Annotated in this window: 60 protein-coding genes (2 of these 60 cut by a window edge); 29 read left to right on the top strand and 31 right to left on the bottom strand. The window is 46.4% G+C overall.

Going from position 1 to position 57,671, the window contains the following annotated elements; all coding sequences use genetic code 11:
* The 3 genes from Q0852_RS07390 to zipA form a co-directional block, all read right to left on the bottom strand.
* A protein-coding gene (locus Q0852_RS07390) for a porin (RefSeq protein WP_299016050.1) crosses the window boundary here: on the bottom strand, positions 1-516 show its 5' portion. The gene continues 594 nt to the left of window position 1, outside the view; the window shows 516 of its 1,110 coding nt (coding positions 1-516); the start codon lies at positions 514-516; its stop codon lies off the left edge, out of view.
* Between the two features lie 574 nt (positions 517-1,090).
* Positions 1,091-3,106 (bottom strand): NAD-dependent DNA ligase LigA, encoded by a 2,016-nt coding sequence (ligA, locus tag Q0852_RS07385; RefSeq protein ID WP_299016048.1) that lies wholly within the window; start codon positions 3,104-3,106, stop codon positions 1,091-1,093.
* 66 nt (positions 3,107-3,172) lie between these two features.
* Positions 3,173-4,207 carry a cell division protein ZipA gene (zipA, locus tag Q0852_RS07380; protein WP_299016045.1) on the bottom strand — a complete coding sequence of 345 codons (1,035 nt, stop codon included), beginning with the start codon at positions 4,205-4,207 and terminating at the stop codon, positions 3,173-3,175.
* Positions 4,208-4,617: 410 nt separating this feature from the next.
* On the opposite strand from zipA, the gene cysZ reads away from it, so the two are divergent.
* The 5 genes from cysZ to crr all read left to right on the top strand — a co-directional run bounded on the left by cysZ (position 4,618) and on the right by crr (position 9,467).
* The gene (gene cysZ / locus Q0852_RS07375; protein ID WP_299016042.1) at positions 4,618-5,379 is read left to right on the top strand and encodes a sulfate transporter CysZ; all 762 of its coding nucleotides are present in this window, start codon (positions 4,618-4,620) and stop codon (positions 5,377-5,379) included.
* A 218-nt stretch (positions 5,380-5,597) separates the two neighbouring features.
* Positions 5,598-6,566: a cysteine synthase A gene (cysK, locus tag Q0852_RS07370; RefSeq protein ID WP_299016039.1), complete on the top strand. Its 969-nt coding sequence runs from the start codon at positions 5,598-5,600 to the stop codon at positions 6,564-6,566.
* Between the two features lie 315 nt (positions 6,567-6,881).
* On the top strand, positions 6,882-7,139 hold the full coding sequence (locus tag Q0852_RS07365) for an HPr family phosphocarrier protein (protein ID WP_299016036.1): 258 nt from the start codon (positions 6,882-6,884) through the stop codon (positions 7,137-7,139).
* A 52-nt stretch (positions 7,140-7,191) separates the two neighbouring features.
* Positions 7,192-8,919 (top strand): phosphoenolpyruvate-protein phosphotransferase PtsI, encoded by a 1,728-nt coding sequence (gene ptsI, locus Q0852_RS07360; RefSeq protein WP_299016033.1) that lies wholly within the window; start codon positions 7,192-7,194, stop codon positions 8,917-8,919.
* Positions 8,920-8,957: 38 nt separating this feature from the next.
* On the top strand, positions 8,958-9,467 hold the full coding sequence (gene crr / locus Q0852_RS07355; RefSeq protein ID WP_299016030.1) for a PTS glucose transporter subunit IIA: 510 nt from the start codon (positions 8,958-8,960) through the stop codon (positions 9,465-9,467).
* Positions 9,468-9,615: 148 nt separating this feature from the next.
* On the opposite strand, the gene Q0852_RS07350 is transcribed toward crr, so the two are convergent.
* Entirely contained in the window at positions 9,616-10,512 is an 897-nt protein-coding gene (locus Q0852_RS07350) for a Dyp-type peroxidase (RefSeq protein WP_299016027.1), read from the bottom strand.
* A 200-nt stretch (positions 10,513-10,712) separates the two neighbouring features.
* Here Q0852_RS07350 and Q0852_RS07345 point away from each other — a divergent pair, with 200 nt between their 5' ends.
* Positions 10,713-12,314 carry a GGDEF domain-containing protein gene (locus tag Q0852_RS07345; RefSeq protein ID WP_299016025.1) on the top strand — a complete coding sequence of 534 codons (1,602 nt, stop codon included), beginning with the start codon at positions 10,713-10,715 and terminating at the stop codon, positions 12,312-12,314.
* Positions 12,315-12,317: 3 nt separating this feature from the next.
* Here the strand turns inward: Q0852_RS07345 and Q0852_RS07340 are convergent, their stop codons facing one another.
* Positions 12,318-12,722: a hypothetical protein gene (locus Q0852_RS07340; protein ID WP_299016367.1), complete on the bottom strand. Its 405-nt coding sequence runs from the start codon at positions 12,720-12,722 to the stop codon at positions 12,318-12,320.
* 5 nt (positions 12,723-12,727) lie between these two features.
* Entirely contained in the window at positions 12,728-13,240 is a 513-nt protein-coding gene (locus Q0852_RS07335; RefSeq protein ID WP_299016023.1) for a DUF2919 domain-containing protein, read from the bottom strand.
* A 418-nt stretch (positions 13,241-13,658) separates the two neighbouring features.
* Here Q0852_RS07335 and Q0852_RS07330 point away from each other — a divergent pair, with 418 nt between their 5' ends.
* From Q0852_RS07330 to Q0852_RS07320, 3 genes are all read left to right on the top strand, one after another.
* On the top strand, positions 13,659-14,006 hold the full coding sequence (locus tag Q0852_RS07330; RefSeq protein ID WP_299016021.1) for a DUF2956 domain-containing protein: 348 nt from the start codon (positions 13,659-13,661) through the stop codon (positions 14,004-14,006).
* Between the two features lie 70 nt (positions 14,007-14,076).
* Complete coding sequence (locus Q0852_RS07325) at positions 14,077-14,523, top strand: DUF1499 domain-containing protein (protein ID WP_299016019.1); 447 nt, start codon at positions 14,077-14,079, stop codon at positions 14,521-14,523.
* 81 nt (positions 14,524-14,604) lie between these two features.
* Positions 14,605-14,826 (top strand): hypothetical protein, encoded by a 222-nt coding sequence (locus tag Q0852_RS07320; RefSeq protein ID WP_299016017.1) that lies wholly within the window; start codon positions 14,605-14,607, stop codon positions 14,824-14,826.
* Between the two features lie 60 nt (positions 14,827-14,886).
* On the opposite strand, the gene Q0852_RS07315 is transcribed toward Q0852_RS07320, so the two are convergent.
* The 6 genes from Q0852_RS07315 to napF form a co-directional block, all read right to left on the bottom strand.
* A complete protein-coding gene (locus Q0852_RS07315) occupies positions 14,887-15,021 on the bottom strand; it encodes a TIGR02808 family protein (protein ID WP_299016014.1) in 135 nt (44 codons plus the stop codon).
* A gap of 39 nt (positions 15,022-15,060) precedes the next feature.
* On the bottom strand, positions 15,061-15,636 hold the full coding sequence (locus Q0852_RS07310; protein ID WP_299016011.1) for a NapC/NirT family cytochrome c: 576 nt from the start codon (positions 15,634-15,636) through the stop codon (positions 15,061-15,063).
* 30 nt (positions 15,637-15,666) lie between these two features.
* Complete coding sequence (locus Q0852_RS07305; RefSeq protein ID WP_299016009.1) at positions 15,667-16,131, bottom strand: nitrate reductase cytochrome c-type subunit; 465 nt, start codon at positions 16,129-16,131, stop codon at positions 15,667-15,669.
* 104 nt (positions 16,132-16,235) lie between these two features.
* Positions 16,236-18,722 carry a periplasmic nitrate reductase subunit alpha gene (napA, locus tag Q0852_RS07300; protein WP_299016006.1) on the bottom strand — a complete coding sequence of 829 codons (2,487 nt, stop codon included), beginning with the start codon at positions 18,720-18,722 and terminating at the stop codon, positions 16,236-16,238.
* Complete coding sequence (locus tag Q0852_RS07295) at positions 18,719-18,991, bottom strand: chaperone NapD (protein WP_299016003.1); 273 nt, start codon at positions 18,989-18,991, stop codon at positions 18,719-18,721. Before Q0852_RS07295 ends, napA begins: the two co-directional genes overlap by 4 nt.
* A gap of 5 nt (positions 18,992-18,996) precedes the next feature.
* Positions 18,997-19,485 (bottom strand): ferredoxin-type protein NapF, encoded by a 489-nt coding sequence (napF, locus tag Q0852_RS07290; RefSeq protein ID WP_299016000.1) that lies wholly within the window; start codon positions 19,483-19,485, stop codon positions 18,997-18,999.
* A gap of 295 nt (positions 19,486-19,780) precedes the next feature.
* On the opposite strand from napF, the gene narQ reads away from it, so the two are divergent.
* The 3 genes from narQ to Q0852_RS07275 are packed head-to-tail and all read left to right on the top strand — an operon-like array spanning position 19,781 to position 22,435.
* Complete coding sequence (narQ, locus tag Q0852_RS07285; protein ID WP_299015997.1) at positions 19,781-21,472, top strand: nitrate/nitrite two-component system sensor histidine kinase NarQ; 1,692 nt, start codon at positions 19,781-19,783, stop codon at positions 21,470-21,472.
* A gap of 10 nt (positions 21,473-21,482) precedes the next feature.
* The gene (locus tag Q0852_RS07280) at positions 21,483-22,109 is read left to right on the top strand and encodes a response regulator (protein WP_299015995.1); all 627 of its coding nucleotides are present in this window, start codon (positions 21,483-21,485) and stop codon (positions 22,107-22,109) included.
* Positions 22,109-22,435 (top strand): DUF4156 domain-containing protein, encoded by a 327-nt coding sequence (locus Q0852_RS07275; protein WP_299015993.1) that lies wholly within the window; start codon positions 22,109-22,111, stop codon positions 22,433-22,435. Before Q0852_RS07280 ends, Q0852_RS07275 begins: the two co-directional genes overlap by 1 nt.
* A gap of 59 nt (positions 22,436-22,494) precedes the next feature.
* Here Q0852_RS07275 and Q0852_RS07270 read toward each other — a convergent pair whose 3' ends face one another.
* Positions 22,495-22,776, bottom strand: a complete 282-nt coding sequence (locus Q0852_RS07270) for a helix-turn-helix domain-containing protein (protein ID WP_299015990.1) — start codon at positions 22,774-22,776, stop codon at positions 22,495-22,497.
* A 447-nt stretch (positions 22,777-23,223) separates the two neighbouring features.
* Here Q0852_RS07270 and Q0852_RS07265 point away from each other — a divergent pair, with 447 nt between their 5' ends.
* The 5 genes from Q0852_RS07265 (at position 23,224) to Q0852_RS07245 (ending at position 26,133) form a co-directional block, all read left to right on the top strand.
* Entirely contained in the window at positions 23,224-23,622 is a 399-nt protein-coding gene (locus tag Q0852_RS07265; RefSeq protein ID WP_299015987.1) for an MAPEG family protein, read from the top strand.
* A gap of 113 nt (positions 23,623-23,735) precedes the next feature.
* Positions 23,736-24,104 carry an ArsC family reductase gene (locus Q0852_RS07260; RefSeq protein ID WP_299015984.1) on the top strand — a complete coding sequence of 123 codons (369 nt, stop codon included), beginning with the start codon at positions 23,736-23,738 and terminating at the stop codon, positions 24,102-24,104.
* Positions 24,105-24,115: 11 nt separating this feature from the next.
* Positions 24,116-25,249: a succinyl-diaminopimelate desuccinylase gene (gene dapE / locus Q0852_RS07255; protein WP_299015981.1), complete on the top strand. Its 1,134-nt coding sequence runs from the start codon at positions 24,116-24,118 to the stop codon at positions 25,247-25,249.
* On the top strand, positions 25,246-25,941 hold the full coding sequence (locus tag Q0852_RS07250) for a M15 family metallopeptidase (protein ID WP_299015980.1): 696 nt from the start codon (positions 25,246-25,248) through the stop codon (positions 25,939-25,941). Before dapE ends, Q0852_RS07250 begins: the two co-directional genes overlap by 4 nt.
* Positions 25,942-26,133: a DUF2897 family protein gene (locus Q0852_RS07245; protein WP_299015978.1), complete on the top strand. Its 192-nt coding sequence runs from the start codon at positions 25,942-25,944 to the stop codon at positions 26,131-26,133.
* A gap of 250 nt (positions 26,134-26,383) precedes the next feature.
* Here Q0852_RS07245 and Q0852_RS07240 read toward each other — a convergent pair whose 3' ends face one another.
* The 4 genes from Q0852_RS07240 to frsA all read right to left on the bottom strand — a co-directional run bounded on the left by Q0852_RS07240 (position 26,384) and on the right by frsA (position 30,833).
* The gene (locus tag Q0852_RS07240; protein WP_299015976.1) at positions 26,384-27,640 is read right to left on the bottom strand and encodes a glutamate-5-semialdehyde dehydrogenase; all 1,257 of its coding nucleotides are present in this window, start codon (positions 27,638-27,640) and stop codon (positions 26,384-26,386) included.
* A gap of 38 nt (positions 27,641-27,678) precedes the next feature.
* Positions 27,679-28,800: a glutamate 5-kinase gene (gene proB / locus Q0852_RS07235; protein WP_299015973.1), complete on the bottom strand. Its 1,122-nt coding sequence runs from the start codon at positions 28,798-28,800 to the stop codon at positions 27,679-27,681.
* A 200-nt stretch (positions 28,801-29,000) separates the two neighbouring features.
* Positions 29,001-29,405 (bottom strand): sigma factor-binding protein Crl, encoded by a 405-nt coding sequence (gene crl, locus Q0852_RS07230; protein WP_299015970.1) that lies wholly within the window; start codon positions 29,403-29,405, stop codon positions 29,001-29,003.
* A 168-nt stretch (positions 29,406-29,573) separates the two neighbouring features.
* A complete protein-coding gene (gene frsA, locus Q0852_RS07225; protein ID WP_299015967.1) occupies positions 29,574-30,833 on the bottom strand; it encodes an esterase FrsA in 1,260 nt (419 codons plus the stop codon).
* A 246-nt stretch (positions 30,834-31,079) separates the two neighbouring features.
* On the opposite strand from frsA, the gene Q0852_RS07220 reads away from it, so the two are divergent.
* Positions 31,080-31,382: a hypothetical protein gene (locus Q0852_RS07220; RefSeq protein WP_299015965.1), complete on the top strand. Its 303-nt coding sequence runs from the start codon at positions 31,080-31,082 to the stop codon at positions 31,380-31,382.
* An 83-nt stretch (positions 31,383-31,465) separates the two neighbouring features.
* Here Q0852_RS07220 and gpt read toward each other — a convergent pair whose 3' ends face one another.
* Positions 31,466-31,924: a xanthine phosphoribosyltransferase gene (gene gpt / locus Q0852_RS07215; protein ID WP_007466568.1), complete on the bottom strand. Its 459-nt coding sequence runs from the start codon at positions 31,922-31,924 to the stop codon at positions 31,466-31,468.
* A gap of 53 nt (positions 31,925-31,977) precedes the next feature.
* Positions 31,978-33,267, bottom strand: a complete 1,290-nt coding sequence (locus Q0852_RS07210) for an NCS2 family permease (RefSeq protein WP_299015959.1) — start codon at positions 33,265-33,267, stop codon at positions 31,978-31,980.
* Between the two features lie 1,238 nt (positions 33,268-34,505).
* On the opposite strand from Q0852_RS07210, the gene Q0852_RS07205 reads away from it, so the two are divergent.
* The gene (locus tag Q0852_RS07205) at positions 34,506-35,966 is read left to right on the top strand and encodes an aminoacyl-histidine dipeptidase (RefSeq protein WP_299015957.1); all 1,461 of its coding nucleotides are present in this window, start codon (positions 34,506-34,508) and stop codon (positions 35,964-35,966) included.
* Between the two features lie 65 nt (positions 35,967-36,031).
* Here the strand turns inward: Q0852_RS07205 and dinB are convergent, their stop codons facing one another.
* Positions 36,032-37,117, bottom strand: coding sequence for a DNA polymerase IV (gene dinB / locus Q0852_RS07200; protein WP_299016364.1), 1,086 nt, complete (start codon positions 37,115-37,117; stop codon positions 36,032-36,034).
* A gap of 219 nt (positions 37,118-37,336) precedes the next feature.
* Between dinB and Q0852_RS07195 the strand changes: the two genes are divergently transcribed.
* On the top strand, positions 37,337-38,566 hold the full coding sequence (locus tag Q0852_RS07195; protein WP_299015954.1) for a response regulator: 1,230 nt from the start codon (positions 37,337-37,339) through the stop codon (positions 38,564-38,566).
* Positions 38,567-38,650: 84 nt separating this feature from the next.
* Here the strand turns inward: Q0852_RS07195 and nqrM are convergent, their stop codons facing one another.
* From nqrM to bolA, 10 genes are all read right to left on the bottom strand, one after another.
* Complete coding sequence (gene nqrM / locus Q0852_RS07190; protein ID WP_007466579.1) at positions 38,651-38,872, bottom strand: (Na+)-NQR maturation NqrM; 222 nt, start codon at positions 38,870-38,872, stop codon at positions 38,651-38,653.
* 9 nt (positions 38,873-38,881) lie between these two features.
* Positions 38,882-39,904 carry an FAD:protein FMN transferase gene (locus Q0852_RS07185; RefSeq protein ID WP_299015935.1) on the bottom strand — a complete coding sequence of 341 codons (1,023 nt, stop codon included), beginning with the start codon at positions 39,902-39,904 and terminating at the stop codon, positions 38,882-38,884.
* Between the two features lie 160 nt (positions 39,905-40,064).
* Positions 40,065-41,288, bottom strand: a complete 1,224-nt coding sequence (nqrF, locus tag Q0852_RS07180) for an NADH:ubiquinone reductase (Na(+)-transporting) subunit F (protein ID WP_299015933.1) — start codon at positions 41,286-41,288, stop codon at positions 40,065-40,067.
* Positions 41,289-41,309: 21 nt separating this feature from the next.
* Positions 41,310-41,906, bottom strand: a complete 597-nt coding sequence (gene nqrE, locus Q0852_RS07175) for an NADH:ubiquinone reductase (Na(+)-transporting) subunit E (RefSeq protein WP_299015931.1) — start codon at positions 41,904-41,906, stop codon at positions 41,310-41,312.
* Between the two features lie 7 nt (positions 41,907-41,913).
* Entirely contained in the window at positions 41,914-42,546 is a 633-nt protein-coding gene (locus tag Q0852_RS07170; protein WP_299015928.1) for an NADH:ubiquinone reductase (Na(+)-transporting) subunit D, read from the bottom strand.
* Positions 42,539-43,333 carry a Na(+)-translocating NADH-quinone reductase subunit C gene (locus Q0852_RS07165; RefSeq protein WP_299015925.1) on the bottom strand — a complete coding sequence of 265 codons (795 nt, stop codon included), beginning with the start codon at positions 43,331-43,333 and terminating at the stop codon, positions 42,539-42,541. The genes Q0852_RS07170 and Q0852_RS07165 overlap by 8 nt, the downstream gene beginning before the upstream one ends.
* Positions 43,323-44,567, bottom strand: a complete 1,245-nt coding sequence (locus tag Q0852_RS07160; protein WP_299015922.1) for an NADH:ubiquinone reductase (Na(+)-transporting) subunit B — start codon at positions 44,565-44,567, stop codon at positions 43,323-43,325. Before Q0852_RS07160 ends, Q0852_RS07165 begins: the two co-directional genes overlap by 11 nt.
* A gap of 3 nt (positions 44,568-44,570) precedes the next feature.
* Positions 44,571-45,911 carry a Na(+)-translocating NADH-quinone reductase subunit A gene (locus Q0852_RS07155; protein WP_299015919.1) on the bottom strand — a complete coding sequence of 447 codons (1,341 nt, stop codon included), beginning with the start codon at positions 45,909-45,911 and terminating at the stop codon, positions 44,571-44,573.
* A 411-nt stretch (positions 45,912-46,322) separates the two neighbouring features.
* Entirely contained in the window at positions 46,323-47,405 is a 1,083-nt protein-coding gene (locus Q0852_RS07150; protein ID WP_299015916.1) for a TRAP transporter substrate-binding protein, read from the bottom strand.
* A 258-nt stretch (positions 47,406-47,663) separates the two neighbouring features.
* Positions 47,664-47,978 carry a transcriptional regulator BolA gene (gene bolA, locus Q0852_RS07145; protein WP_299015913.1) on the bottom strand — a complete coding sequence of 105 codons (315 nt, stop codon included), beginning with the start codon at positions 47,976-47,978 and terminating at the stop codon, positions 47,664-47,666.
* Between the two features lie 222 nt (positions 47,979-48,200).
* Between bolA and Q0852_RS07140 the strand changes: the two genes are divergently transcribed.
* From Q0852_RS07140 to yajL, 9 genes are all read left to right on the top strand, one after another.
* Positions 48,201-49,325: a methyltransferase gene (locus Q0852_RS07140; protein WP_299015911.1), complete on the top strand. Its 1,125-nt coding sequence runs from the start codon at positions 48,201-48,203 to the stop codon at positions 49,323-49,325.
* 65 nt (positions 49,326-49,390) lie between these two features.
* Positions 49,391-49,960: a YajG family lipoprotein gene (locus tag Q0852_RS07135; RefSeq protein WP_299015908.1), complete on the top strand. Its 570-nt coding sequence runs from the start codon at positions 49,391-49,393 to the stop codon at positions 49,958-49,960.
* Positions 49,960-50,514: a peptidylprolyl isomerase gene (locus tag Q0852_RS07130; protein ID WP_299015905.1), complete on the top strand. Its 555-nt coding sequence runs from the start codon at positions 49,960-49,962 to the stop codon at positions 50,512-50,514. Before Q0852_RS07135 ends, Q0852_RS07130 begins: the two co-directional genes overlap by 1 nt.
* A 42-nt stretch (positions 50,515-50,556) precedes the next feature.
* A complete protein-coding gene (locus Q0852_RS07125) occupies positions 50,557-50,919 on the top strand; it encodes a hypothetical protein (protein ID WP_299015902.1) in 363 nt (120 codons plus the stop codon).
* Between the two features lie 138 nt (positions 50,920-51,057).
* A complete protein-coding gene (locus tag Q0852_RS07120) occupies positions 51,058-52,431 on the top strand; it encodes an MFS transporter (RefSeq protein ID WP_299015899.1) in 1,374 nt (457 codons plus the stop codon).
* A 372-nt stretch (positions 52,432-52,803) separates the two neighbouring features.
* Positions 52,804-53,673, top strand: coding sequence for an outer membrane protein OmpK (locus Q0852_RS07115; protein ID WP_299015896.1), 870 nt, complete (start codon positions 52,804-52,806; stop codon positions 53,671-53,673).
* A 375-nt stretch (positions 53,674-54,048) separates the two neighbouring features.
* Positions 54,049-54,897, top strand: coding sequence for an outer membrane protein OmpK (locus Q0852_RS07110; RefSeq protein ID WP_299015893.1), 849 nt, complete (start codon positions 54,049-54,051; stop codon positions 54,895-54,897).
* A 151-nt stretch (positions 54,898-55,048) separates the two neighbouring features.
* A complete protein-coding gene (gene panE / locus Q0852_RS07105; protein ID WP_299015891.1) occupies positions 55,049-55,951 on the top strand; it encodes a 2-dehydropantoate 2-reductase in 903 nt (300 codons plus the stop codon).
* On the top strand, positions 55,944-56,567 hold the full coding sequence (gene yajL / locus Q0852_RS07100) for a protein deglycase YajL (protein ID WP_299015888.1): 624 nt from the start codon (positions 55,944-55,946) through the stop codon (positions 56,565-56,567). Before panE ends, yajL begins: the two co-directional genes overlap by 8 nt.
* A gap of 96 nt (positions 56,568-56,663) precedes the next feature.
* Here the strand turns inward: yajL and thiI are convergent, their stop codons facing one another.
* Positions 56,664-57,671 carry the 3' portion of a tRNA uracil 4-sulfurtransferase ThiI gene (gene thiI, locus Q0852_RS07095; protein ID WP_299015885.1) on the bottom strand. It continues 441 nt past the right edge of the window, so only the last 1,008 of its 1,449 coding nucleotides appear in the window; its start codon lies beyond the right edge, outside the window — the gene reads right to left on this strand; it ends in the stop codon at positions 56,664-56,666.

Below are 57,671 nucleotides of genomic sequence, written 5' to 3'. Positions count from 1 at the left end.
TGAATCATAACGAATTTGCTGACTCTTACGGTCAAACTGGAAACGCTCTCCGCTACGCCAACCACGGTCAAACGTTGTGCCCATGTTTGACGCACTGTATGGCCAGTCCACCAGCTCATACATAGGTGTCAGCATACGACCAAAGCGAACCTGCCCCCAGCTGTCCCCACGCATACCAACAAATGTATCACGGTTACCTAGGTCTGCACCTTCATCCAACACCCAACCAGATTCAACCTGAACAAACGCTTCAAGGCTATCGGTCATTGCTTGTGCCGCGCGGAAGCCTACACGAGTTTCGTTTTCAAGAACCCAGCCTTCATCTTTCTTGGAACCATCTTCAGAAGTAAAACCGTCATCTGTACCATAATCGACAGCAGAAATTGACACGACACCGTAAACTTCAACTTGTGCGTCATTTGACTCACCGATTGTATATGCATTTGCTGATGCAGAAACCATTGCAGCTGTTGCGATAGCTGCACCAAGAATAGAACGCTTAAACATTTTGTCCATGGAATAACTCCTAAAAATACTAGCTGTATACTGGTGTCTATTAGGTTGGCCGCCGAAGACACCAAGTAAATCTCCCAATATGTCAACTAAGTAATAAACCCAGTTAAATCATATTTTTCAGTTCATTCAGAACTGCTGTTTGACTTCAGTTACTAGACTACTTTCGCATCGAAAAACATCAATTAGAACTTAATTTATTATTTAAAAAATATGATGCAGTACAAATTTTTGCCGCTAAAGTGATCAATATCATACCTTTCAAACCCCACTTTCAAACCTGACAATAAGAACAACAAAAACAACCACTTAAGTAAGCGTAATGATTACCCTTGTGATGTTATTCTAAAAATAATAATGAAACCATCACTAGTTTCATTGTTATAAACATCACAATCAAACAAGATTTTCCGAACTATTTTGGAAAAGAAAAACAACTAAAAGGAATATTTTTACTGCGCGGCCAAATAAGAGATAAGAGATAAGAGATAAGAGATAAGAGATAAGAGATAAGAGATAATTGTGGCACATGATTTTTCCATGTACCACAAATATTAAAAGCTCAAGACTTTATTAATTAACGTTGCATAAAATCAACAAGCGCTTGTTCATCCCAAATTTCAATACCAAGTTCCTGCGCTTTCGTCAGTTTTGAGCCCGCAGCTTCGCCAGCAACCAGCAAGTCAGTTTTCTTCGACACACTCCCGGTCACCTTCGCGCCAAGCTCTTGCAGTGCTGCTTTTGCATCAGAGCGCGTTAACTGAGACAGTGAGCCCGTCAGAACGACGATTTTGCCATCTAATGGTAACTCGACACCGTCTTCTGGTTTTTCAATTGTAGGCCAGTGAATACCAACCTCAATCAAGTCGTTAATCACTTTAAGGTTATGGTCCTCACGGAAGAAATTATACAAGTGTTCGGCAACAATCGTACCGACATCCGGTACCTCGATCAGCTGTTCTTTGCTCGCTTTGGCTATCGCATCCAAAGTTTCAAAATGCAGGGCCAGGTTTGCCGCCGTAGCTTCACCCACTTCGCGGATCCCCAGAGAATAAAGGAAACGCGGCAAAGTCGTCAGCGTTGATTTAGTCAAAGAGTCCACCAGCTTCTGAGCTGATTTTGGTCCCATGCGCTCCAAAACGGTAAGCACACCAGCCGAAAGCTTGAACAAATCTGCCGGAGTCGAAACCATTTCACGGTCAACCAACTGTTCAATGACTTTTTCGCCACAGCCGTCAACATCAAGAGCTTTACGGGAGACAAAATGCTTCAGCGCCTCTTTGCGCTGCGCCTGACAAAATAAACCGCCAGAACAACGAGCTACCGCCTCGCCTTCAACACGCTCAACCTTCGATTCGCACACAGGACAAACCATAGGAAAGACAATAGGCTCAGCGCCTTCTGGGCGACGGGATTCAACCACAGAAACAATCTGAGGGATCACATCTCCGGCACGCCGAATAATAACCGTATCGCCAATCATCACGCCCAGTCTCTCGACTTCATCAGCATTATGCAGCGTGGCATTGCTCACTGTCACCCCGCCAACAAATACCGGCTCAAGTTTGGCTACAGGTGTAATAGCCCCAGTTCGGCCTACTTGGAATTCGACATTGTTCAATAGGGTCATTTCTTCCTGTGCCGGGAACTTATACGCAATTGCCCAACGAGGTGCTCTTGCAACAAAACCTAGCTGGTCCTGAGTATCAATGGCATCAACTTTAATCACAACGCCATCAATTTCATACGACAGCGCCTGGCGCTTTTCAGCAATATATTGATAGTAGGCAATCACATCTTCTAAGCTGTTCAGCTGGCGTATTTCCGGACACATCGGAATACCCCATTCTTTCAACTGTATCAGTCGCTCAAACTGACTTGCGGCCAACTCCATTCCCTCAACCACGCCAACTGAGTAAGCAAAAAAGCTAAGTGGACGTGTCGCTGTAATTTTGGAGTCAAGCTGGCGCAAACTACCTGCCGCTGCATTACGCGGATTGGCAAACGTCTTTTCGCCTTTTTTCTGTGCCCGTTCATTCAGTTCGTCAAAACCTTGTTTAGGCATGAACACTTCGCCTCGAACTTCCAGACGTTCCGGCCAACCTTCACCCTGAAGCTTTAACGGGATCGAGCGAATAGTACGAACATTGGTTGTAATATTTTCACCAGTAGTACCATCACCTCGGGTCGCAGCTTGAACCAAGATGCCGTTTTCATACATCAGGCTCACAGCCAAGCCATCCAACTTAGGCTCGCAGCAATAGTTCAGAGATACCGACGGGATCAAGCGATCCTGCATACGCTTCTCGAAAGCGCGAAGATCATCGTCACTAAACGCATTATCCAGTGACAGCATTGGTAGTTCATGGGTAACTTGGGTAAAACCATCTAGTGGTTTACCGCCCACACGCTGGCTCGGGGAATCAACGGTGACTAACTCAGGATGCTCGGCTTCTAACGCCAGCAACTGCTGCATCAGCCTGTCGTATTCAGCATCAGGTATTTCAGGGTTATCTTCAACGTAATAACGATGCCCATGGTAGGCAAGTTGTTCGCGCAACGCCTTGAGTTGCTGCTGAATGTCATGACTCATTGTTCTTCCTATCGAATAAAAAAGGCCCCGAAAAGGGGCCTGATTATAGCTAATTTTTAACCCGTGTTATGCCCGAGTGTAGAGTTTTGCTTTTTCTCGGTACTCATCAATACGGCGAGGAGTGATCATTGCTCGTTCATGATCAAGCACATCCGCACTAAGCTCATCAGCAACGCGCTGTACCGTTTGGAGCATCATATTGAAGTTATAATCCGCTCGGCCGTGACAAGGCAACATCAGGTAGAAAGCGATACCCGGAGTTTCAAAACTCTCATCCCCGCCTTCAGGGAAGTGAGCCGGGTGAACCATATTGGTGATAGAGAAAAGAGTCGGCCCGGTACCGGCACTATCAGCATGGCGGTGATAGACCGAATTCTCACCAAAATACATGTTATTCTTCTCTAAGCAATTAAATAGCTTCGCACCAGTCAGTATTTCGCCATTACGAGCATGAATATTTAGCACCAGATAATCAGGAGGTAATTGAGGCTCAGGCTCTAATGTCGGTTCTGGTTCTGCTTGAACTTCAGGCTCAGCTGGTTGCGGCATTTTCGGCTCAACCACTGTCACCTTTTCAGGATTTTTCAACATCGGCTGAGGCAATTCTGACTCTACACTCGCCTGCTTTGTTTCTGTCTGCTTCGGCTGGTGAATTTGTGATTGCAGAGCATGCATCGCAGGTGATACGGCTTGTTCAGAAATCGGTTCAGCACCTTGGGGCTCGACTGGCGGAACGGCTTTTTCCTGCTGAGCTGACATCTTAGGTAAATCCAAAGCCGGATCTGCATTAAGAGCGCTAGTCGCCGAATCCATTAGCGGATCCGCCTGAATCTTGTCACCAAAGTGCAGCTCCGGTTCTTTTCGAGCCGTTCGGATATTTTCCTGAGACGGCTCATCATTGCAGACCACTCTCACACTACCCACCCCGTCGTCACCAAAACCATCTGTATCGGCAGTTTTTGATGATTCATCTAACTTACCCAGCGGCTTTTCGCTGAATTTGGCGGGCTTTTCCTTTCGGCTGCTCCACAGGCCATGCAACAGTAACGCTGCAATCGCCAGCGCGCCAACAATAATAAGAACCAGACGCAATTCCTGCATATGAATACTCTGAATTTACTCGTTACCCATAACGGGACTAATGACACACGATAATTCATCGGGCAGCTCAAGGCTAAAATCCACTAAGCCCTGAACACCGTCGAATAACTCTATCGATTCCTTTAATTATCTCACTTGTAGTCAAGGAAGATAATTAAAGGAATCTCTATTAATGTACCAAATCTCAATTCATAAAGAGAAGATGATTATATCGATTCGTGCAAGATAGTGTGGCTGAGCACAAAATCGGATAAAAATCAGGCTAAGTATTACCCTTTTTTACTTTTAATCCACACAATTATGTCGATGATATTTGATTCGATGCACCGCACACCGTTAACATGCACCCACTATCCTTTTCTCATTATTCAACATTTGTGTATCGGAAAAGGCTCATAAAGGAGAATCAGATGCGTCAATCACCAGCCATCCAACACCCGGTCAGCGGTGCCCAGTATTTCTTCAAGGGCATGTCACTCGCACTAGAGCCTGGTACCCGCCGTTTTGTTCTTTTGCCCCTGCTGGTGAACATCCTCCTTTTCGGCACAGCTTTTACTCTGGTATTAAGCCAGCTTAGCGATTGGATCAACAGCTGGATAGCATACCTACCAGAGTGGCTCGATTGGCTCTCATACTTACTATGGCCTCTGATAGCCATCGCTACGCTGGTCACCTTTTCTTATTTCTTCAGCACCATCGCTAACTGGATTGCCGCCCCGTTTAACGGCCTGCTAGCTGAACATCTTGAAGCCAAGCTCACCGGTGAGCCAGCACCCAATGTCGGATTTTCAGCAATTCTCAAAGATCTCCCGCGGATCATGCATCGCGAATGGGTCAAGCTAAAATATTACCTTCCTAAAGCACTCGGCCTGCTGATCCTGCTCTGGATACCAGCCATTGGCCAGACTGTCGGGCCGGTATTATGGTTTCTGTTCAGTGCGTGGATGATGAGCATTCAATATGCTGACTATCCTTTTGACAACCATAAAGTACCATTTACGACCATGCGCGATGCCCTGAAAGTCAAACGCGGTAAGTCACTTAGCTTCGGTAGCCTGGTCATGCTCTTTACTATGACGCCAATACTTAACCTGTTCGTCATGCCTATCGCCGTTTGCGGCGCAACCGCTATGTGGGTTGATAACTACCGCGAAAAGTACAGATTACACTAGTACCCTCAAACAAGCTGAACCACATCTATTAGAAAAGCGGGTAGCAAAATGTTTCCCGCTTTTTGTTTCTCCTGCAAAAGTGCACCTCGTCTCTCTCTCATAAAACACCTCTTCCTATATAACAATAAGATATAACAATAAATTACTTTCCAAACAGGCATGACCGATTATGCTTTAAGTGTCATTTGTTGAGAACGCGTTACGAAGGAACGACAAGCATGAGCAAAATTTACGAAGATAACTCCCTCACTATTGGTAACACCCCGCTAGTTCGTCTTAACCGCGTCAGTAAAGGTAATGTACTGGCCAAAATAGAGGCGCGAAATCCAAGCTTTAGTGTTAAATGCCGTATCGGGGCCAATATGATTTGGGATGCCGAAAAGAAAGGCATCCTAAAAGAAGGTGTCGAACTGGTTGAACCAACCAGCGGTAACACAGGTATTGCCCTTGCTTTTGTTGCAGCAGCACGCGGCTACAAACTAACCCTGACAATGCCTGAAAGCATGAGCCTGGAGCGCAGGAAACTCTTGAAAGCACTCGGCGCTAACCTTGTTTTGACTGAAGCACCAAAAGGCATGAAAGGTGCCATTGAAAAAGCAGAAGAGATCGTTGCTTCGGATCCGTCAAAATTCCTCCTTCTCCAGCAATTCAATAACCCGGCCAACCCGGAAATTCACGAAAAAACGACTGGCCCGGAAGTATGGGATGCAACTGATGGTGAAATTGATGTCTTCGTATCCGGTGTCGGTACCGGTGGTACGTTAACGGGCGTAAGCCGTTATATTAAACAACAGAAAGGTAAAGCAATTACAACTGTAGCCGTAGAGCCATCTGAGTCTCCAGTTATTACCCAGACCCTCAATGGTGAAGAGGTTCAACCTGCTCCACATAAAATCCAGGGGATCGGCGCAGGATTTATTCCGGGTAACCTCGATTTAGATTTGATTGATGAAATAGAGCGTGTCAGCTCTGAAGACTCCATTGATATGGCACGACGCCTAATGGAAGAAGAAGGGATTCTTGCAGGTATTTCATCCGGTGCCGCGGTTATTGCCGCCAACCGTATTGCCGAACGTCCGGAATATGCCGACAAAAACATTGTTGTTGTACTACCAAGTTCGGGTGAGCGCTATCTATCAACTGCATTGTTTGCCGGACTGTTTACAGAAAAAGAAACCCAACAGTGATCACACTTTAAAAGATTGGGTTTCTTATAGTTGCTCAAAAGCCCCCCAATAGGGGGGTTTTTTGTTGCATTTTGAACTGAGCTTTAATATAAATCCGTTGAATTTTATTTTAAGCATCAAAATAAAGGGTCAATAATCCATCATTTTGATGCCTCAAAAACAAGAAATGTCACAAAAAATTGACTTGGATTAAGCAACATTGCCTAACTGTTGGGTAGTTTATACTCCAGATTAGCAAGCTAATGTTATCCGCGTTAAGCTTACTTTCAGTTAATTAAATATTAAATACTACTATATCTATAATCGGGGTGAAAAATGTATCAGAAGCAAGTTGAGATCACTGCAGAAAACGGTCTACACACTCGTCCAGCTGCTCAGTTCGTTAAAGAAGCAAAAGCTTTCGACGCGGACATCACTGTAACTTCAAACGGTAAGAGCGCTAGCGCTAAAAGCCTATTCAAACTACAAACTCTAGGTCTGGTAAAAGGTACGCTTGTGACTATCTCTGCTGAAGGTGCTCAGGCACAACAAGCAGTTGATCACCTAGTTGCCCTAATGGACGAACTGCACTAATCCGCAGTCGTTTATTACTTCCCCTAGTTTTAAGTTAATTTAAGGTAAGGCTATGATTTCAGGTATCCTGGCATCTCCTGGTATTGCTTTCGGTAAAGCACTACTACTGCAGGAAGAAGAGATTGTTCTAAACAAAACTTCTATCGCTGCAGACCAAATCGAGAACGAAATTCAGCGTTTCTTCGATGCTCGAAAAAAATCTTCTGAGCAACTAGAAGTAATCAAAGAAAAAGCACGAGCGACCTTCGGTGAAGAGAAGGAAGCCATCTTTGAAGGCCACATAATGTTGCTGGAAGATGAAGAGCTAGAAGAAGAAATCATAGCCTTCATTAAAGACAACAACGCATCTGCTGAACTTGCGATTCACTCAATCATTGAAGAGCAGGCAACAACGCTAGAATCTCTTGACGACGAATACCTAAAAGAACGTGCAACCGACATCCGTGATATCGGTAACCGTTTTGTTAAAAACGCATTAGGTATCAACATCGTTAACCTTAGCGCTATCAATGAAGAAGTAATTCTGGTTGCTAACGACCTGACGCCTTCTGAAACTGCGCAAATCAACCTAAACTACGTGCTTGGCTTCATCACAGATATCGGTGGTCGTACTTCACACACCTCTATCATGGCACGTTCTTTAGAACTACCTGCAATCGTAGGTACTAACGACATCACAGCTCAGGTTAAGAACGGCGACATGCTGATCCTTGACGCAATCAACAACAAGATTGTGATCAACCCATCTGACGATGAGCTAACCAAATTCAAAGCAATCCGTGACGCACACCTGGCTGAAAAAGAAGAACTTGCAAAACTGAAAGATCTTCCGGCTATCACGCTTGACGGCAAGCAGGTAGAAGTTTGCGGTAATATCGGTACAGTTAAAGACTGTGACGGTATTAACCGTAACGGTGGTGAAGGTGTAGGCCTTTACCGTACCGAATTCTTGTTCATGGATCGCGATGCCCTTCCTACTGAAGAAGAGCAATACCAAGCGTACAAAGACGTTGCTGAAGCTATGCACGGCGAGCCAGTGATCATCCGTACTATGGATATCGGTGGTGACAAAGATCTACCATACATGGATCTGCCAAAAGAAATGAACCCGTTCCTTGGCTGGCGTGCAGTGCGTATCAGCCTGGACCGTCGTGAGATTCTACGCGACCAGCTACGTGCAATCCTACGTGCATCTGCACACGGTAAACTTCGCATCATGTTCCCGATGATTATCTCTGTTGAAGAAATCCGCGAACTGAAAGCTGCTATCGAAGAATACAAAGCTGAACTTCGTGCCGAAGGCCATGCATTCGACGAGACAATCGAAATCGGCGTAATGGTAGAAACACCTGCTGCTGCTGCAATTGCACACCATCTGGCGAAAGAAGTTGCATTCTTTAGTATTGGTACTAACGACTTAACCCAGTATACTCTTGCTGTTGACCGTGGTAACGAGCTGATTTCTCACCTATATAACCCACTATCACCTGCTGTTCTAACAGTGATCAAGCAAGTAATCGATGCTTCTCACAAAGAAGGTAAGTGGACAGGTATGTGCGGAGAGCTTGCTGGTGACGAACGTGCAACCCTACTGCTACTAGGTATGGGCCTTGACGAATTCAGCATGAGCGGAATTTCAATTCCACGCATTAAGAAAGTTATCCGCAACGCGAATTTTGCTGACGTAAAAGCTATGGCTGAGCAGGCACTGGCTATGCCAACTGCTGCTGAGATTGAAGCACACGTAGAAAAATTCATCGCAGAAAAGACCATCTGCTAATAGCTGCAGATAGAATAACAACGCTTAGGAGCAACGATATGGGTCTGTTTGACAAATTGAAGAAGCTGGTTTCAGACGACAGCAACGAAGCTGGTGCAATTGAAATCATCGCACCACTATCTGGTGAAATCGTAAACATCGAAGATGTGCCAGATGTTGTATTCGCAGAGAAAATCGTTGGTGACGGTATCGCTATCAAACCTGCTGGCAACAAAATGGTTGCACCAGTAAACGGTACTATCGGCAAGATCTTCGAAACTAACCACGCTTTCTCCATTGAGTCTGAAGATGGTATCGAACTATTCGTTCACTTCGGTATCGACACTGTTGAACTGAAAGGTGAAGGCTTCACTCGCATCGCTGAGGAAGGCCAAACTGTTAAAGCTGGTGACGCTGTCATCGAGTTCGATCTAGCACTTCTGGAAGAGAAAGCAAAATCAACTCTGACTCCTGTTGTTATCTCTAACATGGATGAAATCAAAGAGCTGAACAAACTTTCTGGCGCAACAACAGTTGGTGAAACACCAATTCTACGCATCAAAAAGTAAAACGCTTAGCCTTAATAAAAACGCAGCCCAAGGGCTGCGTTTTTTTATGAACAGAATAAAAGGCAAAATACCCTCTATCTAAAAGCGAGACTCATATAGCAAGCTTTCCGAGGTGATATTTTTAATCGGACCCTGCTCTCTTACAGCCTTACAGCGCATTTAATACATTTAGTGATGGAGCAAAGAAATACGCCCCCGTTACCGCACGGGTAAAACGCAACATAGCATCCGTTTTACCGTCAGTTTCACCATACATGCTCTCTAGCATCGCATTAAAGTTATGCTGAGTGTGACAATAAGCAATAAACAACAAGCCATGTTCGCCCGTTACAGAGCCATACGGTAGGCTATGACGAACAATTTTCAGCCCTTTACCTTCTTCTTTAATGTCGACCCTGCCAACATGGGAATCAGCCGGTACATTTTCAAGTTCAATGGAGTCCGGCTTAGTCCGGCCAATCACTTTTTCCTGCGCTTCCACTGCCATCTTATTCCAAGCTGGCAGATTGTGAATGAAACGCTGAACCATCACAAAACTACCACCGACAAACTCACCATCAGAGATTAATGCGACATCACGACGAGACTCTTCCGTTTTCGGGTTTTCCGTCCCATCGACAAAATCAGTCATGTCTCGGGAATCTAGGTACTTGTAACCATAAGTTTCATCCAATACCTCAACCTCTTGAACAATCGGCTGCAAAAACTGACGTAATGTATAGAAATTAAGATCATGACGGCTAGAGTTAATATGCAAAAGGATATCGCCTCCCGTTGACGGTGCCGTGATATCCCCTTCGCCCAACGCGCTGAAATCATCAAAACCAGCAGGGCATCCCTTATCTAAGGATTCCCAGAAAGTCTTACCAAAAGCGATACTGGCACGTAATGCCGCCCCTGGTTGCTGTTCATTCAATTGTTCCAGCACATTATGGAGTTCCTGACATTGCTCAATCACAGCCGGCTTGTCACCAACAACTTTCATTACAACATACAGAGCAAACGGACCGCCTTCCGGCAAAATTGCTGGTTGTGCAATAGCCATACTTCTTTCTCCTAATTATTTTTAACTGACATTTTATACCCGATGACTTCATGATACTTGGGTATAAAGGCTTAATTATAACTATCAAGTAGCCAAATAATTGAGTGTTTCCTCTGCAATCAAAAATTAAATCTGCTCTTTACTTCATCACGTTCGTAACCGAAAATTGGCGCAAGCCCAAATACAAACCATTGCATATTGTGAAAAATTTTCTTTACCTGCTTCTTTCATTAAGCCTGCTCATCCTGGCTCCTTACTCTGCGGCAGTAGAAAATGTAACGCTACAACTTCGCTGGCTACATCAGGCCCAATTTGCAGGCTTCTATATGGCAAAAGAAAAAGGCTTTTATCGCGATGCAGGGCTAGAAGTCATGATCGTGGCTGGCAACACGAACAAAGTTCCAATCAAAGAAGTTCTCAAGGGCAATGCTGATTTTGGTGTCGGAAATACCGAAGTGCTTGTTGCGTACGGACATGGTTTTCCCGTCACCGCTCTGGGTGCTATTTTCCAGCAATCACCGTCGGTTTTAGTGACCAAGACTGACACTGATATCCAGACAATCCATGACTTAACTGGCAAGCGTGTAATGATGATCTCCGGTATTGAAGATGCCGAATTAATTGTTTTGCTCGACCGAAACCATATCGCCCTGACAGATCTGGAACAAGTCACCACCTCAACTGATATTAATGATCTGCTCAGCGGAAAAGTCGATGCATTCAACGGTTATCTGACCAACGAGCCTTATTACCTTAAAGAGCGTGCTAAGGAAGCCCTGATATTCAACCCTGCCGACTACGGCATCCGTTTCTATAGTGACGTTATCTTTACCCATCAGGAGCTGGCAGATACCAAACCAAACATTGTTGACGGTTTCCTCGCTGCCAGTATTAGAGGCTGGTACTACGCGCTAAACCATATTGACGAAACACTGAACGTTATCGAACAGCAGTACCATCCTCAAAAAAGCCGGACCCACCTCGAATTTGAATTGAAAACAGCCGCGCAGATGATTATGCCCGAGCTGGTTGAAATCGGACATATGAACACTGCCCGGTGGCAAACCATTGCCAATGAGCTTTCTGCGTTGAACATTATTCCGCAAACAACTATCGATGAAGGTTTTCTTTATCCGTTGCGAGGTACTATCGAGTGGCAGAAAGTAAAAGTATGGGTACTCATCGGTGGTGTATTGCTAGCATTGACATCTCTGGCCACGGCTTATTTTTCTTACGTCAACCGACAGTTGAAAAAAGAGATTTCACGGAGAAAGAAAGCCGAGCAAAAAGCTGAGGTAATGGCCAGGAAAGATACCCTGACAGGTATCGCCAACCGCTATGCCCTGATTGAAGAGCTCCACAAAACCATCAGTAATACCTTACCAAGCCACCCCGCTCCTGCCCTTCTGTTTATCGACCTCGATAACTTTAAGGCCGTTAATGATAGCTATGGCCACCATGCGGGAGATCTGGTCTTACAACGATTCTGTGCCCGAGTAGAAACACTTCTGGACAATAAACACTCTTTCTTTGCCCGCCTGGCAGGAGATGAGTTCGTTATTCTGCTCAATAAGAGTTCTGAAAAGGAGTCTAAAAGACTGGTGCAATACCTGTCTGCCCTTGCCAGCAAACCATTCCTTATTAACCACTACCAGATCCAAATCGGTGCCAGTGTCGGAATCACCTTCTATCGCCAAGGCGACAGGCCGGATTACTTTCTTTCACGGGCTGATAGCAAAATGTACAGAAATAAAAAACGCTCCCGTAAGGAGCGCTTAGAAAATATCAGCTGTGTTCATTAAGCACTAAACCGATGTCACCTCAACCTGAAGCTTAACCAGCTTATCTGCATCGCCATCTGTTGTTTCAAACGATGCAGGCGAATTCAAGCCGGTTGAAATCGTCGGTGAGATAATTGTCCGCCAGGCACCATCATCCAGCCTTTCCTGGACTTTAAAAGCGATCTTCACCTCTTCTGCCGATACTTCCAGTAACTCGGCACTACCCACCAATTCCCGGCGATGACTACTTTCATCAGCCGTTCCAAAGAAAACCGTCTCTTCGCCCGGCAACAAAGACAATGACGTATTCACCGTCTGGGTTGAGCCAGCGCTCGATAATTCAAAATTTACATCCAACAGCCAGTCAGCCATAGCCAGCGGGCTTAAAAAGGCACTGAAAAGGACTAAACCTTTACCCCATTCATTCATTTGCATTACCTCTCCAAAGGCTGGTCTGCAAATGTATTCCTGACTCTGGTGCTACGAATAAGGTAGACGCTTAACCACAAAGTCAATAACAAGGTTATAGACCGGGTCCAGCTAAAAGCACCATCAAGGAGAGACAGCTGATACACTTGCAGAGCACAATCTGTCATATAGGCCACGAGCAAAATTGTTTTCCCTCGCCGCCATAATGAATTAATTAATTTTTTGTTTTTGTGTCGTTGCCCGGTTAGCCACATTAAAAACAATGCAGGTAACCCCGTTACCATTGCGAAATACAAGTTATCCCGCACTGGATATAAAATCTCTAATATTTGCGCACCCTGCTCTCGGCTGGCGCCAGCCATAAAAAATATAATCCACGCTTTAGCACTAAAAACCAACGTTAACCAAAGCATTGCTGAAGGCTTTAATAAGCCATGCTTGTCATAAGCATCTATCGGATAAAGCAAACTGTTTCCCCGTACACCATTTCTATTTTTAAGCAATGGAGGTACTAACATCAGATTTCAACCGAAAGGGAAGTAGCACGTTATATTTATTTATGTTGCTACCATAATTCATATCGTCCTAATCACAACCAGGTAGTGGTAAATTCTGTGGCTGACCGCACTTTTCAATTGTTTGTCTTGTAGTTCAGATCACGCTTTGAACAGTAAATAACGGATGGGATTCTCATTTTATTACATAGGTCACAGTCTGAATTTAAGTTTTAAAAACCATGACAGAACGCCATTAAAACATTAGATATCATCAACTTAGCAACAGCAGGCAAAAACAACCCATTTATTCACCGTCTGTTTATAAGTTGAAACTTTCCTACATTTGAAGGCTAATTAAAACACATCTTTCCTCGTAACCTTTTACCAGCAGGGTATAATCCCATCAGAACAGTAACTAATAGTTCCCAATGGATTAGTCATGGCGAAAAATAAACAACAAGCAACCCCGTCTCCCGAAACCCAGGCTGAAGCAATGAAAATAGCCCGGGCAACACAGAAACCCGGACAAACAAAAGAACAGACCAAACTGATTGCCCAAGGAATACAAAAAGGGATCGAGCAATATAAAAAGCAACAGAAAGTGAAATCCCGCGAAAGGGATAAGCTACGCAAGAAGCAAGAAAAGGAAAAACAGGCAGAGCTGCCACAAGAAGCACTACAATCTACCGAGTACCAAATCATTTACAAGCAACACTGGCTTCCTTGGCTATTACTTGTACTTTCATGGTTAAGTTTTGCTGCCTATATATACCAAACTGCAGCTTAACTGGCCCGAGCCAAGCAAAACCTGCGGCACAACAATTTGCTCATTAGTTGCAAAGAATAAGGACAGTCTTATGAAAAAAGTGCTTTTGTTGTTTTCCGGCCTGTTGCTTTTAGGCTGTTCAAAAGCCGGTTCGCCGCCGTCTTCGCTCCCGGATCGCACTGGTAAGCTATGTGGTGATAAGCCTAACTGTGTCTCGACGATAGAACTACGGGACGACTTCAAACTGCCACCATTTGAACTCAATCAGCAAGGAGTAGAGAGCTGGCAGACCATTATCGACATCGCCCTTTCTCTTCCCGGCGCCGGCCTGGGTCAGCAAGAAAATGGCTATATACGAATAGAATGCCGCAGCCGTATTTTTGGTTTTATCGATGACTTTGAAATAAGGCAACATGACAACATGCTCATCGTCCGCTCGGAATCCAGGACAGGCTATTCTGATTTCGGCGTTAACCGGAAAAGGGCTGAACAATTTCGCCACCAACTACTGGCCGCAGGCTTGCTTAAATCTCAATAATATCGCCCAGGCGCATGATTACCGCTTGATAATGATTACCATTTAGAGCTATATTAACCATATAGTTCTGGAGGGGATCTCATGGACAGACCATCATTTCTGGTAATTAGCTTTATTGGCTTACTGAGTATGGTCGTCTTGCACCTTGCTGAAATCTGGCTGACGGGCAAGGCAACATCGCTCAAGCCGTTCCTCCTCGAATGGCTGCCGCTTTACTTGTGCTGGATAAGCTTACTATGTATCGGGCTGTTCCGACGCGCATCCGGCCATAACCACATACGCAAAACCAGCTCAGCGAATTAATCCAAACAAAAAGCCATGTCGAAGGACATGGCTTTCTCATCTAAATAAACCGTCAGCAGCTTAAATATCCTTGTCTTTACCCAAGGACAGTAGCCATACAGAAACAACTGCCACCGCGGCAAATCCCGTCAGGATAATCACTGGCATTGCGGCATAACCCAACGTGTGCCAGATAAGCGATTCTAATGTACTCATCGTAGTCGTACCTTTGTATTATTACCTGAAAATCAGGCTTTACTGCCAGCCTTCGACATTTTTCATGTCAGGAAGCTTATGCGCAATCCCTTTATGACAGTCGACACAGGTTTTCTCACCTGATGCCAGAGCCGTTGAATGCTGCTTCACACTTCGAGGACCTTGCTCTGAAAAGTCCATGTATTCAAAGTTATGGCAATTACGACATTCCTGTGAATCATTTTCTTTCATCCGGTGCCATTCCCGATTAGCCAAATAGCCCCGGCGCTCTTTGAACTTCTCTTCCGTACCGATAGTTCCCATCGCAAAAGCCACCAGCTCTTTTGATGCCTGTACTTTTCGGATAATTTTATCCGTCCAGTTATGCGGTACATGACAATCAGAACAAATCGCCCGCACCCCTGAGCGGTTAGCAAAGTGAACCGTCTCGCGAATTTCTTTCACAATCGGAGCATGACAACCGGAACAAAACTCTTCGGTATTCGTCGCTTCCATCCCAGTATTAAATGCGCCCCAGAACAACAGCCCGCCAATAAAACCCATGAACAAGACCAAACCTACCGCCACCTTGCTCGGTGATGTCAGCCTTAGCCAAAATGCTTTCAATATTTTCATCTATAGCCTCTCTATCTCTAATGGCTATAACTAGCGCAGTGCATCAACACGTTGGAAGTTGTTTTCAACCAATGGCTTGGCATCTGCCTGAGGAACATGACACTGTAAACAGAAGTAACGACGAGGAGATACATCTGACAGTACCTGCCCTTCACGAGTCTGATAATGGGTCACACTGATCTTGGTCGCGCCCATCTCATTAGCATTTTTCCAGCTATGACACGCAAGACACTTATTGGCATTCAATGACACTTCGTAATGACGAATAGTGTGTGGGACCAGCGGTGGCTGATACACATAATCGCTGTCAATCGTGCCCTGGTCGCGAGGATAACGTTTCATCGCATCTGCCGGACGTGTTGCTTCCAGCTCAGTCACACCACGCAATGATTCAACACCACCGATGCCGCCTGGATTATGAAGCTCTTCTGCACTTTGTACGGCGCCGGCTACCATCATGCCAACCGCCATCACTGCTAAAACTAAACGTTTCATTTTGTTCTCCGCCTTATGGCTTAATTCGAGTCAAACAAGGACTACCCGCATCCCCAGCGCGGACAGTCATTGCCATTACATTCAATGAGTTACACTTTAGTAAGTTACACTTTAGTAATCTTGATTGGGCACTTCTTGAAGTCTGTCTGCTTAGACAGCGGGTCGGTCGCATCCAGAATCAGCTTATTAATCAAAATACGTGCATCAAAGAAAGGAACGAAAACCAAGCCAACTGGTGGACGGTTACGTCCTCGGGTTTCAACTCGACAATGAACTTCACCACGACGGGAAGCCAGTTTCACTTCATCACCGCGACGCAAGCCACGAGACTGAGCATCATCCGGGTGGATATAGCACACCGCGTCCGGTACGGCTTTATAGAGCTCTGGTACACGACGGGTCATCGTACCTGTATGCCAGTGCTCCAAAACACGACCGGTACATAGCCACATATCGTATTCCTTGTCCGGCACTTCAGGCGCAGGCTCGTACGGAGCAAAAATGATGTTAGCCTTACCATCCGGCTTGCCGTAGAAACGGTAGCCTTCACCCGCTGGTACATAAGGATCTGAACCTTCAATGAAACGCCACTGGGTTTCTTTCCCGTCAACAACCGGCCAGCGCAAACCTCGAACCTGATGGTAAACATCATACGGTGCCAAATCATGACCATGGCCGCGACCGAACGCAGCATATTCTTCAAACAGGCCTTTCTGAACATAGAAGCCTTGTGACTTGGCATCATCATTCAGCTTCTGGGCTTCTGATAACGGGAATTTATCAACCTGGCCATTGCGGAACAGCATGTCGTACAAAGTTTTGCCACGGTACTGAGGTGCTTTCGCCAGCAGATCTTCACCCCAGACTTCTTCCATCTTGAAGCGCTTAGTAAATTCCATTAGCTGCCACAAATCAGACTTCGCATCACCCTGAGCTTCTACCTGCTGATACCATGCCTGGGTACGACGCTCAGCGTTACCATAGGCACCTTCTTTCTCCACCCACATAGCAGTCGGTAGGATCAGGTCTGAAGCCTGTGCCGTTGCCGTCGGATATGGGTCAGAGCAAACAATGAAGTTTTCAGGATTACGATAGCCAGGCAGACGCTCTGTATTGATGTTCGGACCGGCCTGCATGTTGTTGTTACACATAACCCAATAGGCATTGAGCTTGCCGTCTTTCAGCATCCGGTCCTGCACTACTGCGTGATAACCCGGTTTCGGCGGGATAGTTCCTTCCGGTAGCTTCCAGATTTTTTCACTGATCGCACGGTGCTTCGGATTTTTTACCACCATGTCTGCTGGCAGACGGTGAGCAAAAGTACCAACTTCACGCGCCGTACCACAAGCCGAAGGCTGACCCGTCAATGAAAACGGGCCGCTACCCGGCTGGGAGATCTTACCGGTCAGCAAGTGGATGTTATAAACCAGGCTGTTCATCCACACACCACGGGTATGCTGGTTCATCCCCATAGTCCACAGCGACATCACCTTAACTTTAGGGTCAGCATAAAGCTTGGCCATTTCCAGTAGTTTATCTGGAGAAACACCGGACATTTCAGATGCCTTCTCAACAGTATATTCAGCAACAGAAGCCTTATACTCTTCGAAGTTCATCGGATGAAGCTTACCCGAGTTAGGGTTTGCCGCTTTCTTCTGCAACGGGTGCTCATCACGCAGGCCATAACCGATATCGGTTGTCGCGCGTTTGAAGTGGGTATGCTTGTTGACAAAATCCCAGTTCACCGCATCATTCTGAATAATGTAGTTAGCAATAAAGTTCGCAATCGCCAAATCGGTCTGAGGCTCGAAAATCATCCCGTTATCTGCCAGTTCGAAAGAACGGTGATAATAGGTCGACAGCACGTTCACTTTGACATGAGGATTACTCAAACGGCGGTCAGTAATACGGGTCCACAATACCGGGTGCATCTCAGCCATGTTTGAGCCCCAAAGCACAAACGCATCAGAATGCTCGAAATCATCGTAACAACCCATCGGCTCATCGATACCAAATGTACGCATAAAGCCACCAACAGCAGAAGCCATACAGTGACGGGCATTGGGATCGATATTGTTTGAACGGAAACCAGCTTTCATCATCTTGGCGGCAGCATAACCTTCCATTACTGTCCACTGACCGGAACCGAACATACCAACGCCTGACGGACCTTGCTTTTTCAGTGCCTCTTTCCATTTTTCAGCCATTACATCGAACGCCTGATCCCAGGAAACCGGCTGGAAATCACCATCTTTATCAAACTTGCCGTTTTTCATACGCAGCATCGGCGTCTGCAGACGATCCTTACCGTACATGATCTTCGACAAGAAATAGCCTTTGATACAGTTCAGACCTTTGTTAACCGGCGCTTCAGGATCCCCCTGAGTCGCAACAACGCGGCCATTCTGAGTACCAACCAATACCGAACAACCTGTACCACAAAAACGACAAGGCGCTTTGTCCCATTTAATTTTGGTTTGATCAGAACTAACAATTAAGTTAGTCGCTGATGCCGGCAACGAGATACCGGCCACAGCTGCTGCCGAAGCAGCGGCGTTTGCTTTCACAAACGCACGTCTTGTCATTTTCATGAGTCATCCTCAGATTGCGAGTCAAAGTGTTCGATTTGGTGATACACCAAAAAAGTATTTAAAACGTGTTCTAAGTTATTGATTTTATCTATGGTATCCGTCACGTAGCCTTGGTTTTGAGTTTCAAGGACTACGATGATTTTCCCTTCTTCACTGTCGCCGTAGATTTCTGCATTAGGCAACGCAAGTATCTGAGCCTTTACCCTCTCAAGGTGGTCAGGTTTAACATGAACCACCAGACTCGAGATATGCACTTCTTGTAATGCCATCGCTGTTACTCTTCTAATTGATGGGTAACCATGGTGATTGCCGATACCGGACATACCGACAAGCAGGCCCCACAGCCTGTACAACCCTCACTATCCAGTACAGGTTGGGCGACACCGCCCGGCTGTAGCCTAAAGCTGATAGCTTGGACCTCACACATATCGCCGCAGCTACGGCATTCGATATGGTTACGGGCCAGGCATCCCTGTCCAATCTCCGCTTTCAACTCCCAAGGCGTCTCAGTCCTGGGGTGAAACAAAGATTCCGGACAAGCCTCCGCACAGGCATAGCAAAACGTACATTCACCATGATTGAAGTCGACAGTCGGAAACCCGCCATCGCCTTTAACAATAATTTGTGTCTCACACGCATTGACACATTTGTTGCAGCGCGTGCATCGCTCTGTAAACGTATCTTCGTCAATGACCCAAGGCATACGCTGCAATAAAGGCTTACAACGCCGGGTCAACAGGCTACGGCGGGAACGATCAAACATATGCTCATATCTCCGTATAACCTTCGTAAAAAAAGAATGTTGATGTATCCAGTGTGTACTTAATACGCCTAAACAGCATTAACAAACTGTCATTTTTGTATACAAGTAGTGTAAATTCGCAAATAAATGCTTAAATACCCAGTAAGGGTTAAATAGGGGGTGATTTTGTTTTGGATCAATAAAATAAAATGACATACCTCACACTATCAACTACTGCCTTGTGAAGAATGGTGAACAATTAGTCTTCAAACGACCCGATTCAGCCTGCGATACCAGAATTTAAAAAGGATACTCAGTGAAAAAAAGGCCTTTAAAGCCCGTCACCACCACCATTGCCCGTGCTATGCTGGCGATCCTGTTGCTATCGGTGATGACCACCAGCTTTTCCCTGCTAACCCTGGCATCGAGCCTCAACGATGCAGAAGCAATCAATGTCTCGGGTTCCATGCGTATGCAAAGCTATCGCCTGGCCTACGATATCCAAACCGGCTCAGGGCAACTTTCCGATCACCTGACGAAGTTTGAATCTTCATTATTCTCACCATCAATGGCCGCACTTGAGCACTGGACTGTCCCGACTGATATCAAGCTGCACTATTACAACCTGATCGGACGCTGGGAGAACCTGCGACCACTGCTCGAAAGCGGTGAACAGCAACTATTTCTTGATGAAGTAGCTAAATTTGTTGATCGAATCGATCGCTTTGTCTTTGAGCTGCAAGAGTTTTCCGTCATCAAACTTCAGGTGCTGGCCATTATCGGCGGGATCGGACTCAGCCTAATCCTGATCATCGTCCTGTTCACCATCCATTTCACCCAGCGCAAGGTCGTCTCGCCGCTCAACCGCCTGGTTTCAGCCAGCCAGCAGGTACAGAATGGGGTGTTTGATGTTGAACTGAATGTCAAAAGCGAAAATGAACTGGGCACCCTGGCCAGCACCTTTTCCCAAATGGCAGCGGAACTTGGCAAGCTCTACCGAGATCTGGAAAAAACCGTCGATGAGAAAACGCGCCGCCTACGCCATGCCAATGAATCTTTGCAAGTGCTTTACCATTGCTCACAGGAGCTTTCTGTCAGCCGTCTGTCATCCAATAATTTTTCTGCCATGCTCGACACTCTTATCGATATTGAAGGCCTGACGGCGACAAAACTGGTCATCGAAGAAAGCAATGGGATAAATACGGAAATTACGGCAGGCACTCCAGCCGACCAGCAGTGGCACTACCAGGATCTTGAACTGGATAATCAAGTACTTGGTCAGCTTTGGTGGCAATATACCCTGCCCTGCCCGGACAAAAACCTGATAAATAACATTGCCCGCACTCTGGCACGAGGTATTTATTACAATCGAGCCCAGAAACAAGCCGAACAATTATTATTGATGGAAGAACGTGCAACCATCGCACGCGAGCTGCATGATTCCCTGGCACAATCACTTTCATACCTGAAAATTCAAATGACATTGCTTAAGCGCCAGCTGAGCAAGAACGAGACCGACAGTGCCATGTCGATCATCTCTGACATCGACAGCGGGCTATCCGGAGCCTATACCCAGCTCAGAGAGCTGCTCAGCACCTTCCGCCTCACCATCAAAGAAGCCAATTTTGGTGAAGCATTGGTAGAGATGCTCAAACCTCTCGAAGAGCAGAGCAATGCCATGCTGATCATCGATAACCATTTGTCATCATTAAATTTAGATGCCCACCATCAAGTCCATCTGCTACAACTAATCAGAGAAGCGGTGCTCAATTCGATTAAGCATGCAGAAGCAGATGAGATCATTGTCGCCTGCCATCAGGAAGGCGATCAGGTTAATGTCAGTATCAGTGATGACGGCAAGGGTTTCGACTCAACCTGCGAAAAGCTCAATCACTACGGGCTGGCGATCATGACCGAACGTGCATCACGCCTCAATGGTGAGCTTACAATCGATACAAAACAAGGCTCAGGCTGCGCAGTAGCCCTGAGTTTTACACTTGAGCCTTAAGGATAAAAATATGACGTGTTGGAAAATTATGATTGTGGATGACCACCCGCTAATGCGGCGAGGGATCAGCCAGTTACTCAGTTTTGAACCTGATTTTAAAATTGTCGGCGAAGCCAGCAACGGGGCAGATGCTGTACTGCTTGCCAGTGAAAATGATCCTGACTTGATCTTGCTCGACCTGAATATGAAAGGCATGTCCGGACTTGATACCCTAAACGCCATGCGAGCCGAGGGCATCCAGTCCAGTATTGTCGTACTGACCGTTTCTGACAGCCGCGCTGATATCAAAGCGCTGGTTAACGCTGGTGCAGATGGCTACCTGCTCAAAGATACCGAGCCAGATCAACTGATTGAGCTGCTAAAGCAGGCATTGAGCGGAAACCAAGCCTACAGCGATCTGGTACGAGAATACCTCGAAGATACAACTGAGCAAGACTCGCTTCTCAACACCCTGACCGAACGGGAGATGCAGATCCTGAAAGAAGTAGCCAAAGGCTACCGAAATAAACAGATTGCCGATTCACTGTTTATCTCCGAGTCTACCGTCAAGGTACATATGAAAAGCCTGCTGAAAAAGCTTCAAGTGAAATCACGGACAGCCGCAACAGTTCTCTACCTGGAGTCACAGGGACAATAATGCAATTACGAACGATCGCCGTAATCTTTATACTGCTGCTGACGGGATGTGAAACAACCCAACTCCAGCCCAATGGAGAAAGTATCCGAATCCGCTGGAATGCATCGGAACAATTTAACGCCTGCGAAGAAAAAGGAATGGTGATTGGTTCAGAAGGGAGCTGGTACTCTTTTTGGTTTATAAGCAATGAAGCTTTAACTGAAGGGGCTATAAATAGCGTAAAAAACCAAGCGGCTCAACACGGGGCAAATACTATAAACCTGTATAGTCTACAGTCATTCAGTACATCAGTAACGTTAATGGGCAATGCCTACCATTGCCCATAATCACAGGTAAATCTTTCCTAAAAATAAAACATGATAGAAACCGCTGAATGCGGTTTTTATCAGCTTGAAACAGAAGAGATAATATCCTGCTCCCGTGATTGAACCCATTGCAAATCAAACGGCCCCCAATCACTCAGTTGGTAATAACCGTCATTATGACGTCTACCGTCCTGAATAAATGCCAGCTCAATTCCAAAACCAGGAAGGGCTTTTAATACATCCTGAATAGTACGGCGCGGCCAACCCGTAATTTCGATAAGCTTAGGAACGTTAGGACGCTCCATTTGTTCGACAAGCAGTGCGAGATAAAGACGACGGGCAAAAACCGGATTCAATTCCATTGAGACCTCCATAATTTGAGATTTCATTATTCCGCTTCTAACAAACTTGATGTTGAGTTTGATCAAGATGCAGGAGGATTTATGGGCTACTTGAATACAAATAAGTGATTTGCATCTCACTTTTATCGTCATCAATTAAACGAACCCAACACCACTCAAAAATAACAACCTCTATATTATCAACAGCTTGAATCGCAAACCAATCAATCAACTCGAATTATCCAACTAATCTCAGGCAAAAATTGAACCGAAAGCACCACAACACTTATTTAAAAATCACGCACTTAATCTGCATAAATATATTCCCACAATGCGCAATGAACCTGTCACAAGTTCATCTCAGGGTATCTTCATCTCACAAGAACATATACTTAATTTCATCCTGAACGATCAACCCGCTTATACGTTCTACACTAAATACCAGATCCTGCTGATTAGGCACAGACTATGACCCCCGCATTCTGGTGTATCATCATCTCAATTCTAATCAACTACCTGCTGGCAGGCATTGGAGGATGGCTCACAGTTCGTCAAACTGGCCGTTTCGACCTCAATCCGCCGCGCATTCAGGAAAGGGAATTAACCGGTGCAGCAGCACGAGTAAAAGCCGCCCAAGCCAACGGCTGGGAAGTAACGCCAATCTTTGCCTGTTGCGTATTTATCGCCCACTTTGCCGGCGTCCCGCCTGAACAGGCCGCCCTACCCGCTTACCTGTTTGTTCTCTCCCGGATTCTCTATATGGTGTGCTACGCCTGCAAGCTGAACCCATGGCGAACCATCGTCTTTGCCGTCGGACTCGCCGCCTGCGCCTGGCTGATCCGAATGGCAATTATTTCAAACCCCTAATGCCATTACCAATCTTTCATTTCTATCACGAAGTCTTTGTTACCATTGCTAAGCCCCGGCATTCTCGTTATAAAGAAAGGCTAATTCGATAACAAAAAGTAAGTCAGTAAACTATGAGCACAATTGCCTACGGTATTAAAAACTGCGATACCATCAAGAAAATGAAAAAATGGCTGGAAGCCGAAAACATTGAATATAGCTTCCACGACTATCGCGCCGATGGCCTGGATCTAGCGACGCTTGAAACCTTCGAAGCCCAACTTGGCTGGGAAGCGATGGTTAACAAGCGCGGTACTACCTACCGTCAGCTTAGTGACGAGCAAAAATCCAGCTTAAACCGTGATACAGCAATTAAGCTAATGCTGGAATACCCGGCTATGATCAAACGACCGCTGCTGGTTCATAATGAAACCTACCACCTAGGTTTCAAACCAGTCCAGTACCAAGAAATTTTCCAACCGTCTCCAGCAGACAACGCATAAAGGATACAAGGATGTCAGATAGCCCGGTAATCGCCCTGGCGAAAGACTTTATCAGCCGTATCTCGGTAACACCGGAAGACGCCGGTTGCCAGGATGTGATGATCGCACGACTTGAAAAAATAGGCTTCAAGATTGAACCGATGATCTTTGAAGACACCACCAATCTATGGGCCCGTCGTGGCACCGAGGCTCCTCTTTTTGTCTTTGCCGGGCACACGGATGTTGTCCCTGCCGGGCCGTCAGAACTCTGGCATACTCGGCCGTTTGAGCCGACAATTATCGACGGCTACCTTCACGGCCGTGGCACTGCTGACATGAAAGGCTCCCTGGCCTGCTTTGTGGTTGCTATCGAGCGCTTCCTGGAAACGAATCCTGATCACAAAGGATCTATTGCTCTGCTAATCACCTCGGATGAAGAAGGACCGTTTATCAACGGCACCACCCGAGTGATTGATACACTGGAAGCCCGTAACGAGAAAATCGACATGTGTATTGTCGGCGAACCCTCCAGCACCCATTTCGTTGGTGATGTCGTCAAAAATGGCCGTCGAGGTTCAATCACCGGAGATGTCAGCATCAAAGGTACCCAGGGGCATGTTGCTTACCCTCACTTAGCTGACAATCCGGTTCACCGTGCTATGCCAGCACTGGCCGAGCTGGCCGCAACAACCTGGGATAACGGCAACGCCTACTTTCCGCCGACCAGTTTCCAGATTGCCAACCTGTCTGCCGGAACCGGCGCATCCAATGTGATCCCCGGCGAATTTCACGTTCAGTTTAACTTCCGTTTCAGTACCGAGCTGACTGCCGACGACATCAAACGCAAAGTTCACTCAGTTCTTGATGCCCACGGGCTAGACTACGACATGCAATGGACGTTCAGCGGACATCCGTTCCTGACCGACCATGGCGATTTGCTGGAAGCCGTTGTCGAAGCTATCGAAGAAGTTAACCACCAGAAACCGGAACTACTGACTACCGGCGGTACTTCGGACGGTCGCTTTATCGCACGCACCGGGGCCGAGGTTATCGAGCTGGGCCCGTGCAATGCCACCATCCATAAAGTTAATGAATGTGTGAAAGTTGCCGACCTCGAGAAACTCACCGACATGTACCAGAAGGTACTAGAAAAAATACTTAAATGAGCGATTCAATTTCAGCCCGGCGACTTAGCGCTGGGCAACTTACCGGACAGACAGAGACCCATCTGACCTACCACCAGCAGCACCTGTTGCACAGGGAAATGCAGCCGGCCTTTACTGCTCTTCAGCAAGCCGCAGCCATCGCAGGCTTTGATCTTCGGCTGGCCAGTGCTTTTCGCACTTTCGATCGTCAGCTGCTGATCTGGAACAACAAATTCAACGGCACCCGTCCATTGCTGGACAGTAACAGCCAACCTATGGATACAAGCCAACTAACAGAACTGGAAAAAATCCATGCCATCCTGCGCTGGTCGGCCCTGCCCGGAGCCAGTCGCCACCATTGGGGCACTGATGTAGATGTCTACGCTGCTAACTGCCTGCCTGAGGGAACCAAGCTGCAACTAGAGCCTTGGGAATACGAAAACGGCGGGCACCAAGCCGAATTCAGCGCCTGGCTCAATCAGCACATGGAACAGTTCGGCTTCTACCTTCCCTATGCTGAAGAACGGGGAGGTGTCGCCGCAGAGCCCTGGCATATCAGCTATTACCCAATCAGCAGGCATTTGCTCCAGCAACTGACACCAGAGCTGCTCTACCACACACTAAATGCAAGCCAAATAGCTGGAAAGTCGCAGATTTTGGAAAACCTTGATAATCTTTATAGTAAGTACATAGAGAATATCTGTGAGGTCTAAATGGAATGGCTACTTAACCCATGGGTTATCAGTATCATCATCGTCAGTGTTGTGGTCAGTAACATTGCAGCCTTGAAGTACACTGCCCATATGAAGTTCGGCTACAAAGATAAGATCAAGTACCTGCAGGAAAAATACGACCGTGAGCAACTGCAGAAAGAAGCCGAACAACACGAAGAAAAACAAAAGTAACAGTGCGATCTGACAATAAAAAACGAGAGCACTCAGCTCTCGTTTTTTTTCAATACCATTGAGTGATGTTTAACTCTAAGACAGCCACGTTAAAACAAAGAACAAGCGCTTAGTTTGTACATTACATAAAATCGCTTGATGGCTAGCTCAACGACAGATTCCACGAGAACAAAGAGAAAGCGCGGAGTTTGCGAACGCAAATAAGCACTTTCGATGTAGTTATCGTCGATTCTGGCAAAGAGATAAGCTATTAAGCGCGGGAGAGGTAGTTTGCAACCCCAACCCACTTATAGCTTGTCAGCTCTTCCAGCCCCATAGGGCCACGGGCATGAAGCTTCTGGGTCGAAACCGCAACCTCGGCACCTAAGCCAAACTGTGCTCCATCTGTAAAGCGTGTCGAAGCATTAACGTAAACCGCGGCTGAACCTGCGGCATTGACGAATCGTTCAGCGGCCAGAATATCATTAGTCAGGATCGCATCTGAATGGCTGGCGTTATGTTTGCGCATATGGGCAATGGCTTCATCAACATCTTTGACCACCTTGACCCCTAAGGTAAAACTCAGCCATTCAGTATCAAAGTCACCTTCGGCAACTTTACGCAGCTCAGTCGCCTTGCCTTCAAGCAGGGTATAGGCTGCTTCGTCCGCAACAAAAGCAACATTACTCTTATTTAAACGCTCGGCCAAACGTGGCAGGAACGCTTCAGCAACACTCTCGCTAACCAGCAGGGTATCAAGCGAATTGCATGCCGACGGACGCTGAACTTTTGAGTTTTCAACGACATCCAACGAGCGCGCCAAATCTGCTGTCTTATCGACATAAACATGACTGATCCCAAAACCGCCAATAATGACAGGAATGGTACTGTTCTCTTTGCACATTTTGTGCAAACCGGCACCGCCGCGCGGAATGATCATATCAACGTACTGATCCAGCTTGAGCAACTGAGAGACCAACTCGCGATCCGGCTTCTCAATGTACTGAACAGAAGCTGCCGGTAAACCCGCCTTTTCCAGCGCAATCTGGATCACTTTAACCAACTCCATATTAGAGTGGAAAGTTTCTCGGCCACCACGCAAAATGCTGGCATTACCGGTTTTTAGACAAAGCGCAGCAATATCGATAGTGACATTCGGGCGCGCTTCGTAAATCACTCCAACGACGCCTAAAGGCACGCGGCGGCGGCTAAGGCGCATACCATTTTCCAGTACCTTGCAGTCAAGTTCAGAACCAACAGGATCATTAAGGCTAATAACATTACGGACATCGTTAGCAATACCAGCTAAACGTGCTTCGTTGAGCAGCAAGCGATCAACCAGGGCATCTGTCATACCTGATTCACGCGCCGCCTCAATATCTTTGGCATTAGCTGCCAATATTACATCGCGGTTCGCTTCCAGCTCATCGGCAATGATCGCCAGCGCCTTATTCTTTTGTGCTGTTGCTACGGTAGCCAGATCGAAAGCAGCCTGCTGAGCGGCTTTACCCATCACTTCAAGATTCACAATACTTCCTCTTTAATATCCGTATATTTATAGTTAGATCAAATGACAACCAGATCATCTCGATGAACGGCAACCGGGCCATATTCATAGCCCAGGACCTGATAAATATCCTGACTATGTTTTCCGGCTATCTTTTCCATATCCTTACTTGAATAACGACTGATCCCACGCGCCAGCAACACCCCGCGAGTATCATAAATACGGGTCACTTCACCACGCTCGAAATTACCTTTTACTTCCGTAATGCCTTTTGCCAGCAAACTGCTTCCTCGCTGCTGAACCGCAGTCGCAGCACCGTCATCGATAACAATATCACCAGCAGGAGGAGGACCGGCCAGGATCCAGCGTTTACGACTTTCAAGCGGCGATTCCAGCGGAAGAAAACGAGTACCAACCGCTTTACCTTTCACTAAGTCATCAATGACATCCGGTCGGCTACCCGCAGCGATGACAACTTCAATGCCTGCACGACGGGCAACATCTGCAGCCTGCAGTTTAGTTGCCATACCGCCTGTTCCCAAGCCGCCCACGCTACCACCGGCTAGTTTATGTAGAGTTTCATCAATCGTGTGGACTTCCCGGATCAGCTCAGCGTCCGGATTGTTGCGAGGGTCAGCTGTAAATAAGCCTGGTTGGTCAGTTAGTAACAGTAACTTATCGGCTCCTGCCAGTATTCCGACTAGTGCTGACAGGTTGTCATTATCACCAACTTTAATTTCCGTCGTGGCAACCGCATCGTTCTCATTCACAACAGGAATAATCCCATTATCGAGCAAAGCAACGATCATATCTCGAGCGTTAAGGAAGCGCTCGCGATCATCCAAATCGGCACGGGTAAGCAGCATCTGACCAACATGCATACCATAGATACCAAAAAGATGTTCCCATTCCTGAATTAGTCGACTCTGGCCTACCGCAGCCAATAACTGTTTGCTGGCCATGGTTTTGGGTAATTCGGGATACCCCAAATGCTCACGGCCCGCTGCAATCGCACCGGAAGTGACCATTATGACCTTATGCCCCTGGCGGCGTAGCGAAGCGCATTGCCGAACCAGTTCAACCATATGGGCACGATCCAGCTTCAACGTTCCGCCGGTTAACACGCTGGTTCCAAGCTTGATGACGATCGTCTGCTGAGGCTGATGAGATTGTCCAACCATTTGGGACCTGACCTCTAATAAAGAGTGCGTCCCAGCGTCCTGCTCTGTAGCATTCAAGTTTTTAGTATCTGCCATTGGGATTAAACAATTGTGATAAATAAATTTATGTTCAGTTGTTTTATCAATCCCCTTGGTAGATCACAAGAAAAATGCGCTATTTAAGCGCATTATTCTTTAGCTGCAATTAATGATGAAACCAATCAGGCAACACTACCTAACTCCGCTTCTTCCAACTCGCTGGCCGCCGTTAATTCCAGCTTAAACTCATCCTGAAGCAGGCCCGTTAGTTTCGGGTAGAAATCATCCAGGGTCTGAAGTACCGCCTGTTGATGCTTGGCTGGAACACTTTCACGAAGCCAGTCCCCTTTATTGTCATAACGGCCAAAGTAATAACAGTATTCAAACCCGGTTTCAGTTGCTGTTATTTCCATCCACCAGCCCCAGAACTCCCTTTCTTCCGGTGCTTTTTTGGCACTGATACAACTGGCAAGGCAATCAAAGAAAAAACGACCTTCTGAGGACTTTTGCTGACGCAGGTAGGGGCCAAGCGCCGTTAGTTTAGTCATCAGGCGACCATGAGGCGGAAAAGTCGTGTTTGTCGTCATAGCGTATCTCCATCCATAGTCAATAACACAATCACAGCAACAATCGATATCTAAGCCGTACCCTGCAATACCAAAACCGCAAGGTATCTCACTGTTGTCATTCCATTTAAGCGATAAATACATCCAATAGCAACATTTTATTTACAAACTCCTGATCTACCGCCCAGATCAAGCAAGCTTATCTTTAAGCCAGTCAACAACCGTCAGCAGTGCCCGGTGATAGGCATCATGAAGTGGTTTTTCAGGCAAAGAAATAGCCTTACCGCCGTAGGTCGACATCGCAATCAGCTGATTATCCATATCGATACATACTGGATCATTTTTCAGGCGGATCCCTAACATGGGCACATCGATTTTACGTCGAGCCAACAGCCCCTGCTGCTTGAGCGACCAAGCCGACAGATGTGAAGTCAGGCTGGACTGAGATACCCCGTTTTTCCCCATCCGTGAAGCGATCATGTCCAGATACATTCTAGGCATGGCATTCAATCGCTTAGGATCTGTAAGAGTACTGTGAATCACTCCGCCAAGGCTAACGCAGGTCTTTAACCGGTTAGGTTCAAGAAAACCCAACCGAATTGCAGCATTACCACCAAAGCGCAACCCCAACATAGCCACCCGAGTATGATCGACCCACGGCACATCCTTGATCTGCTGTAGAAGAGCCTGATGAAGGCGACTCGTGTCCTCCGTCAGAGCCCATGCAGAACTGTGACCAACAGAAGGCATATCCAGAGTAACCATGGCAAAACCAGCCGGAGCCAGGTAGTCATGGTATAAACGCCACAAGTCAGACTGCAGGGTATCCAAACCACCACTTACCACAATGGTTGGCAATAACTTGTCGGTACGAGGCATATGAATAAATGCCTGGAAAGTTTTGCCTTCATATTTCACATCGATCGTTCTCATTTGATGTGGCATATAAGACATCGCTTCACGGTATGTCTGGTTAGCCTGCAACTCCGCCTGACCCGCCAGATCATCCCCTTTCAAATGAGGGTAGGCCGCAACGCTATAATACATACTGGCTGTCAGCAGCATTTGCGCCGCCTTCTCTTCCTCTCCGGCATTCACTAGATCCCGGGCGGTCTTCTGGTACATAGCACCAGACTGGCTCCATTCATAAATCCAGTTACCGGGTTTATAGCCAATCACTGTATCAAGCAAATCATCATCGGTACGCGGCGCTTCAGAATTTGCCATCCGAGATAAGATGGCTTCCATCTCAATCGGGTCTATTCCCTGCCATGCCCACTGTGGGCGCCTCAGGATCCGGTACCAGCCAGTTTCACTATCGCCATCAAGCGCATTATGCATAGGATTGGCAGAAACATGGGCAAGCTTGACCAAACTGGAGGTTTCTTTCGATGTTTGGCGTGGCGCAAACAGCTTCTCTGATAAATTGGTTTTGGATGGTTCTGACACGGTAAGCTCCATTTTCAAATCTATCTTTGCATACTGACCTTAAGAATGAATCCGTAAGAAGAAGGCATAAGTCAGATACATAAAGATATTTATAACAAAAGTATACCATCCAACAGTTGGTTGCAGTGTGCGCATCGATACAAAAAAGCATGCCATCAACAAGTAGGCCTACGAGAATAAGCTTACCCACTACCCATCCTGCGCTATGCTGATATGACTGTTAGTATTTTATACGGTGATAATTGTATGAAAAAAATACTCGCTGTATGCGGCTTGATATTGTTTTCAAGCTCTGTTTTTGCTTTTGGTAGTGGCGGTGTGCTTGGCGGAAATCCCGGAGAAGCTTCCGGAGCCGTAAATGCCAAAATCGCTGTCTGTCTTGATGCTTCAGGTGAACAAATCCCAAACTCTTATCAAACTAAACTAGACAGAAAATGTGATTTGACCGGTCGAGACATGATTGATCTCATTAACTACAACAACTTTTACCGTAACAAACCTAACGGAGAATCTCTTTCTGATATCAGAGGTAAAGCCCGCAACAGCTAGTACGGTACTAGATGCCAAAACGGTCACAAAGAAAACAAAAAAGGAACCAACGGCTCCTTTTTTTCAGTCTGGATTGTTCTGTATTATCGCTTCGCGATCGGATCAACAAATGTCACTGCCATATCCCATGGCTGCTCGATCCAAGTGTCCTGTGCAATATCAACAACATAATCGTCAACAAGGTGCTTACCCGCAGGTTTCGCGCACACAGTAACAAACTTCGCTTTCGGGTACATCGCGCGGATCATTTCAGCTGTACCACCGGTATCAACCAAGTCGTCGACAACCAGGAAGCCTTCTCCATCACCTTCAGCCTGCTTCAGCACTTTCATATCACGCTGGTGATCATGGTCATAGCTTGAAATGCAAACTGTATCGACGTAGCGAATACCAAGCTCACGCGCCAGAATAGCAGAAGGAACCAAACCACCGCGGCTAACAGCAATAATACCTTTCCACTGTTCAGCCGGAAGCAGTTTTTCTGCCAGCTGGCGAGTGTACATTTGCATGTTGTCCCAAGTGATGACGAACTTATTACTCATATCCGATGAACCTCTGAGTCAGCGCCATTAGCGCTGAATGTATTTATAAACTGTTATAAGAAGATAATTTTAGCAATAAACAAGGCTGCTATAACCCAAACGCTAATATTTACATCTCTTCCCTTGCCACTCATAACCTTAACAGCGGCATAAGTGATAAAACCAAGACCGATACCTTCGGCGATGGAGTATGTTAACGGCATTAAAAGACAAACAACAACAACAGGTGCTGCTTCTGTTAAGTCACGCCAGTCTACGCTCACCAGCCCCGACATCATAAGGATAGCAACATAGAATAACGCCCCTGCCGTTGCATAGGCTGGAACCATGCCAGCCAGTGGCGCAAAAAATAATGCCAGTAAAAACAAGACACCCACAGTGACAGCCGTCAGGCCGGTACGTCCACCGACAGCAACACCTGATACGCTTTCAACAAATGATGTCGTATTCGATGTCCCCAAAATCGCACCAACCGACGTCGCTGTACTGTCTGCCAGAAGAGCACGATTAAGGCGCGGCAACTTACCGTCTTCAGCGATAAGTTCCGCTTTGGTTGCCACCCCAACCAAGGTGCCGGCGGTATCAAACAAATCAACGAACAAGAAAGCGAACACCACGGAAATCAAGCCAACTTCCAGCGCACCGCCAAAGTCCATCTGCATGAAAGTAGGGGCCAGGCTTGGAGGCATAGACATGACGCCAGCAAACTGAATGTCACCGAACAAAACCCCGATAACGGTAACGACCAAAATCGCAATCAGCACAGCGGCTTTATAGCCTCGATGTACCAATGCAATGGTCAAAAAGAACCCCAGTGCAGCCATCACCGCCGGAAAGCTGGTTAAATCACCGACGTGAACTAAAGTTGCAGGATTATCAACCACAACACCTGAGCTCTGCAAGGCAATAAATGCCAAAAACAGACCTATTCCGGCTGAAATCCCGATACGCAACGCTGTTGGAATCGCATTTATAATCCATTCCCTAACCCGCAGCACACTCAATGCAATAAAACAAAGACCAGACAGGAATACAGCAGCCAGTGCCACCTTCCAGGTATGGCCCATCCCAAGAACAACGCTGTAAGTAAAGAATGCATTCAGACCCATGCCCGGAGCCTGAGCAACCGGATAGTTAGCCACAAACCCCATTATAAAGCAGCCGACCATCGCTGCCAGGCAAGTTGCAACAAACACGGCTCCCTGATCCATGCCAGTAGTTGCCAGCATTGTCGGGTTTACAAAGATGATGTAGGCCATTGTCAGAAAGGTGGTCAGCCCAGCCAACATTTCAGTACGAACATCTGTGTCGTGTTCTTTCAGTTTGAATAGTTTCTCAAGCATTACTCTCGGTTCCTTGGAGAAATTTCGCTGCAAGTTTAAATGGAAAACGTTTGCGCAAACGATTTTGGGTGCGATTATATTCCCCTTAGCCAGCGATTTCCAGTGATTAACGCAATTATCATTAACGGCTGCGACCAACAGAGCAAAAAACCAACCAGCAAAAATCAACATTAAGATAAATCATTTTCAATTCAATGGATTAACATAAATTTAGCATGTGTGTTTTTTGAACATTTGCCTTTTTAAATTGTTACGCAAACGATAACATGTATCAGGTTAATGTTGAAATTAGAGCCTACTGGCTTGCAATGCGAGAGGAGATTTAAATTACTCTAAGTATGTAGTAGAAGGTCTGTAAAAGCGTTTTTTTAGAGGGGCAAATAAAAAAACGCCACTCCAAATTGGAGTGGCGGAAGAATGTGTTGAATAACCAATTAGCGAGGGTATTCCGAATTCTCAAATCATAAAGGGGGTGAACAATACTGCTCGAAATACTATGTCCTAACCAAAGAAAGCGTGGACACAGTATCAAAAATTAGTAGCCGAAAGAGCTAGGGTACTGGAAGTTAGCTGTATACGCAGAACGGTTATTCCAGAAATTTGCAATTGAATCAAACATTTTCATCTTTATCACCTTAAATATTAAGTTATCTCGACACACAAACATATAGTGCTCAGCCATCATGGCTTGACTTAATCTCAGTTCCTTGGAGGCGATACCTCGGGCTCATCCTAGAGCGGTTTACTGTGTATTTCAGTCTTCACCAGAAGATGGGTAAACTATACCCAAGCCGTAATAAAGTTACAAGCATTTTCTTTAACCCTGTCACACTTTTTTTAGTTTATGTGCGCCGTGCCTCCTTTTTCTGTAATTTTATTACATTATCAATAGCAGGAATAAGTCTCATTTATGAACCTATAGCTTTGCAATAATAGAGAGAATCTAATAGGAAGAAATACAGCAGGTTATAGGCAATAAGAACGTGACAGTAAGATGAAACAAAACATCTTCATCAAAGCAATTAAAGGACATAATCCGGCCTCAGGCGGATAACTTCTTGCTTGCGATCACAAACTTAGAGCCAGCATTTCGCTTTTTAATATTTCACTGTCACCGGATCACCCCCAGTGGTATGCTTGAATCAATCGCGATAGATTAATCTACTGATATTACTAGCCCATTGGTTGATAATCAGCTAATGGTTCGCTTTAGCCCAAAAGTTTATAGGGAGAATGCTGTGTCTGAAATCAGTCAACTGTCACCACAACCTGTGTGGCAATTCTTCGATCAAATCTGTTCTATTCCACACCCATCCAAGCATGAAGAACAGCTCGCTCAACACATTGTAAAATTTGCTGAAAGCGAAGGTTTGGAAGTCCGCCGTGATGCCGTAGGTAACGTATTTATCAAAAAGCCGGCAACACCAGGCATGGAAAACCGTAAAGGTGTCGTTCTTCAGGCCCACATAGATATGGTGCCGCAAAAAAATGAAGACACTGATCACGACTTCCTTCAGGATCCAATTCATCCGTATGTTGACGGTGAGTGGGTAACAGCAAAAGGCACAACCTTAGGTGCCGACAATGGTATTGGTAAAGCAACCTGCCTTGCTGTACTGGCTTCCAAAGATATTGAGCACGGCCCGCTGGAAGTATTACTGACCATTGATGAAGAAGCAGGCATGACCGGTGCATTCGGCCTGGAAGAAGGTTGGCTGGAAGGCGATATTCTCCTGAATACTGACTCCGAGCAGGAAGGCGAAGTATACATGGGCTGTGCCGGCGGCGTTGATGGTTCGATCACTCTGGATATCGACCGAGAGACAGTACCAGCCGAACATGCGGCAGTTAAATTGGTAATTAAAGGCTTGAAAGGCGGTCACTCTGGCTGTGATATTCATACCGGCCGAGGCAACGCCAACAAGCTACTAGGGCGCTTCCTATTCAGTCACGCCGAAGAGCTAGGCCTGCGCCTAACGACTCTAAACGGCGGCAGCCTGCGCAATGCAATTCCTCGAGAAGCCTTTGCAATCGCGACTCTACCAGCTGTTAATGTTGACAAGCTCAATGAACTGTTTACCTACTATCAGTCAATCCTGACAGCTGAACTAGGTAAAGTAGAAACTGACATCAACCTATTTGTTGAGCCAGCCGAACTGCCAGCCGACGTGATGGCCGAAGCCGTTCAAAAACGCCTGCTTGCTGTACTGAATGCCTGCCCTAACGGCGTGCTTCGTATGAGTGATGATATTGAAGGCGTAGTTGAAACATCACTGAACGTTGGTGTTATCACAACTGAAGCAGATAAGATTACGATTCTGTGCCTGATCCGCTCGCTGATTGACTCAGGTCGCAGCAATGTTGAAGGCATGCTAAAGGCTGTAGCCGAACTGGCTGGTGCCCAGTGTGAATTCTCCGGTGCATACCCGGGCTGGAAACCAGATGCTAATTCTGAAGTCATGCACCTGTTCCGCGATACCTACAATAGCATCTACGGCAAGACACCGAACATCATGGTGATCCACGCCGGTCTGGAATGTGGCCTATTCAAAGAACCATACCCTAATATGGATATGATCTCATTCGGCCCGACTATCAAGTTCCCGCACTCACCAGATGAGAAAGTGAACATCGAGACAGTAGGCCTGTTCTGGGAGCAAATGGTAGCTATCCTGAAAAATATTCCGGTTAAAGAGTAATAAACCAGGATAAGTATCGAGTGTACTATTCGAGTAAAGCGGGCTGGCTATCAGCCTGCTTTTTTTTAAAACCCTTCAAACGATAACTGCTGCGCCTTCAGCCCTAATTCCAGACCAACGCTTAGCCCTATCAAGCGGATCTCCCGATCTTTCTGGCGACTCAGCGCCTCACGAAGCAATCCAGAAAACTGTGCCTTGTCCAACTTAGGCTGACTATGCTCAACTGTAGTCTGCTGAAAATCAGCAAACTTAACTTTGATCCCCTGCTTAGCAATATTGAGCTCGGGACGTACCCTGCGAAGCCGCATCTCCAGTTCTGGATACAAGGCTTCCACAATCTGCCAGCACTCATCATAGCTACAGATATTCTTGGCAAACGTTCGCTCAACGCCTACCGACTTGCGCTCCCGTTCAACCACAACCTCACGGTTATCAATGCCATGAGCACGTGACCACAACGACTGGCCGAACTTACCGAACTGTTGCAGCAAGACATTACGGTCATAATTCTGAACATCTTTGCCGACATATAACCCCCTGTCATGGAGCTTTTGGATAGTGACCTTCCCTACCCCGGGGATCTTTTCCAGTTTCAGGCCGGCAACAAAATCCGGCACATCATCCGGTGTTACAACATATTGACCGTCAGGTTTGTTCAAATCCGAGGCCACTTTGGCAATAAATTTAACCGGAGCTACCCCAGCAGACGCTGTCAGATTCAACTCTTCTCTTATCGTTCTGCGAATATCCTCAGCAATCAATGTCGCCGAACCATGCAAAAACTCACACTCGGTCACATCGAGGTAAGCCTCATCCAGTGACAAGGGCTCAATCTTATCGGTATAACGATGAAAGATAGCACGGATATGCTGTGAGACTTCTTTGTAAACCGCCATCCGGCCGGCAACTAACGTCAGATGAGGACACAGCTTCATAGCCTGTGCAGTTGGCATAGCCGAACGCACCCCATATTTTCGAGCCAGATAGTTACAAGTGCTGATCACTCCCCTCTGCTCCGACCGACCGCCAATTGCTATGGGAATATCCTGCAGTTCCGGGTTATCCCGCATTTCAACAGCCGCAAAAAAACAATCCATATCAATGTGGATTATTTTTCGTTGAAACTGTGTTTGGGAGTTTAGCTGCACCATGGTTGGTTGATCGTTGCCAATTTTTGAGGTCAATTAAGAATACATTCTACCACTGTTTTTTTATACAGCACTCTTCATTAATGCTTTTTCCGGGGGGAATCATAGCCAGTTATCAAAAGTAACAGCTAGGCTTGCCGTATGCTTAACAACAATGTTATTAGTCTATATTTCTGACCATAAAGATACTTATTACCTATCAGTATCAAATAAGGATTGATGATGTCGCGTTATAAAATCCTGGTTGTTGAAGACAGCAGAGCCTTTAGAAACTATCTGTGTTTCCTGCTTAACCAAGCTGGATTCCGTCCAGTTTTTGCTGAAAGCATCGAGCAGGCCAAGCGCATCATTGCCAAAGAGCAGGACTTTCTCTGTACCGTCCTCGACTACTGCCTGCCCGACGGACAAGATGGTGAGATCATTGACCTAATCCTGAGCAGAAACCTCAAAGTCATCGTGCTAACCGCGCAGTTCAGCAGCCAGATTCGTGAAACGGTGTTGTCCAAAGGTGTCATTGACTACCTGCTAAAAGACAGTCCGGCTTCGGTCGCCTACCTCATCCCGCTGTTACAGCGTCTTGAGGCTAACTTCCGCCACAAAGCAATGGTGGTAGAAGATTCGGCAACAGTACGCCATCATTTGCTGAACTTACTCAACAAGCAAAACCTGAAAACAATTTCAGCGCGCAACGGCAAAGAAGCTCTCGAACTGCTGGCCCAGCATCCTGATGTTACCCTGATCATTACCGATAATGACATGCCTGAAAAAGATGGGATCACCATGACCCGCGAAATTCGCCAACAGTACAATCGCAACCAAATTGCAATCCTTGGCCTGTCCGGGACAAACAGTAATGCCATCACGCCGTTATTTCTGAAAGCTGGAGCTAACGACTTCCTTAATAAGCCATTCAACCAGGAAGAGTTCTACTGCCGTATCCATCATATACTGAATATGAAAGACACCTCAGACAAGCTCTTCCAGATGGCAAACCAGGATGCCCTGACTGGCCTTTGGAACCGTCGCTACTTCTTCGATCAAGGTTGCACTGATAACTGCTGCAAAAGCCGGAATATTGCCATGATAGATATCGATTTTTTTAAGAAGGTCAATGACACATACGGTCACGATACCGGTGATGCCGTCTTAGTCCAGGTTAGCAAACAACTCCGGCAACATTTCCCCGACACAGATGCCACCGTCGCCCGCTTTGGTGGCGAAGAATTCTGCATCCAGAGCTGCCTTGACAAAGAAGTATTTATCCAGCAATTGGAAATACTACGGGAAAACATCGAGCAACTGGAAATTGTCTATCAGGAAACACCGATTAAAATCACTATCAGTATTGGTGTGGCCTGCGGAGCTCAGCCTCTTGATGAGCTTCTTAAAGCGGCAGATGCTTCACTTTATCAGGCCAAGCAAGGAGGCCGTAATCAAGTAAACGTTGCCTAACGCGACAAAGTACAGATAGCCAGTAAACAAAAAGCCTGAGCATAGTCACTCAGGCTTTTTCGTTTCTAAAAAGAGTCCATCAAATCAAATGATCTGATTCTTTTTCCACTCAGCTTGTTTTGCCGCTCGTGCTTCACGTTTTTTTCGTGCATCACAAGGTTCCGGGCAGTCACACTCTTTGGCAATGCCGATACCGTCCAGGCCACCGCAGCTACCGCTGACCGTTTTGCGCTGAAAAATGTATCCGACAGCCATCGCAACGATCACCAGCAAAAATACAGCAAAGGTGGTTAGATATACGACCATGATAATTCTCTATTTCTTCTGCAAATAAGGAACAAAGGCATCGGAAGTGTATTCCTTGAAACCTTGTTCGGTTTTCACTACCAGTAAAACCGGCAGGTTCTCCTTTTGTGCCAGCTCCAGCGTTTTTTCTTCGCCCATCACAGAAAAAGCGGTTGCCAGTGCATCTGCCGTCATACTTGATGGGTGCAGAACACTAACCGACACAACGTGATTAGAGATCGGCTTACATGTTTTCGGGTCGATCAGGTGCGAGTAGCGCACGCCGCCTTCCTCGAAATAATTTCGGTAGTCCCCTGATGTTGCCACAGCCATGTTGCCAGGTTCAATAATTTCTTGCACCGAACGGCTACCGTCATCAGTAGGCTTCTCGATCGCAATACGCCAAGGCACACCTTTCAAATTGTTCCCTTTAAGCCTTAGCTCACCACCGATTTCAACAAGGTAATCAGCAACATTCAATTGTTCGAAGTAATCAGCGACCACATCAACACCGAAACCTTTGGCAATCGAAGACAAGTCAACATAAAGTTCCGGAATATCTTTCTTTAGTTTATTACCTTCAACAGAAAGATGGTGAATACCCACGACCTTTTGGCGTTCGGACAATTCTTCTTCGGTTGGGGTATGCTCCGGGCGGGCTTCGGGACCAAAGCTCCACAAGTTCACCACCGGGCCGACAGTTACATCCAAAGCACCATCTGTCAGTTTCGCCAGACGAATCGCTTCTGTCACCACTTTTACGGTATCTGCAGACACTTCAAACGGTGTGTCACTCTTGTGCTGGTTAAAACGGCTCAGCTCGGAATGCTTACGGTAAGTCGACATCTGATCATTGACCAGTTCAAGACGGCGATCAATTTCTGCCTGCAGTTCCTCTGCAGAAGGTAAACCTTCCTGATTAATCAACTTAATTGAATAATAGGTTCCCATGGTCGAGCCATTCAGGTGAACCATTTCACGCTGATCACCACAACCGGATAAGGTAAATGCTAAAACAAGCAACCAGATTGCTTTGCTCAAGAATGTCTTCATTCAACAACTCCCCAAAATGAAGGGCTTCACTTTTTGTTATGGTTATCAGCATCAGCCCTATTTGACCGACTATAACCATAATAAAAAACGTTTATTCTTATTGACGAAAAAAGGCTGGCCCGATTCGGGCCAGCCAGTTTCTTTTTGTGGGTGTCGCTAATTAGCCACCGAAGTCATCCAATAGGATGTTTTCGTCTTCTACACCAAGATCTTTCAGCATGCCAATAACAGCTGCGTTCATCATTGGTGGACCACACATGTAGTATTCACAATCTTCTGGTGCTTCGTGATCCTTCAAGTAGTTCTCGTAGATCACGTTGTGGATGAAGCCTGTGTAACCATCCCAGTTATCTTCTGGTAGTGGATCAGACAGGGCAACGTGCCACTCAAAGTTCTCGTTGTCTGCTGCCAGCGTATCGAAATCTTCAACGTAGAACATTTCACGCTTAGAGCGGGCACCGTACCAGTAAGTCATCTTACGCTTAGACTTCAGACGAAGAAGCTGGTCGAAGATGTGAGAACGCATCGGAGCCATACCAGCACCACCACCGATGAATACCATTTCGTTGTCAGTGTCTTTCGCGAAGAACTCACCAAACGGACCTGAAATAGTACACTTGTCGCCAGCTTTCAGTGACCAAATGTATGAAGACATCACACCTGGTGGCACGTCAGGGTTGTTTGGCGGCGGTGTTGCAATACGTACGTTAAGCTTAATCAGGCCTTTCTCTTCTGGGTATGACGCCATAGAGTAAGCACGGATTGACGGCTCTTTTACGATTGACTCGTAACGGAACAGATTGAACTTGTCCCAATCTTCACGATATTCCTCAGGAATATCAAAGTCAGCGTATTTAATGTGATGCGGTTCAGCTTCAATCTGAATATAACCACCGGCACGGAAAGGAACTTCCTCGCCTTCAGGAATTTGCAGCACAAGCTCTTTGATGAAGGTCGCTTGGTTGTCGTTAGAAAGAACTGTACATTCCCACTTTTTAACACCAAAGATCTCTTCTGGCAGCTCGATTTCCATGTCAGTTTTCACGTTAACCTGACAAGCAAGACGTTCGCCTTCACGCGCTTCACCTTTAGTGATGTGGTCAAGCTCTGTCGGCAGAATGTCACCACCGCCAGATTTCACTTTCACACGGCACTGGCCGCAAGAACCACCGCCACCACAAGCAGATGAAACGAAGATACCGCTAGCAGAAAGAGCACCTAGCAGTTTACCACCGGCTGCGCTTGTAATCGCTTTTTCCGGATCGTTGTTTACTGAGATAGTAATGTCACCTGATGGTACCAGCTTAGATTTAGCGAAAAGAATCACTAAAACTAGAGCCAGGATAATCAAGGTGAACATGACTACGCCAAGAATAATATCCATTGACTATTCCTATTATCCTGATTACAGCTGTACGCCAGAGAAAGACATAAAGCCTAACGCCATAAGACCAACAGTGATGAAAGTAATACCCAAACCACGCAGGCCTGCGGGTACGTCTGAGTACTTCATCTTTTCACGAATACCTGCAAGGGCAACGATTGCTAGCATCCAACCGGTACCAGAACCGAGACCGTAAACTACAGACTCTAAGAAGTTGTAGTCACGCTGTACCATGAAAGATACACCACCGAAGATTGCACAGTTAACTGTGATCAGCGGCAGGAAAATACCCAATGCGTTGTATAGCGGCGGGAAGAAGCGGTCCAGAACCATTTCAAGAATCTGTACCAGTGCTGCAATAACACCGATAAAGGTAATGAAGTTCAGGAAGCTCAGGTCAACGCCTTCGACCAACGCACCGTCTTTCAGCAATAGGTTGTAAACCAGATTATTCACCGGTACCGCAATCGTCAGAACAACGATTACCGCAACACCCAGACCGAAAGAGGTCTTAACTTTCTTAGATACCGCCAGGAAGGTACACATACCCAAGAAGAACGAAAGTGCCATGTTCTCGATGAAAATCGAACGAACTAAAAGGCTTAGATAATGTTCCATGTTCCCCTTACTCCTTCGCTTCTACTTGTTCTGGACGGAAAGTACGGATAGCCCAGATCATGAAACCAATCAGGAAGAAAGCAGATGGTGCTAATAGCATTAGACCATTCGGTTGATACCAACCACCGTCTGAAACTAGAGGTAGAACCTCAATCCCGAATAGTTTGCCTGAACCTAGTAGTTCACGGAAGAAACCAACAGTGATAAGTACAAAGCCGTAACCTAGACCGTTACCGATACCATCGATAAGCGACGGTAGTGGTGCTGATTTCATCGCGTACGCTTCAGCGCGCCCCATTACGATACAGTTAGTAATGATCAGACCAACGAATACAGAAAGCTGTTTAGAGATATCGTAAACAAATGCTTTCAGTACCTGGTCAACCACGATTACCAATGATGCGATAATTGCCATCTGAGCAATGATACGCACGCTGTTAGGAATGTGATTACGGATCAGCGATACGAAAAAGTTTGAAAACGCAGTAACAAAGGTTACCGCCAGCGTCATTACAAACGCTGTTTCAAGTTTTGTTGTTACTGCCAGGGCAGAACATACACCAAGAATCTGCAAGGCGATTGGGTTGTTATCAATAAACGGCCCAAACAGAATCTTCTTCATTTCTTTAGTATCAGCCATTGTTCAGGCCTCCCTCACGAACCTTAGCCAGGAACGGACCGAAGCCCATATCGCCCAACCAGAAGTCGAAAGTCTGCTGTACACCATTACTTGTCAAGGTTGCACCTGATAGGCCGTCAACACCGTGAGCATCACCAGCTGGCGCGCCACCTTTAACAACACGGATAGCTGGCTTGAAGTTGTCATCAAACAGTTTCTTGCCAACAAACTGAGCACGCCAGTTCGGGTTTTCAACTTCACCACCAAGTCCAGGAGTTTCACCTTGCTCGTAGTAAGTGATACCAGAAACTGTGTTGCCGTCAGTTTCAACCGCAATGAATGCGTACATCATTGACCACAGACCGTTGCCGTGAACTGGCAGGATCAGTTTTTCAATGTTGTTGCTTGCATCTTTAACCAGGTAAACCGTTGCAACATTTGCACGACGAATGATTTTCGCAACGTCTTGCTCTGCACTTAGCTTAATAGACTGGTTGTTGTCTTTCGCTGCTACACGCTGCTTATACTGTGCCGCAGTTTGACCAGCTTCAGTCTGCTCAACAAACTCACCAGTTTTCAAGTCAACCAGTTTAGGTTCGATGAACTGAGTGTAAGTTTCTTTAATGTCAGCGTCTTCTGATAGAAGACCGGCAACAGAAAGAATGTTGCGCTGAACATCAAGCACAGCGTTCTGCTGCTGTAGAGGACGCAGGCTAACAGCTGCTGTCGAAACCACGATAGAGCACACTAGGCTCAGTGCGATAACAACAATCAGCGTTTTTTTAATGCTATCGTTATTACTTGACATGACGAGCTAGTCTCCGTTTGATGTTGCCCTGAACTACTAGGTTGTCAAATAGAGGCGCGAATAGGTTAGCAAACAGAATTGCCAGCATCATGCCCTCTGGGTACGCAGGGTTAACCACACGAACCATCACAGCCATTACACCGATTAGTGCGCCGTACCACCACTTACCTTTGTTAGTAAATGCAGCAGACACAGGGTCGGTCGCCATGAACATCATACCAAATGCGAAGCCACCCAGAACCAGGTGCCAGTGCCATGGCATGCTGAACATTGCGTTAGTATCAGAACCAATGATGTTAAACAGAGTTGCAGTCGCAATCATACCAATCATGGTACCTGCGATGATGCGCCATGAAGCAATGCCCATGTACACGATCATTGCACCACCAAGGATGATAGCCAGCGTTGAAACTTCACCGATAGAACCAGGGATACGGCCGATGAATGCATCCATCCAAGTAACAGCATCACCAGTAACTGTGTTCATCACTGCCGCCTGGCCGCCATTCGCCCACTGGCTCAGTGCGGTAGCACCAGAGAAGCCATCTGCCGCAGTCCATACCAGATCACCAGAGATCTGAGCTGGGTATGCGAAGAATAGGAACGCACGACCTGCAAGTGCAGGGTTCAGGAAGTTACGGCCAGTACCACCGAAGATTTCTTTAGCAACAACAACACCGAAGGTAATACCCAGAGCTGCCTGCCAAAGTGGTAGTGTTGGCGGTACGATCAGTGCGAACAGAATAGAAGTTACAAAGAAACCTTCGTTAACTTCATGCTTGCGCACCATACAGAAAAGCACTTCCCAGAAACCACCAACAGCGAACACCACTGCATAAATTGGTAGGAAGTAGGTAGCACCCAGTAGCATCTTGCTACCCCAGCCAGCATCTGCTGACATTGTGCCGCCTAGCATTTGAGTTAGCCAGTAGTGCCAGTCACCTGCAACAATTGCAGCCAGCTGCTCACCAGCATACATGTGGTTTAGTGCAACAATCGCCTGATGGCCAGAGTTATACATACCCCAGAACATGGCTGGGAATACAGCAAACCACACCATGATCATGATACGCTTCAGGTCGATGCTATCACGAACGTGTGAGCCAGAACGTGTTACCTGACCCGGTGTATACATAAGAGTTGCAAACGCTTCATAAAGCGCAAACCACTTCTCGTGCTTACCACCCGGCTCAAAGTGGTGTTCAATTTGCTCTAGGAAATTCTTGAGGCTCATGAATTACCCTTCCTTCTCAATTGTGTCCAGGCACTCACGCAGTAGTGGACCAAACTCATACTTACCTGGGCATACAAATGTACATAGAGCCAGATCTTCTTCATCTAACTCCAGCGCACCCAGCTGCTGTGCACTATCAACGTCACCGGCACACAGGTCACGAAGCAATAGTGTCGGCTCGATATCAAGCGGCATAACGCGCTCGTAGTTACCGATTGGCACCATTGCACGCTCAGAACCATTTGTGCTTGTTGTCATGTTGAACAACTGACCAGGGAAGAACTGGCTAAGGAATGAACGAGTAACAGAGAACTTATTCTTACCCGGAACGATCCAGCCAAGGAACTCTTTCTCGCGACCTTCACGAAGTGCAGAAACCTGAAGATGGTAACGACCCAAGAACGCGTGAGGACCTGCAGCGTGAACACCATTCAGCACAGAACCAGACAATACGCGCAGCTCACCAGGCATCATTTCAGAGTCAGTAATCTGCTCGGTTGAGGCACCGATTTGAGTACGAACCAGGCGTGGGTTGTTTACTGCTGGACCAGCCAGAGAAACAACACGATCAGTGAATAGTTCACCAGTCAGGAACAACTTACCGAATGCAATTACATCCTGGTAGTTGATGTGCCATGCCATATTTTCAAGGCTCGCACCAAACAATGTGTGAATGTGCGTACCAACAAGACCAGCAGGGTGCGGGCCGTTAAATACGTGTTCTTCAACATTAGATTCGTTTGAACGAGGAAGGCTTGCACCAGACTTACAAACCATCACTTTACCGCTAGTCAGACGAGATAGAAGCGTCAGACCTGCAACGAAAGCGTCGCTTTGCTCATTAATGATGACTTCTGGGTTTGCTGCCAGAGGGTTGGTGTCGATAGCTGTAACAAAGATAGCCTGAGTTTCAGCATCGATAGCAGGAACTTTGCTGAAAGGACGCGTACGAAGCGCTGTCCACATACCAGACTCAACAAGCTGTTCAACGATAACAGAACGCTCAAGTTGAGCAAGCTGAGCTGCATCATAGCTGTTGAATGTTACTTGCTCATCGCCTTCTACATCGATCACGACAGATTGTAGAACACGCTTCGCACCACGGTTGATTTCAGCAACCTTGCCGCTGGCTGGCGCAGTGAATTTAACGCCTGGATTCTTCTTATCTTCAAAAAGAACCTGACCTTTCTTCACTACATCCCCTACGCGAGTATGCATTGTAGGACGCATACCAACATATTCTTCGCCAAGCAAGGCGACTCGAGTGATGGCTTTACCATCATTTATCGCCTGGGTAGGAGTCCCTGCAATTGGGATATCCAGACCCTTTTTTATTGTAATCATACGCACTTGCACTACATTAAAGGGAAAAAGAACTTTCTATTGCGTAATTTAGACACGACTTTCCTTCGTCCGAAGCCGGTTCAAATCCACCACCGACACCGCAACATCCTATTAACTTACTCATCACACTTATCATGCCGAGTAATTTTGAGGCCGCGATTCTAGCATTAATTCACGTTAATTTACTATGCTAAACCGAGCCAAACGAGGTGAAAATCAGTAAACAATTCAAACGCAATACATTTGTTAGGTTGTAAACTTGAGCTAACGCACAAATATTAAAAGCAAGATGATTTAGCAAAACATTCTCAACAGAAATACCGCATTAACAAAAGACCAATAAAAACCAAACAGGAGCAACAAAAGAGCAATACCGTTCAGTCTTGTTTGTTTTTAATATGTCATATGTTGTTAATCAGTGTTCACATCTGCATTTTCGGACACTTTCCCATACTGCCTAATTTCAAACTGGAACAGTTTATAAGATGCATAAATGCGCTCAAATGTCGGATCAGCCTTGCTTCTTTCATCCATAATTTGCTGTGTTAACACTTTCAGATCAGCCAGAACATCGGGCGGAAAAGCCTTTAGCTGCACTTCATGCTCCCGAAGCATGACATTCAGCGCCTGTACATTCTTGACCGTATACTCATCAAGCATATCTTGATTCACAGCCCGACCCGCTGTAATCACGATCTGCTGTAAATCATCGGGTAAACCTTGATACGCTGCCTTATTGAGCAAAAACTCCATTGATGCACTGGGCTCGTTCCATCCTGGGTAATAATAATATTTGGCGGCATTGTGCAAACCGAAGGCTAAATCGTTATACGGGCCAACCCACTCAGTGGCATCAATTGCTCCGGTTTCCAAAGCAGTAAACAACTCACCACCTGGCAGACTCACAGGTATACCACCAACACGCTTTAACACATTGGCCGCATAACCCGACATGCGTATTTTTAGCCCCTGAAAATCATCAACACTATTGATTTCCTTATTAAACCATCCCCCCATCTGTGCGCCGGTATTCCCCCCGGCCATAGGAATAATGCCATAAGGCTCATATAACTCCTGCCACAGGTCCAGCCCACCACCATAATGTAGCCAGGCACTCATTTCCTGTGCCGTCATACCAAAAGGGATCGCAGCAAAAAAAGACGCTGCCGGGATTTTTTCCTGCCAATAATAAGCCGCTGAATGTCCCATTTGCGCCGTACCTTTCGACACGGCATTGAACACCTCAAAGCTCGGTACCAATTCACCGGCGCCATACACCCGAATGATCAATCGGCCATGGCTTAAATTATTCACTTTCTCGGCAAACCTTTCGGCTGCAAGCCCTAAACCAGGAAAGCCTTTAGGCCAGGAAGTCACCAGTTTCCACTCGATGGTTTTTGCCTGGCGCCCCTGCGCCTCGCCCCCCTGCTCGCCACAGGCAACCAAACCGAACAACAACATCCCAACTACAACGCTACGACTCAGTTTTATCATTCCATGTCCTTTCTGCCGAACGAAGCTCTGCCGAATAATAGAAGAACTTTACGTTTTACCAAGTATAGCCAGCCTGCTAGCTTCTACTTGTGCTCAAGCAGCCCAATACACCGGAGGGCATATTGCCCTTATTCTGGGCAAAATTTGATTAATAATACGTCAAGAATAATCTAAATGATGCCTGCTGATTCAAACTTCGGACCGAAAAAAACCGCAAAAAAATGCGGCTTTTCAATCAATTCTAACCTTCAGGATTACTCACCCTAACTTTGAACCACCTCGGCAAGATGGCGTTGACGGCGCTCCATCGAACAAATTTTGCCATTCACTTTCAGTATAGGTATGCATTGCCAGAGCATGGACATTATTGGACAGTTCGTCTGCCAGCACAGCATTTACTGCGCGATGGCGGCCAAGCAAGCGAACCCCATCGAACTGTTCACTGACAATCACCACTTTAAAATGGCTTTCAGAGCCTGCTGGTACATTATGCATATAGCTTTCATTCACCACTTCAAGGTGTAATGGCTCAAATGCCTGCAACAATTTCTCTTTGATACGATCCTGAATCATTTCTCTCATCCTCAGCGAGGCTATGTGGACATTTCATGCTCACGTTATGCACATCCATGGACACTCCGTAAACAACAATTACTTTCTACCAGGTAATCTATTCCGGACTGCATTACAGCAGCCCTATTAAATAAGCCACAAAGGCCGTGTTTTAGTTTTCAGCGCGAGCTTGTTCTGCGAAAATAGATACCAAATCGTTAACATACCTCAAAGTAATCTTTAATGAAACCAGAGCTGACCCTGCATGAGCGTACGCTAAAACTCAAGCGCTACCCGGCACGTAAAAATGAAACCCTGCAAGCATGGGATGCGGCAGATGAGTACATTATCAACCATGTACACGACATGGAGCTGGATCCAGAACGTCCAATTCTGATCATGAATGACAGTTTCGGGGCACTAAGCTGCTGGTTTGCAGAGAAAGGCAAGGTCACCAGCGTAACCGACTCCTTCATCGCCAAAGAAGGCTGTATCGCCAACCTCAAGGCCAACCAGCTTCCGCATATCAAAATCATTGATTGCCTGGCCGAGCTACCTGAGAACCCGCAGCTGATACTGATTAAACTACCTAAGAATAACCGTCTGCTAACCTGGCAGCTAAAGCAATTGTGTAACTTGCTACCTCGGGATTGTGTCGTAATCGGCGCTGCCAAAGCTAAAGAGATCCACACCTCGACACTGAAACTGTTCGAGAAACACCTAGGTGAAACCAAAACATCTTTGGCTATCAAAAAAGCCCGCCTGATTTTCTGCCAGCCAAATCCGGATCTGGCTCAGCCGATGCCTGCCCCACAGCAATGGGAAGTACCAGAGCACAACCTGACTATCACCAATCATGCCAATGTCTTTTCCAGTGATAATCTGGATATTGGTGCCCGCCTGCTGCTGGAACACATCCCACAAAATAACAAATATAACGATATTATTGATTTGGGGTGCGGTAACGGTGTCATCGGTATCAAAGCAGCGCAACTAAACCCACACGCTACCGTCACCTGTGTTGATGAAAGCTATATGGCCGTTGCATCCTGTCTGGCCAACGCCGAGCAAAACCTGAAAGAGCCGGAACAAATTCAGGCCAAGGTCAACAACTGCCTCGACGGCTTACCGGCGAACAGTGCTGATCTGGTGCTGTGCAACCCTCCGTTCCACCAACAAACAGCCATCACTGATCATATTGCTTGGCAAATGTTTTGTGACTCAAAGCAAGTTCTAAGACCAAAAGGCCAGTTAATTGTGATTGGCAACCGTCACTTGGGCTACGATGGGAAACTAAAGCGTCTGTTCGGTAACGTTTCGGTGATCGCACAAAATAATAAGTTTGTCGTTTATCAATCTGGTAAGTAACCTACTTAATTTGCTATTAAGTTGCTGTATGTGCGCAGCAACTTTTATTAAGGATAGAAAAAGATATGAAGAAGCTTCTTATTGCCGCCTCCGTTTTGGCTCTTACAGCCTGTTCAGCGCCGTCTGAACCACAGCTCACCATTAGCCCGGAACCTGTTATTGCTGCCCAGCCGACAGCTAACGGTCAGGCTCTGAGCATCGAAAGCCGTGACCTACGTACTGCGCAGTTTATCGCAGTTGTTGATAGCGGCCGCCAGAATGTTCAGCCGCTGCACACAACCCAAAACCTGCGTGTTACTTTAGAAGAGGCATTGTCACGCCAGCTAAAATCTCAGGGCTATACTTTGACAGAAGACAGCCAGGGCACACTACGCCTCGATATCCTGGAAGCCATTGTCAACGTTAAACATAGCGTCATGAGCCATGAACTAAGCAGCAAACTGCAACTTCAGCTTGTTGTCGAGTCACCAAAAGGCAAATTCGTTAAACGTTACTCAGGCAAATCAGCACGCAGTGGCACAATGAGCGCTTCAGTTGAAGATATGGAAGAAGCGATGAACAGCCTGATCAGCGCCGTCCTGAAAGATATCTATGCTGATCCAGATCTAAATACTTACATGCAGGAGAACCTGTAATGCATCGTTTTCTTGTTGCGCTACTTGTTTGTTTCGCTCTACCTGTCAGTGCGGCAACACAAGTATTAGTTACGACTAACCTTGGTGAGTTTACAATTCAGCTGGATGAAAAAAATGCCCCAGTATCCAGCCAGAACTTCCTTCGCTATGTGGAAGATGACAGCTACGTAGATACCATTTTTCACCGGGTGATCCCAGGCTTCATGGCTCAGGGGGGAGGCTTTGACAAAGATCTTAAGCGCCGCCCAAGTTATCAGCCTATTAAAAACGAATCAACCAACGGTCTGAGCAATGCTCGCGCAACCGTGGCGATGGCTCGTACTCAGGCTCCAAATTCAGCTACCCGCCAGTTCTATATCAACTATCAAAACAACACATTCCTAGATGCCCAAGGTAACCGTCCGGGCTATGCCGTTTTTGGTAAAGTTGTGAAAGGCTTCTCAGTTATTGAAAAAATGACTGAAATTCCTACGACTACAGTCCGCTCAATGGGTATGAAAGATGTTCCACAGCAGCCTATAGTTATTAAAGCTATAAAAATTATCAAAGAGTAGGCTAACGTCACCTGGCCGTTAGTTTACGACCAGGTGACTGCTATGCTTACATTGATCTCGTCCCGGCCAGATGTTTCTTCCGAATTAGTCAATCAGCATATCGCTGACTACGCGCCAGCTTTGGCATTGAGTGCTCTCGGGACCCTCAGCGGGAATGTCAGCTACAGTTCGCTGCAAAAAACCTGTACCGAGCATCTCCGTGACTGGTGGAAACTCTCGGTAGCTTCAGGTGCTCCAGCCAATTCCTATGAATCCGGTTATTGGTTCCTTCTCCACTTGCTTGAGTCTCTCGAAGAGCACGAACTACTAGGCAACAACTTTATTCAGTTTAAAGTCACCACCACAGCGCAATACCTACTCGGCCTGGCTGAATATCAGGAAAAAATGCAAGGGATCCGCCCATAAAGGCTTTCATTTTTCCCATTCCACCTCACTACCTGGCATTTAATGCTCCTAACCAGACATATTTTTTCTTTTTACTGAAGTTCACTGTCAGTTAGCTTTATAATCGGAAAAAATCAGTAACACAGCGTTGAGGGAGCCATGGAAAAAGCGGTTGATAACAATAAATTAGGCTGGCGGGTCTATTTTGAAAAAAAAGTACTAATAATGCTGGCACTGGGATTCTCTTCAGGACTACCACTACTGCTGGTATTCGGCACACTCTCTTTCTGGCTCCGAGAAGCGGATGTCAGCCGTACAGATATCGGTTTCTTCAGCTGGGTTGCATTAGCGTATGGATTTAAATGGGCCTGGTCACCTCTGATCGACCGCTTTCCCATTCCTGTCTTATCGAGGCTATTGGGACGGCGTCGGGGCTGGATGGTGTTCTCTCAACTGATGATTATCGCCTCACTAATCGGTATGGCCAGTAGTAACCCGCAAGTTGACATTATTCAGCTAGCGATCTTTGCACTTATTGTCGCCTTCTCATCAGCCTCACAAGATATTGTGATCGACGCTTACCGGATTGAAATGGCTTCAGAGCGACTACAAGCCGCCCTTGCCGCTGCTTATATGACAGGATACCGGCTGGCAATGATCATGGCTGGTGCCGGAGCTCTGGCTTTTGCCGCCTGGTTTGGCTCAGATACGGGTTATGAAGTTAATGGCTGGAAGTACGCCTATTTCATCATGGCATCCCTGATGCTCGTCGGCCTGATCACCGCACTATGTATTCATGAGCCAGACATCGACAATTCAGCTGTCGATCAAATAGAACATGATTACCGACAAAAACTAACAGAAATAGGCTTACCGTCAAAATTAGCCCGAATGATAGCTTGGTTCTACACCGCAGCAGTAATGCCATTTCAGGACTTTTTCACCCGTTATGGCAAAGATGCCTTGCTGATTCTGGTGCTTATCGGTTGCTACCGCATTTCAGATGTAGTGATGGGCGTCATGGCCAATGCCTTCTATGTCGACATGGGCTTTACCAAAACGGAGGTTGCTTCGGTATCCAAAATCTATGGAGTGATTATGACGTTACTCGGCGCAGGGCTAGGGGGGATTCTGGTAAGCCGATTCAACACGCTGAAGATTCTGGCTCTAGGGGCAATTCTCGCAGCCTGTACCAACCTCCTTTTCATGCTCTTTACCTATATAGGCAACAGCCTGCCAATGCTCACTCTAGTGATCTCAGCCGATAACCTCAGTGCAGGTATAGCCACAGCGGCATTCATTACCTATATGTCGAGCCTTACTAACATTGCCTTTTCCGCCACACAATACGCGCTATTCAGTTCGATTATGCTGCTATTCCCCAAGTTCATTGCCGGATTTTCAGGGCTATATGTCGATAACTTTGGATACAACATGTTTTTCCTTAGTACCGCGCTGATCGGTTTGCCCGTTTTACTGCTGATTTTTGCCGTGGATAAAAACGCAAAATCAGCAACAGACACCCGACCGTAAGCGAACTGATCCCTTACCATTTTCTTCCCAGCAAGGCTTTTAGCTAAAAAACGGAAGTATTTTGTTGAAGCAAAGTACTTCCCCTTTCCATTTTTTTACCTTTTCTTCACTGATCAACATCTCTGAACCGCAATTAGATGAGCGGTTTATCACTTAGTTCAGAAAATATTCAGAAAAAACATAAAAAATACCGATCGAGATCACCAATACCTTTCTTTGTAATGGATTACAGAAGATCGCTGTCACGTTTGGAAAAGGATTGCGCAATCGTTACATTCCCAACAGTGACATAAAGCCATAAAATTGCCGCCATAAATACGGACACCCAAAAAACAAGTCCGAGTCTTAAAAAACAATTAGCGAGAGTTAACCATGCGTAAATCACTAGTAGCACTGAGCATCTTAGCAGCAACAGCTCTACCTGCAGCAGTAAATGCAGCAGATTATTCTGACGACATCCACAAGAATGACTACAGCTGGTCACAGTTTAACCTAATGTACGCTTTTGATGAGCTACCTGGTGAATCAAGCCACGACTACCTAGAAATGGAATTCGGCGGCCGCTCAGGTATCTTCGACCTATACGGCTACGTTGATGTATTCAACCTAGCTAACGACAGCGACAGCGACAGCGACAAAAATGGTGCAGAAAAAATCTTCATGAAATTTGCACCACGCATTTCTCTTGATGCAGTAACAGGTCAAGACCTGTCTTTCGGTCCAGTTAAAGAGCTTTACCTTGCAACGCTATTCCAGTGGTCTGGTAACGCTGGTAACACTGGTATTGTTACTGACAAAGACGGCAAACCTGTCCTGAAAGATGGCAAACTTCAATACCAAGGCAATGGTGTAAACCAAGCATTCGTTGGTCTGGGTTCTGATGTTGAGCTACCATGGTTCGGTAAAGTTGGCCTGAACCTATACTCTCTGTATGACCTGAATGCTAAAGACTGGAACGGTTACCAGATTTCGACTAACTGGTTCAAACCATTCCACTTCTTTGACAACGGCAGCTTCCTGTCTTACCAGGGTTACATCGATTACCAGTTCGGCCTGAAAGACGAGCTAGGCGCAACTGCTAGCAGCGGTGGCGCAATGTTTAACGGCCTGTACTGGCACTCAGACCGCTACGCAGTAGGTTACGGCCTGAAAGCATACAACAACATCTACGGCATTAAAGACTCATCTGCATTTAAATCATCAGGTATTGGCCACTACGTAAGCGTTACTTACAAGTTCTAAGACTCACTGTTTTAGCATGATTGAAGGCACCTCCGGGTGCCTTTTTATTTATATTTACCCGGCGACGCTACCCAAAACTCTCAAAATTAAGATTGAATTTAATTCCAAGACATCCCCGCTTTCTATCTCTTTTTGCACTATATTTTTCGATACATTTTAAACCCGCCCCTGAGAATCACGACTTAGCTTTAAGACAAAACAACAGAGCTGAGAAATTACGCTAGCCTTTGCTGTATGAGCGCGAAGCTTTTTCTACTCCCATAATGCGCTCACGACAGGCTTCTTACTGCAATATTCGGTTCCCTGTCTCCGCCACAGAACTGAACCCAGAAAGAAGTACCACTGGCAATGGCAAATGGTTAGCGAGAATTCATTATGTATAGAACTCTGGCAGCTCTCAGTATCAGTACCGCTCTCGTCCTCCCCGGCATGAGCTTCGCCGTCGATTACTCTGACGACATCCGAAAAAATGACTATAAATGGATGACTTTCAACATAATGCAGAGTATCGACAACAAAATCCCGTTTGGGGCTCAAGATGATACTTATTTCGAAATGGAATTCGGTGGCCGCTCCGGCTGGTTGGATGTCTACGGCTACTTGGATGTCTTTGATTTATTCAACTCAACGAATTCGGACCGAAGTAAAGAGGAAGGCTCAACAGACCCCAGTGACTGGGCTGATAACTTCTTCTTTAAATTCGCCCCAAGATTATCAATTGACGGCATGACAGGGAAAGATCTCTCCTTTGGCCCGGTTCAGGAGCTCTATATATCAACTGTTACCAATGTCGGTGACCGGGCGCTATTCGAGCACTATATCGGTATTGGCTCCGATATTCAGGTTCCCTGGTTCGGCAAAATGGGCCTCAACACCTATGCCCGCTATGTCAGGGAAAATTTCGGCCTCGATAATGAAGGGGAATGGGATGGTTACATGGTATCAACCAACTGGTTTAAGCCTTGGTACAGCCTAAATTCCGGCCACTTCATTACCTACCAGGGATATCTTGACTATAAGTTTGGCGCTTCAAAGCTGACGAATGACCCAAACAGAAGTACAACATCGGTAGAGTGGTTTAATGGCCTTTACTACCATACCCCACAGTGGGCATTGGGTTATGGCCTGAAATACTACAAAGATATGGCGTTGTTTGCCGATGGTGGTGTTGCCGGTGATACCTCTGGTTTCGGTCACTACCTATCAGTGAACTATAAGTTTTAATCCCCCCTTCAGCGTGTAAACCTGTTCTACTTCATTTATTCCATCGTTCTCAAAGAGCTCATCATAAGATGGGCTCTTTCTTTATCTTATAACTTACACCCATGATATCCTGAGTCCTTTCATTGATATGGTAATCAAAGGGAGAGGTTTGGTGAAAATCACCATTGTCGGTGCTGGTGCCATTGGACGCTTATGGGGATGCAAATTAGCTCAACACCACCAGGTCCATTTCTGGACCCGGGAGCAAACCCAAGATCTAACTATCACACTGCAACCACTTGAACCGAAAAGTGAATTGCAAACCAGTCAGTTTCCGGCCAACCAGATCGAACAGCTACAACATTCCGAGTGCATCCTGATTACAGTAAAAGCCTTTCAGGTTAAGCAAGCCCTTAGCGATATTCGTCCTTATTTGGCTCCAGGCGTACCTGTTGTGATCATGCACAATGGCATGGGTAGCCAGGAATCGGCACTGACATTATTACCAGGTAACCCTATTCTCTATGCCACCACTGCCCAGGCCGCTTTCCGACCAGCAAAACAACAGATCAATCATACCGGTACAGGACAAACCTGGATTGGCGCCTTAAATATGGCCGGCGTCCAATACGAATACTTAGCAAAGCTGTTTGACCAACACCTTCCTCCTTGCCAGTGGCACCATGATATCAACAAGCCACTATGGCAAAAGCTGGCGATCAACTGTGCCATCAATCCGCTTACCGCCATTCACCAATGCCGTAACGGCGAACTGACCAAGAATGAATTTAAAACACTATTAAAAACTGTCTGCAATGAAGTCGCTCTGGTAATGACGGCAGAAGGCTATCCTACCAGTGGCAGAGAGCTGAAACAGTTGGCTGATAATGTTATTAAAGCAACAGCACAGAACTATTCTTCAATGAATCAGGACATTTGCCAGCAAAGACCCACCGAAATCGACTATATTACTGGCTATCTGATTGCCCGGGCGAAAGCACACCAGATTGGTGTTCCGGCCAACACCCGGCTATGGCAACAAATTAAACAATTGGAGCAAAAGAACAATGACTGATAACGCTCAACATCAACGTCCGGTGAAAGTGGCAGTGTGCATCGCACCTGGCAGCGAAGAGATGGAAGCGATTACCACCATCGATATCTTGATCCGTGCCGGCTTTGAGGTTACCACTGCCAGCACTGCATCCGACGGTGCGCTGATTGTTGAAGGCTCGCGTGGCATTAAACTGGTCGCTGATGTTGCTTTGGTTAACATTGCAGACGAACCATTTGACTGTGTTGTACTACCAGGCGGTCTTGGCGGTGCAGAGTGCTTCCGCGACAGCCCGCTACTGGTGGAGTTTGTGAACCAGCATAAATATGACGGAAAACTTATTGCGGCAATCTGTGCCGCTCCGGCTGTTGTTCTGGAACATCATCAAATGTTCCCGACAGCTATCATGACAGCGCACCCCGCCTTCCTTGAACAAATTCCACAGGATCGTCGTCGCACCAAGCGGGTTGTTTATGACATTAACAACAACTTGCTAACCAGCCAAGGGCCGGGTACTGCGATGGAGTTCGCACTGGATATCATCAGCCACCTAACAAGCAAAGAAAAAGCCGGCGAAGTCGCAGCACCAATGGTGGTATGGCCAAACATGCACTACGAAGTGTTACCAAGGAAGTAGAAGCTAGATACTTGCCTCCGTTTCCCTTTAGCAAAAAAAAAACGAGAGCCTACAACTCTCGTTTTTACATTTCAGACTAGATATATCGTCAGGCTATTACGGACGATACACCTTCACGTTATCGAAACCATTTTCCTTCAGGTACAGAGCCTGAAGGCGACTCATCACACCACGATCACAGTAAAGCAGGTAAGTCTTGTCCTGTGGCAGGTCACCAAACTGGGTAGCCAGCTTGTAGAACGGCAAGTGCTTAATCTCAACATCATCAATTTCAAGCGGGTTTTCATCTTCTTCATCCGGGCTACGGATATCCAGCACAATCGCGCCAGTATCGATCTGATCAACCAGCTCGATTTCCGGTGCCTGCTCTTGGCTTTCTTTCTCGATGTCTCGAATATCCATTACTCGCGCTTCCTGAACAACACGATCCAGAACAGAAAAATCGAACTTAGCCTCTTCAACTTCCAGCTTTTCTTTAACCGCTTTCACTGTCGGGCTCTTCGAAATCACACCACAGAATTCCGGCATTGTCTTCGCAAAATCTTCGGTACCGATCTTGCGGGCCACATCAATAATGTCTTCTTTGTCCCAGTTGATCAGTGGACGCAAGATCAATGAATCCGTTACGCCGTCAATGTGACGCAGGTTGGTCAGCGTCTGACTCGATACCTGCCCCAGGGCTTCACCCGTTACCAGAGCCTGAATACCAAAACGCTCTGCAACCTGACCAGCTGCGCGCATGAACATACGTTTCAGCACAACACCCATCTGACCATCTGCAACATTTTCAAGGATTTCACCAACTACTGGCTCAAAATCAATAGCGATGAATTTAACTTTGGCTGATGAACCGTATTTTTTCCAAAGAAAATGAGAAACCTGCTTAACGCCGATTTCATGAGCCGGGCCACCAAGGTTAAAGAAACAGTAATGCACCTTGCTACCGCGTTTAATATGCAGGTAGCTTGATACACCCGAGTCGAAGCCACCAGAAATCAGACTCAGCACATCTTCTTGTGTACCAAGCGGGAAACCGCCCAGACCTTTATGGCGAGCAAGAACCTGATTCAAGATATCATTCGCGACTTCAACACGAACTGTCAC

Origin of the sequence: uncultured Photobacterium sp. (genome assembly GCF_947502415.1) — a bacterium.
In the GTDB taxonomy this organism is placed as follows: Bacteria; Pseudomonadota; Gammaproteobacteria; order Enterobacterales; family Vibrionaceae; genus Photobacterium.
Note: the sequence above shows the minus strand (reverse complement) of the source record. Positions and strands in the feature narration are given on the sequence as shown.

Bases quoted from the DNA above. Each gene is read 5' to 3' on its own strand.
- ligA (WP_299016048.1), bottom strand. From the start codon at position 3,106: ATGAGTCATGACATTCAGCAGCAACTCAAGGCGTTGCGCGAACAACTT.
- zipA (WP_299016045.1), bottom strand. From the start codon at position 4,207: ATGCAGGAATTGCGTCTGGTTCTTATTATTGTTGGCGCGCTGGCGATT.
- cysZ (WP_299016042.1), top strand. From the start codon at position 4,618: ATGCGTCAATCACCAGCCATCCAACACCCGGTCAGCGGTGCCCAGTAT.
- cysK (WP_299016039.1), top strand. From the start codon at position 5,598: ATGAGCAAAATTTACGAAGATAACTCCCTCACTATTGGTAACACCCCG.
- Q0852_RS07365 (WP_299016036.1), top strand. From the start codon at position 6,882: ATGTATCAGAAGCAAGTTGAGATCACTGCAGAAAACGGTCTACACACT.
- ptsI (WP_299016033.1), top strand. From the start codon at position 7,192: ATGATTTCAGGTATCCTGGCATCTCCTGGTATTGCTTTCGGTAAAGCA.
- crr (WP_299016030.1), top strand. From the start codon at position 8,958: ATGGGTCTGTTTGACAAATTGAAGAAGCTGGTTTCAGACGACAGCAAC.
- Q0852_RS07350 (WP_299016027.1), bottom strand. From the start codon at position 10,512: ATGGCTATTGCACAACCAGCAATTTTGCCGGAAGGCGGTCCGTTTGCT.
- Q0852_RS07340 (WP_299016367.1), bottom strand. From the start codon at position 12,722: ATGAATGAATGGGGTAAAGGTTTAGTCCTTTTCAGTGCCTTTTTAAGC.
- Q0852_RS07335 (WP_299016023.1), bottom strand. From the start codon at position 13,240: ATGTTAGTACCTCCATTGCTTAAAAATAGAAATGGTGTACGGGGAAAC.
- Q0852_RS07330 (WP_299016021.1), top strand. From the start codon at position 13,659: ATGGCGAAAAATAAACAACAAGCAACCCCGTCTCCCGAAACCCAGGCT.
- Q0852_RS07325 (WP_299016019.1), top strand. From the start codon at position 14,077: ATGAAAAAAGTGCTTTTGTTGTTTTCCGGCCTGTTGCTTTTAGGCTGT.
- Q0852_RS07320 (WP_299016017.1), top strand. From the start codon at position 14,605: ATGGACAGACCATCATTTCTGGTAATTAGCTTTATTGGCTTACTGAGT.
- Q0852_RS07315 (WP_299016014.1), bottom strand. From the start codon at position 15,021: ATGAGTACATTAGAATCGCTTATCTGGCACACGTTGGGTTATGCCGCA.
- Q0852_RS07310 (WP_299016011.1), bottom strand. From the start codon at position 15,636: ATGAAAATATTGAAAGCATTTTGGCTAAGGCTGACATCACCGAGCAAG.
- Q0852_RS07305 (WP_299016009.1), bottom strand. From the start codon at position 16,131: ATGAAACGTTTAGTTTTAGCAGTGATGGCGGTTGGCATGATGGTAGCC.
- napA (WP_299016006.1), bottom strand. From the start codon at position 18,722: ATGAAAATGACAAGACGTGCGTTTGTGAAAGCAAACGCCGCTGCTTCG.
- Q0852_RS07295 (WP_299016003.1), bottom strand. From the start codon at position 18,991: ATGGCATTACAAGAAGTGCATATCTCGAGTCTGGTGGTTCATGTTAAA.
- napF (WP_299016000.1), bottom strand. From the start codon at position 19,485: ATGTTTGATCGTTCCCGCCGTAGCCTGTTGACCCGGCGTTGTAAGCCT.
- Q0852_RS07280 (WP_299015995.1), top strand. From the start codon at position 21,483: ATGACGTGTTGGAAAATTATGATTGTGGATGACCACCCGCTAATGCGG.
- Q0852_RS07275 (WP_299015993.1), top strand. From the start codon at position 22,109: ATGCAATTACGAACGATCGCCGTAATCTTTATACTGCTGCTGACGGGA.
- Q0852_RS07270 (WP_299015990.1), bottom strand. From the start codon at position 22,776: ATGGAATTGAATCCGGTTTTTGCCCGTCGTCTTTATCTCGCACTGCTT.
- Q0852_RS07265 (WP_299015987.1), top strand. From the start codon at position 23,224: ATGACCCCCGCATTCTGGTGTATCATCATCTCAATTCTAATCAACTAC.
- Q0852_RS07260 (WP_299015984.1), top strand. From the start codon at position 23,736: ATGAGCACAATTGCCTACGGTATTAAAAACTGCGATACCATCAAGAAA.
- dapE (WP_299015981.1), top strand. From the start codon at position 24,116: ATGTCAGATAGCCCGGTAATCGCCCTGGCGAAAGACTTTATCAGCCGT.
- Q0852_RS07250 (WP_299015980.1), top strand. From the start codon at position 25,246: ATGAGCGATTCAATTTCAGCCCGGCGACTTAGCGCTGGGCAACTTACC.
- Q0852_RS07245 (WP_299015978.1), top strand. From the start codon at position 25,942: ATGGAATGGCTACTTAACCCATGGGTTATCAGTATCATCATCGTCAGT.
- proB (WP_299015973.1), bottom strand. From the start codon at position 28,800: ATGGTTGGACAATCTCATCAGCCTCAGCAGACGATCGTCATCAAGCTT.
- crl (WP_299015970.1), bottom strand. From the start codon at position 29,405: ATGACGACAAACACGACTTTTCCGCCTCATGGTCGCCTGATGACTAAA.
- Q0852_RS07220 (WP_299015965.1), top strand. From the start codon at position 31,080: ATGAAAAAAATACTCGCTGTATGCGGCTTGATATTGTTTTCAAGCTCT.
- gpt (WP_007466568.1), bottom strand. From the start codon at position 31,924: ATGAGTAATAAGTTCGTCATCACTTGGGACAACATGCAAATGTACACT.
- Q0852_RS07210 (WP_299015959.1), bottom strand. From the start codon at position 33,267: ATGCTTGAGAAACTATTCAAACTGAAAGAACACGACACAGATGTTCGT.
- dinB (WP_299016364.1), bottom strand. From the start codon at position 37,117: ATGGTGCAGCTAAACTCCCAAACACAGTTTCAACGAAAAATAATCCAC.
- Q0852_RS07195 (WP_299015954.1), top strand. From the start codon at position 37,337: ATGTCGCGTTATAAAATCCTGGTTGTTGAAGACAGCAGAGCCTTTAGA.
- nqrM (WP_007466579.1), bottom strand. From the start codon at position 38,872: ATGGTCGTATATCTAACCACCTTTGCTGTATTTTTGCTGGTGATCGTT.
- Q0852_RS07185 (WP_299015935.1), bottom strand. From the start codon at position 39,904: ATGAAGACATTCTTGAGCAAAGCAATCTGGTTGCTTGTTTTAGCATTT.
- nqrF (WP_299015933.1), bottom strand. From the start codon at position 41,288: ATGGATATTATTCTTGGCGTAGTCATGTTCACCTTGATTATCCTGGCT.
- nqrE (WP_299015931.1), bottom strand. From the start codon at position 41,906: ATGGAACATTATCTAAGCCTTTTAGTTCGTTCGATTTTCATCGAGAAC.
- Q0852_RS07170 (WP_299015928.1), bottom strand. From the start codon at position 42,546: ATGGCTGATACTAAAGAAATGAAGAAGATTCTGTTTGGGCCGTTTATT.
- Q0852_RS07165 (WP_299015925.1), bottom strand. From the start codon at position 43,333: ATGTCAAGTAATAACGATAGCATTAAAAAAACGCTGATTGTTGTTATC.
- Q0852_RS07160 (WP_299015922.1), bottom strand. From the start codon at position 44,567: ATGAGCCTCAAGAATTTCCTAGAGCAAATTGAACACCACTTTGAGCCG.
- Q0852_RS07155 (WP_299015919.1), bottom strand. From the start codon at position 45,911: ATGATTACAATAAAAAAGGGTCTGGATATCCCAATTGCAGGGACTCCT.
- Q0852_RS07150 (WP_299015916.1), bottom strand. From the start codon at position 47,405: ATGATAAAACTGAGTCGTAGCGTTGTAGTTGGGATGTTGTTGTTCGGT.
- bolA (WP_299015913.1), bottom strand. From the start codon at position 47,978: ATGATTCAGGATCGTATCAAAGAGAAATTGTTGCAGGCATTTGAGCCA.
- Q0852_RS07140 (WP_299015911.1), top strand. From the start codon at position 48,201: ATGAAACCAGAGCTGACCCTGCATGAGCGTACGCTAAAACTCAAGCGC.
- Q0852_RS07135 (WP_299015908.1), top strand. From the start codon at position 49,391: ATGAAGAAGCTTCTTATTGCCGCCTCCGTTTTGGCTCTTACAGCCTGT.
- Q0852_RS07130 (WP_299015905.1), top strand. From the start codon at position 49,960: ATGCATCGTTTTCTTGTTGCGCTACTTGTTTGTTTCGCTCTACCTGTC.
- Q0852_RS07125 (WP_299015902.1), top strand. From the start codon at position 50,557: ATGCTTACATTGATCTCGTCCCGGCCAGATGTTTCTTCCGAATTAGTC.
- Q0852_RS07120 (WP_299015899.1), top strand. From the start codon at position 51,058: ATGGAAAAAGCGGTTGATAACAATAAATTAGGCTGGCGGGTCTATTTT.
- Q0852_RS07115 (WP_299015896.1), top strand. From the start codon at position 52,804: ATGCGTAAATCACTAGTAGCACTGAGCATCTTAGCAGCAACAGCTCTA.
- Q0852_RS07110 (WP_299015893.1), top strand. From the start codon at position 54,049: ATGTATAGAACTCTGGCAGCTCTCAGTATCAGTACCGCTCTCGTCCTC.
- yajL (WP_299015888.1), top strand. From the start codon at position 55,944: ATGACTGATAACGCTCAACATCAACGTCCGGTGAAAGTGGCAGTGTGC.